Source organism: Tsukamurella sp. 8F (genome assembly GCF_029167375.1).
GTDB lineage: Bacteria > Actinomycetota > Actinomycetes > Mycobacteriales > Mycobacteriaceae > Tsukamurella.
Genome location: NZ_JARFTP010000004.1, coordinates 113,443 through 170,803, shown reverse-complemented (window position 1 = coordinate 170,803; position 57,361 = coordinate 113,443). Strand labels below are relative to the sequence as shown.

Annotated in this window: 53 protein-coding genes (2 of these 53 running past the window's edge); 24 read left to right on the top strand and 29 right to left on the bottom strand. The window is 68.5% G+C overall.

Features of this window, described 5'->3' with window-relative positions; all coding sequences use genetic code 11:
- Positions 1-448: the 3' portion of a PQQ-binding-like beta-propeller repeat protein gene (locus P0W64_RS04655; RefSeq protein WP_275478899.1), read on the top strand. Its footprint begins 890 nt before the window's first position; 448 of the gene's 1,338 nt are visible here — the last part of the coding sequence; its start codon lies beyond the left edge, outside the window; the stop codon is at positions 446-448.
- Positions 449-469: 21 nt separating this feature from the next.
- On the opposite strand, the gene P0W64_RS04650 is transcribed toward P0W64_RS04655, so the two are convergent.
- Positions 470-1,435, bottom strand: coding sequence for a LysR family transcriptional regulator (locus P0W64_RS04650; protein WP_275478898.1), 966 nt, complete (start codon positions 1,433-1,435; stop codon positions 470-472).
- Between the two features lie 492 nt (positions 1,436-1,927).
- Here P0W64_RS04650 and P0W64_RS04645 point away from each other — a divergent pair, with 492 nt between their 5' ends.
- From P0W64_RS04645 to P0W64_RS04620, 6 genes are all read left to right on the top strand, one after another.
- A complete protein-coding gene (locus tag P0W64_RS04645) occupies positions 1,928-2,860 on the top strand; it encodes a TauD/TfdA family dioxygenase (protein WP_275478897.1) in 933 nt (310 codons plus the stop codon).
- Between the two features lie 70 nt (positions 2,861-2,930).
- Positions 2,931-4,577 (top strand): ABC transporter substrate-binding protein, encoded by a 1,647-nt coding sequence (locus tag P0W64_RS04640; RefSeq protein WP_275478896.1) that lies wholly within the window; start codon positions 2,931-2,933, stop codon positions 4,575-4,577.
- A 1-nt stretch (position 4,578) separates the two neighbouring features.
- A complete protein-coding gene (locus P0W64_RS04635; RefSeq protein WP_275478895.1) occupies positions 4,579-5,592 on the top strand; it encodes an ABC transporter permease in 1,014 nt (337 codons plus the stop codon).
- Complete coding sequence (locus P0W64_RS04630; RefSeq protein WP_275478894.1) at positions 5,589-6,455, top strand: ABC transporter permease; 867 nt, start codon at positions 5,589-5,591, stop codon at positions 6,453-6,455. Before P0W64_RS04635 ends, P0W64_RS04630 begins: the two co-directional genes overlap by 4 nt.
- A gap of 1 nt (position 6,456) precedes the next feature.
- A complete protein-coding gene (locus P0W64_RS04625; protein ID WP_275478893.1) occupies positions 6,457-8,136 on the top strand; it encodes an ABC transporter ATP-binding protein in 1,680 nt (559 codons plus the stop codon).
- Positions 8,133-9,353 (top strand): acyl-CoA dehydrogenase family protein, encoded by a 1,221-nt coding sequence (locus P0W64_RS04620; protein ID WP_275478892.1) that lies wholly within the window; start codon positions 8,133-8,135, stop codon positions 9,351-9,353. Before P0W64_RS04625 ends, P0W64_RS04620 begins: the two co-directional genes overlap by 4 nt.
- Before the next feature lie 80 nt (positions 9,354-9,433).
- On the opposite strand, the gene P0W64_RS04615 is transcribed toward P0W64_RS04620, so the two are convergent.
- Positions 9,434-10,729, bottom strand: a complete 1,296-nt coding sequence (locus P0W64_RS04615; protein ID WP_275478891.1) for an LLM class flavin-dependent oxidoreductase — start codon at positions 10,727-10,729, stop codon at positions 9,434-9,436.
- On the bottom strand, positions 10,719-11,603 hold the full coding sequence (locus tag P0W64_RS04610) for an LLM class flavin-dependent oxidoreductase (protein WP_275478890.1): 885 nt from the start codon (positions 11,601-11,603) through the stop codon (positions 10,719-10,721). Before P0W64_RS04610 ends, P0W64_RS04615 begins: the two co-directional genes overlap by 11 nt.
- Positions 11,604-12,067: 464 nt before the next feature.
- Here P0W64_RS04610 and P0W64_RS04605 point away from each other — a divergent pair, with 464 nt between their 5' ends.
- Positions 12,068-12,823 carry a class I SAM-dependent methyltransferase gene (locus P0W64_RS04605; RefSeq protein ID WP_275478889.1) on the top strand — a complete coding sequence of 252 codons (756 nt, stop codon included), beginning with the start codon at positions 12,068-12,070 and terminating at the stop codon, positions 12,821-12,823.
- Here P0W64_RS04605 and P0W64_RS04600 read toward each other — a convergent pair.
- Entirely contained in the window at positions 12,820-13,071 is a 252-nt protein-coding gene (locus P0W64_RS04600; protein ID WP_275478975.1) for a helix-turn-helix transcriptional regulator, read from the bottom strand. The genes P0W64_RS04605 and P0W64_RS04600 overlap by 4 nt on opposite strands.
- Positions 13,072-13,109: 38 nt before the next feature.
- On the opposite strand from P0W64_RS04600, the gene map reads away from it, so the two are divergent.
- Positions 13,110-13,877, top strand: coding sequence for a type I methionyl aminopeptidase (gene map / locus P0W64_RS04595; RefSeq protein ID WP_275478888.1), 768 nt, complete (start codon positions 13,110-13,112; stop codon positions 13,875-13,877).
- 2 nt (positions 13,878-13,879) lie between these two features.
- Here the strand turns inward: map and P0W64_RS04590 are convergent, their stop codons facing one another.
- Positions 13,880-14,476: a LysE family translocator gene (locus P0W64_RS04590; RefSeq protein ID WP_275478974.1), complete on the bottom strand. Its 597-nt coding sequence runs from the start codon at positions 14,474-14,476 to the stop codon at positions 13,880-13,882.
- Positions 14,477-14,596: 120 nt separating this feature from the next.
- Complete coding sequence (locus P0W64_RS04585; RefSeq protein WP_275478887.1) at positions 14,597-15,163, bottom strand: NAD(P)H-dependent oxidoreductase; 567 nt, start codon at positions 15,161-15,163, stop codon at positions 14,597-14,599.
- 105 nt (positions 15,164-15,268) lie between these two features.
- Between P0W64_RS04585 and P0W64_RS04580 the strand changes: the two genes are divergently transcribed.
- The gene (locus P0W64_RS04580) at positions 15,269-16,111 is read left to right on the top strand and encodes a LysR family transcriptional regulator (protein ID WP_275478886.1); all 843 of its coding nucleotides are present in this window, start codon (positions 15,269-15,271) and stop codon (positions 16,109-16,111) included.
- Between the two features lie 48 nt (positions 16,112-16,159).
- Here the strand turns inward: P0W64_RS04580 and P0W64_RS04575 are convergent, their stop codons facing one another.
- The 5 genes from P0W64_RS04575 to P0W64_RS04555 are packed head-to-tail and all read right to left on the bottom strand — an operon-like array spanning position 16,160 to position 20,694.
- Positions 16,160-17,311, bottom strand: a complete 1,152-nt coding sequence (locus P0W64_RS04575; protein ID WP_275478885.1) for a class I SAM-dependent methyltransferase — start codon at positions 17,309-17,311, stop codon at positions 16,160-16,162.
- Positions 17,312-18,274, bottom strand: a complete 963-nt coding sequence (locus P0W64_RS04570; RefSeq protein ID WP_275478884.1) for a class I SAM-dependent methyltransferase — start codon at positions 18,272-18,274, stop codon at positions 17,312-17,314.
- Between the two features lie 11 nt (positions 18,275-18,285).
- Positions 18,286-19,074, bottom strand: coding sequence for an enoyl-CoA hydratase-related protein (locus P0W64_RS04565; RefSeq protein ID WP_275478883.1), 789 nt, complete (start codon positions 19,072-19,074; stop codon positions 18,286-18,288).
- A gap of 25 nt (positions 19,075-19,099) precedes the next feature.
- Positions 19,100-19,846 carry an NUDIX domain-containing protein gene (locus P0W64_RS04560; RefSeq protein WP_275478882.1) on the bottom strand — a complete coding sequence of 249 codons (747 nt, stop codon included), beginning with the start codon at positions 19,844-19,846 and terminating at the stop codon, positions 19,100-19,102.
- Positions 19,843-20,694: an ABC transporter ATP-binding protein gene (locus P0W64_RS04555; protein WP_275478881.1), complete on the bottom strand. Its 852-nt coding sequence runs from the start codon at positions 20,692-20,694 to the stop codon at positions 19,843-19,845. Before P0W64_RS04555 ends, P0W64_RS04560 begins: the two co-directional genes overlap by 4 nt.
- A gap of 50 nt (positions 20,695-20,744) precedes the next feature.
- On the opposite strand from P0W64_RS04555, the gene glgX reads away from it, so the two are divergent.
- A complete protein-coding gene (gene glgX / locus P0W64_RS04550) occupies positions 20,745-22,895 on the top strand; it encodes a glycogen debranching protein GlgX (RefSeq protein ID WP_275478880.1) in 2,151 nt (716 codons plus the stop codon).
- Positions 22,896-22,903: 8 nt separating this feature from the next.
- Here the strand turns inward: glgX and P0W64_RS04545 are convergent, their stop codons facing one another.
- Positions 22,904-23,569 carry a TetR/AcrR family transcriptional regulator gene (locus P0W64_RS04545; protein WP_275478879.1) on the bottom strand — a complete coding sequence of 222 codons (666 nt, stop codon included), beginning with the start codon at positions 23,567-23,569 and terminating at the stop codon, positions 22,904-22,906.
- Positions 23,570-23,624: 55 nt separating this feature from the next.
- Between P0W64_RS04545 and P0W64_RS04540 the strand changes: the two genes are divergently transcribed.
- On the top strand, positions 23,625-25,004 hold the full coding sequence (locus P0W64_RS04540; RefSeq protein ID WP_275478878.1) for an MFS transporter: 1,380 nt from the start codon (positions 23,625-23,627) through the stop codon (positions 25,002-25,004).
- Between the two features lie 9 nt (positions 25,005-25,013).
- A complete protein-coding gene (locus P0W64_RS04535) occupies positions 25,014-25,553 on the top strand; it encodes a hypothetical protein (RefSeq protein ID WP_275478877.1) in 540 nt (179 codons plus the stop codon).
- Here the strand turns inward: P0W64_RS04535 and serB are convergent.
- Entirely contained in the window at positions 25,550-26,806 is a 1,257-nt protein-coding gene (gene serB / locus P0W64_RS04530) for a phosphoserine phosphatase SerB (protein WP_275478876.1), read from the bottom strand. The two genes, P0W64_RS04535 and serB, sit on opposite strands and share 4 nt — an antisense overlap.
- Positions 26,807-26,919: 113 nt before the next feature.
- Entirely contained in the window at positions 26,920-28,638 is a 1,719-nt protein-coding gene (ctaD, locus tag P0W64_RS04525) for a cytochrome c oxidase subunit I (RefSeq protein ID WP_275478875.1), read from the bottom strand.
- A gap of 237 nt (positions 28,639-28,875) precedes the next feature.
- Between ctaD and P0W64_RS04520 the strand changes: the two genes are divergently transcribed.
- The 5 genes from P0W64_RS04520 to P0W64_RS04500 all read left to right on the top strand — a co-directional run bounded on the left by P0W64_RS04520 (position 28,876) and on the right by P0W64_RS04500 (position 34,235).
- Positions 28,876-29,820: an ABC transporter substrate-binding protein gene (locus tag P0W64_RS04520; protein WP_275478874.1), complete on the top strand. Its 945-nt coding sequence runs from the start codon at positions 28,876-28,878 to the stop codon at positions 29,818-29,820.
- Between the two features lie 262 nt (positions 29,821-30,082).
- Positions 30,083-31,069: a diiron oxygenase gene (locus P0W64_RS04515; RefSeq protein WP_275478973.1), complete on the top strand. Its 987-nt coding sequence runs from the start codon at positions 30,083-30,085 to the stop codon at positions 31,067-31,069.
- A gap of 84 nt (positions 31,070-31,153) precedes the next feature.
- Entirely contained in the window at positions 31,154-32,686 is a 1,533-nt protein-coding gene (locus tag P0W64_RS04510) for an FAD-dependent oxidoreductase (protein WP_275478873.1), read from the top strand.
- Positions 32,687-32,723: 37 nt separating this feature from the next.
- Positions 32,724-33,662 carry a non-homologous end-joining DNA ligase gene (ligD, locus tag P0W64_RS04505; RefSeq protein WP_275478872.1) on the top strand — a complete coding sequence of 313 codons (939 nt, stop codon included), beginning with the start codon at positions 32,724-32,726 and terminating at the stop codon, positions 33,660-33,662.
- Between the two features lie 60 nt (positions 33,663-33,722).
- Positions 33,723-34,235, top strand: a complete 513-nt coding sequence (locus P0W64_RS04500; RefSeq protein WP_275478871.1) for a carbonic anhydrase — start codon at positions 33,723-33,725, stop codon at positions 34,233-34,235.
- A gap of 61 nt (positions 34,236-34,296) precedes the next feature.
- Here the strand turns inward: P0W64_RS04500 and nrdF are convergent, their stop codons facing one another.
- Positions 34,297-35,301, bottom strand: coding sequence for a class 1b ribonucleoside-diphosphate reductase subunit beta (gene nrdF, locus P0W64_RS04495; RefSeq protein ID WP_275478870.1), 1,005 nt, complete (start codon positions 35,299-35,301; stop codon positions 34,297-34,299).
- Between the two features lie 144 nt (positions 35,302-35,445).
- Positions 35,446-36,195 (bottom strand): maleylpyruvate isomerase family mycothiol-dependent enzyme, encoded by a 750-nt coding sequence (locus tag P0W64_RS04490; RefSeq protein WP_275478869.1) that lies wholly within the window; start codon positions 36,193-36,195, stop codon positions 35,446-35,448.
- A 33-nt stretch (positions 36,196-36,228) separates the two neighbouring features.
- Here P0W64_RS04490 and P0W64_RS04485 point away from each other — a divergent pair, with 33 nt between their 5' ends.
- Positions 36,229-36,855 carry an LON peptidase substrate-binding domain-containing protein gene (locus P0W64_RS04485; protein ID WP_275478868.1) on the top strand — a complete coding sequence of 209 codons (627 nt, stop codon included), beginning with the start codon at positions 36,229-36,231 and terminating at the stop codon, positions 36,853-36,855.
- A gap of 120 nt (positions 36,856-36,975) precedes the next feature.
- Here P0W64_RS04485 and P0W64_RS04480 read toward each other — a convergent pair whose 3' ends face one another.
- Positions 36,976-37,962 carry a diiron oxygenase gene (locus P0W64_RS04480; protein WP_275478972.1) on the bottom strand — a complete coding sequence of 329 codons (987 nt, stop codon included), beginning with the start codon at positions 37,960-37,962 and terminating at the stop codon, positions 36,976-36,978.
- Between the two features lie 288 nt (positions 37,963-38,250).
- Between P0W64_RS04480 and P0W64_RS04475 the strand changes: the two genes are divergently transcribed.
- The 4 genes from P0W64_RS04475 to P0W64_RS04460 all read left to right on the top strand — a co-directional run bounded on the left by P0W64_RS04475 (position 38,251) and on the right by P0W64_RS04460 (position 41,683).
- Entirely contained in the window at positions 38,251-39,414 is a 1,164-nt protein-coding gene (locus tag P0W64_RS04475; protein ID WP_275478867.1) for an ROK family transcriptional regulator, read from the top strand.
- Between the two features lie 67 nt (positions 39,415-39,481).
- A complete protein-coding gene (locus P0W64_RS04470; protein WP_275478866.1) occupies positions 39,482-40,294 on the top strand; it encodes an NADPH-dependent oxidoreductase in 813 nt (270 codons plus the stop codon).
- A complete protein-coding gene (locus P0W64_RS04465; protein ID WP_275478865.1) occupies positions 40,294-41,235 on the top strand; it encodes a TIGR03564 family F420-dependent LLM class oxidoreductase in 942 nt (313 codons plus the stop codon). Before P0W64_RS04470 ends, P0W64_RS04465 begins: the two co-directional genes overlap by 1 nt.
- A 73-nt stretch (positions 41,236-41,308) precedes the next feature.
- Positions 41,309-41,683: a DoxX family protein gene (locus tag P0W64_RS04460; protein ID WP_275478864.1), complete on the top strand. Its 375-nt coding sequence runs from the start codon at positions 41,309-41,311 to the stop codon at positions 41,681-41,683.
- 106 nt (positions 41,684-41,789) lie between these two features.
- Here P0W64_RS04460 and P0W64_RS04455 read toward each other — a convergent pair whose 3' ends face one another.
- From P0W64_RS04455 to pyrE, 10 genes are all read right to left on the bottom strand, one after another.
- A complete protein-coding gene (locus tag P0W64_RS04455) occupies positions 41,790-45,542 on the bottom strand; it encodes an ABC transporter ATP-binding protein (RefSeq protein ID WP_275478863.1) in 3,753 nt (1,250 codons plus the stop codon).
- Positions 45,539-46,900: an LLM class flavin-dependent oxidoreductase gene (locus P0W64_RS04450; protein ID WP_275478862.1), complete on the bottom strand. Its 1,362-nt coding sequence runs from the start codon at positions 46,898-46,900 to the stop codon at positions 45,539-45,541. Before P0W64_RS04450 ends, P0W64_RS04455 begins: the two co-directional genes overlap by 4 nt.
- A gap of 26 nt (positions 46,901-46,926) precedes the next feature.
- Entirely contained in the window at positions 46,927-47,676 is a 750-nt protein-coding gene (locus P0W64_RS04445) for an ABC transporter ATP-binding protein (protein WP_275478861.1), read from the bottom strand.
- On the bottom strand, positions 47,652-48,500 hold the full coding sequence (locus P0W64_RS04440; protein WP_275478860.1) for an ABC transporter permease: 849 nt from the start codon (positions 48,498-48,500) through the stop codon (positions 47,652-47,654). The genes P0W64_RS04445 and P0W64_RS04440 overlap by 25 nt, the downstream gene beginning before the upstream one ends.
- A complete protein-coding gene (locus P0W64_RS04435; protein ID WP_275478859.1) occupies positions 48,497-49,540 on the bottom strand; it encodes an ABC transporter substrate-binding protein in 1,044 nt (347 codons plus the stop codon). Before P0W64_RS04435 ends, P0W64_RS04440 begins: the two co-directional genes overlap by 4 nt.
- A 13-nt stretch (positions 49,541-49,553) precedes the next feature.
- Positions 49,554-50,576, bottom strand: coding sequence for an aldo/keto reductase (locus P0W64_RS04430; RefSeq protein ID WP_275478971.1), 1,023 nt, complete (start codon positions 50,574-50,576; stop codon positions 49,554-49,556).
- Between the two features lie 2 nt (positions 50,577-50,578).
- Positions 50,579-51,673 carry an LLM class flavin-dependent oxidoreductase gene (locus P0W64_RS04425; RefSeq protein WP_275478858.1) on the bottom strand — a complete coding sequence of 365 codons (1,095 nt, stop codon included), beginning with the start codon at positions 51,671-51,673 and terminating at the stop codon, positions 50,579-50,581.
- Positions 51,674-51,711: 38 nt separating this feature from the next.
- Entirely contained in the window at positions 51,712-52,704 is a 993-nt protein-coding gene (locus P0W64_RS04420) for a TauD/TfdA family dioxygenase (RefSeq protein WP_275478857.1), read from the bottom strand.
- Positions 52,705-52,863: 159 nt separating this feature from the next.
- Entirely contained in the window at positions 52,864-53,940 is a 1,077-nt protein-coding gene (locus tag P0W64_RS04415; RefSeq protein WP_275478856.1) for an ABC transporter substrate-binding protein, read from the bottom strand.
- A gap of 122 nt (positions 53,941-54,062) precedes the next feature.
- Positions 54,063-54,575: an orotate phosphoribosyltransferase gene (gene pyrE / locus P0W64_RS04410; protein ID WP_275478855.1), complete on the bottom strand. Its 513-nt coding sequence runs from the start codon at positions 54,573-54,575 to the stop codon at positions 54,063-54,065.
- A 92-nt stretch (positions 54,576-54,667) separates the two neighbouring features.
- Between pyrE and P0W64_RS04405 the strand changes: the two genes are divergently transcribed.
- On the top strand, positions 54,668-55,486 hold the full coding sequence (locus tag P0W64_RS04405) for a nitronate monooxygenase (protein WP_275478854.1): 819 nt from the start codon (positions 54,668-54,670) through the stop codon (positions 55,484-55,486).
- Between the two features lie 737 nt (positions 55,487-56,223).
- On the opposite strand, the gene P0W64_RS04400 is transcribed toward P0W64_RS04405, so the two are convergent.
- Entirely contained in the window at positions 56,224-56,556 is a 333-nt protein-coding gene (locus tag P0W64_RS04400) for a hypothetical protein (RefSeq protein WP_275478853.1), read from the bottom strand.
- A gap of 96 nt (positions 56,557-56,652) precedes the next feature.
- On the bottom strand, positions 56,653-57,361 hold the 3' portion of the coding sequence (locus P0W64_RS04395; protein ID WP_275478852.1) for a DUF4328 domain-containing protein. 683 nt of this gene lie beyond the right edge of the window; the window shows 709 of its 1,392 coding nt (coding positions 684-1,392); its start codon lies off the right edge, out of view — the gene reads right to left on this strand; its stop codon occupies positions 56,653-56,655.

Genomic DNA, 57,361 nt, shown 5'->3' with positions numbered 1-57,361 from the left:
GGTCGACGCGGACGGCGGCAAGACCAAGTGGTCGTACGACACCGGGTACTCGACGAAACTCGCGCCGTCGGTGTCCCCGTCGGGCGACATCGTCCTCGCCGCGGGCGCGACGTCGCGCGCACCGCTGATCGGGCTGCACGACGACGGTGGCTCCGCGCGCGAGCTGTTCCGGCGCACCGACGTCGCCAACGTGTCGGTTCCCGCGCAGGTGCGCGGCGGGACCGGGTACACCGTCGTCCGCGACTGGGGCGGCGGGAACACCAAGCTCATCGAGTTCCGCACCGACAGCGGCGACACGACGCGCACCTTCGATCTCCCCGGCACCGTGAAGTCCACGTCGGGCGTCGCGATCGGACCGGGCGGCGAGCTCGTGACCGTATCGGACTCGGGCGACGTATACGCGTTCACGAGCGGTAAGAAGATCGGCGACGGGATCCGCGCCGACTGATCCGGTGCCGACCACTGCGACTCAGGATGCGACGCTCCACTCGGCGGATCCGGCAAGCGCCTCGTCGGCGATCGCCCCAAGCGTGTGCAGGACAGACGTCATCGTAGGATCGGCGCGCCGGCCGTCCCGAACGACTGCGCTGATCGTGCGGGTACCGAGGTCTACGCCGGGCACTATCAGGCCCGCCAACCGATCCGGGACAGCGAGCAGCGGCACGACGGCCGCGGCGACCTCCGTGGCCGCCACCTCGCAGATGTTCTGCGCTCCGACGAGCCGATGCGCGACGCGCGCCGTGAAGCCGGTGTCATTCGCCAACCGAGTGACCGCGACGCCCAGCCCGCTGTCGGGCGGGCCCGTCACCCAAGGCGCTTCGGCGAGCGCCGCCAGCCCCCCGGTGCGCACACGTTGTCGCCATTGCGCGGGCGCCAGCAGCACCAATGGCTCGAAAATCAGTGTCTCGCTTGTCAGCCCGCCAAGTACCTCGTGCCCGAGAAAGTCATAGCTGCAGGTGACAGCGATATCCACCTCGCCTCGGCGCAACAACCGCAAGGACGCCGGGCTCGTCTGCTGCTGCACCTCGACCCGGATGCCGGGTTCCGCGATCCGGAGCCTGCGCATGAGTGGTACCGCCAGCAACGGGATCCCCATGTTGAACGAAGCCACCGCGACCCGGCCCGCCGCCCGATCACGCGTCGCCGCAACCGCACTCAACGTCTCATCGACCGCCTTCAGAACCCGCCGTGCGTGCTCCACCAACACCAGTCCGCTGGGCGTCAGCCCCAACGTGCGCCCCTCTCGCCGCAGGAGGACTGCCCCGACCTCGTCTTCGAGCACCCTAAGCTGTTGCGATACAGCTGAACTCGTGATCGATCGGCGTTCGGCGACGGCGGTCACCGAGCCGACTTCGGCGAGGTCGCACAGCAGGGACATCCGGCGCAGGTCCAGCATCAGTCTCGCCCCTCGGGGGTCGGCGCCCAGATCGGGCATCGGGGTAGTCGTTGGTGGTCGTACTGACCTCTTGGTGGACCGACACACGAGAACGCATGCGGCCGATCGGTGGTGATGCACGGCTACGACAGCCGGCCGGTGGCGCGGGTTCAGCGGCAACAGATCGCGCTGCGGTCGCGCATGAGATCGACGTATCGTCGACCGAAAAGCCGTTCCGCAACCATGTGTAGATGATCCCACCAACGGGTGCGCGATGCGGTGCCGAAAGTCGGGTGTGCACCGAGAAGTGTCCGCTGCGCTGCAGTTTCATCTGATTCGAGGCAGGAATCTCGGCGGGCGAAATCCTCGGGGGTGGCCCCGCCGGGTGTGACGCGGGCGCAACAGCCGGCGCCGATTAAGGACCGCTGAAGAAATCCGGTAGAAGAACATGGTTGTTCGCACGGGACCGTAGCTCGACTCTGAGTGACGTCGCCTCCGAGTTCGCGAGGCGCATCGCCGAATCACATCTCGCGCAATCCTTCAGGAGCCACCATGACCGAACTCGAGGACAGCACCAGCCTGGGCCTGGACGTCACGCCGCTCGCCGGATACATCGGCGCCGAGATCAGCGGCGTCGATCTCCGGGGGACGATCGAACCCGCCGTGGTGGACGAGATCCGCTCAGCACTGCACCGCCACAAGGTCGTGTTCTTCCGGGGTCAGGACATCGGCCACGCGGACCAGATCGCGTTCGCCCGACTCTTCGGGAGGGTCACGCCCGCGCACCCGCACGAGGAGGATCCGCCGGAGGGCTTCCCAGAGATACTGCCCATCGACAGCCGCCGTTACGAGACGAATCTCGGCCGCAAGCGCACGTCCTACGACAGCAGCTGGCACACCGATGTCACCGCCCTCGTCAACCCGCCCGCCGCGTCGATCCTGCGCGCGCACATCCTCCCGCCGTACGGTGGTGACACCGCGTGGACCAACCTGGTCGCGGCATACGAGAACCTGCCGAAGGACCTTCGCGACTTCGTGGACCGCCTCGACATCCGGCACCAGTTCACGACGCGCGCAGCCAGTGGCAGCCAGCGCGAACGCAAGGTCCGCGAGACCAACCTGGTCTCGTACCATCCCGCCGTGCGAGTGCACCCCGATACCGGCGAGCGGGCGCTGTTCGTCAGCCCCGGCTTCACGCGCGGCGCGCGGGAGGTCCGCGGCCTGAGCCCCTCGCAGAGCGAACGCATCCTGTCGCTGCTGTGGGAGGAGGCGACTCGCACCGAATACACCGTCCGCTTCAAGTGGGAGCCCGGCAGTGTCGCGTTCTGGGACAACCGCGCCACCGCCCATCTGGCGATCTCCGACGCGGGCCATCTCGGGCACGATCGGGTGCTGTACCGGGTCACGCTCGAGGGCGACGTCCCGCGGGGCGTCGACGGCCGGCAGTCGGAGCAGGTCTCGGGCGAGGCCTTCTACGGCTCCTGAGACCTATCCGTCCAGGCTCCCGGCGCGTGAGCACCGCGGCACACCTCGAATCAAGGAAACGATCCCGTTCATGACACATGATTTCACCCGTCGCGCCTTCATCGGCCTCGGTGCCGCAGCAGTGGGATCCGGCGTGTTGGCGGCGTGTGCCGGCGGCGGCTCGCCGCGGCCACGGGCGTCCGGCACGTCGGGCCCCCGCACCGGCGGCGAGATCGTCTACCTCAACGCGATGGTGAATCCGGGTTACCAGCAACAGCAGATCGGTTCGTGGCACGCCCTGCAGTACTGGGCGCTGTTCGTCGAATACCTCTTCTACGTCAACGAGAAGAGCGAACTGCTGCCCCATCTGGCGACCGGTTTCACTGCCAACTCCGACTTCACGAAGTTCTCCATCGGCATTCGCACGGGCGTGACCTTCTCCAATGGCGAGGTGCTGAACGCCGATGCCGTGGCCAAGAACCTGGACCTGTTCGGGCTCGGCGACACAAAACGCGCCATTCCCCGCGTCGCGAACCTGCCGCAGAGCTACCAACGGGCCGTCGCGGTCGACGAGTACGAGGTCGAGGTGAGTCTGAGAGATCCGTTCCCCGCCTTCATCAGGCATCTCGCGGGCTCGTCCACCACGGCGATACTCGCGCCCGCCACGATCGCGCTGCCCCTGGCCGAGCAGTCCGATCTGAGCAACACACACGCCACTGGACCGTGGACCGTGCAGTCGTGGACGCCGAGCAAGGAGGTGATCCTGCAGCGCCGCGACGACTACGCCTGGCCGCGCCTCGACGCGAAGCACTCCGGCCCCGCTTATCTGGACAAGATCACCATCCAACAGCTCACGGAAGACGAATTGCGGGTGGGTGCACTCGAATCCGGCCAGGCGCAGATCATCCACTACCCACAGCCGAGCGCGGAGGTGGGACTGGCGAAGAAGGGGTTCCACGTGATCGATGCTTTCGGGCCGGGCAGCGTATGGGGCCTACACATCCGGATCACGGCCCCGCACGTCGACGATCTCAGAGTCCGCCAGGCACTCACGCGGGCCGTGGACCGGCAGCAGATCGTGGATACCCTGTACCCGCCGAACTGGAAGGTGGCGCAGGGCCCGCTCAACCGAGCGACGCCCTGGGGCATCGATCTCTACGAGAAGTTCTCGTACGACCCGGATCTGGCGAACCGGCTGCTCGACGAGGCGGGCTGGACGGGGCGCGACGAGGACGGCTACCGCACGCGCGACGGACAGACACTCGAGCTGCTCGAATATCCGTCCGTGTTCATCACTACTTCGAAGTCCGACCTCACGCTGATCGCGCAACAGTGGCAGAAGGTGGGCATCAAACTGACTCTCAAGAACGTCGACTACGACAACTACAACACGGTCACCGCACCGAATCTCGAACCGCCGCCGCCGCTGTACGAGATCCATTGGGGGGCCGCATACCCCACGTTCCTGTGGCGGTGGTGGGACACCGGCCAACAGGACCAGTTCGACGCCCCGCCGGGCGGCCGCATGGACCAGTTGCTCACACAGATCACCGCCGCACAGACGGATCAGGAAGCCTACGCGCTTGCGGCTCGGCTACAGGAGTTCGTCATCGACAACGCATATTTCATCCCGGTTCACGAATTCCCCCAGAACTTCGCGGCCGCGGGGAACCTGCAGGGAATCACCTATGACGGGTACCCCCGTATCCAGCTCTACGACGCATGGTTGGACGCCTGACATGACCGGTGTGCTCGCCCCCCGCAGATTTCGGCTCGCCCGGTCCGGCCGCACCATCAGCGCGTCCTACGGTCGGAACTACGTCCTCTCCCGGATAGGCCAGGCCATCGTCGCAGCGGTCCTGGTCTACGTGCTGGTGTTCGTCATCGTCACCATCCTCCCCGGCGACCCCGTCGAAGCCCGTCTCCGTAATCCCGAGGCCGGCTACACCGAGCAGCAGGTCCAGGATCTCCTGGCGTACTACCACCTGAACCGCCCGGTCTGGTCACAGCTGTGGTACGCGTTGCAGCGCCTCCTGTTCCACGCCGACTGGGGCCTGTCTCTGGACGCCGGGCGGCCGGTTTGGGCCGTCGTGCTGTCCGGGCTGCCGTCCACGCTCGGGCTGGCGGCCGCCGCCTTCGGTATCGCCCTCGTCCTGGCCTTCGCGATCTCGCTCGGTGCGTGCTACCTGCCGGCGCGGTTCGGGGGCGGGGTGCTGCGCGCCTTCCCCTCGCTGTTCCTGTCCGCGCCCAACTTCCTGATCGGTCTACTAGTGATCGCGGTGTTCTCGTTCCGCCTGCGCTGGTTCTCGATAGTCGACTACAGCGCAGTCAGCACCCTGATCTATCCCGCGATCACCCTGGCCGTGCCGGTGTCCGCGCCGATCGCTCAGATCTTCATCAGCGCTCTCGACGGGGCCCGGTACGAGCAGTACTCGACGGTGGCCGTCGCGAAGGGCATCAGCAGATACACGCTGTTCGTACGGCACTGGCTGCCCAACGCAGCCCTGCCCACACTGACGATCTCGGCCATCATCGTGGGCGATCTGCTGGGCGGCTCGATCATCACCGAGGCCGTGTTCGGACGGACAGGTCTGGGCAAGGTGATCGAGACCGCCGCGACGGACCAGGACGTGCCGGTACTGCAAGCCGTCGTGACGCTCGCGGCGCTGATCTTCCTGGCGATCAATCTCGTCGTCGACCTGGTGTATCCGGTGCTCGACCCGCGGCTGCGACGGGCGGGGGCGGCGCGATGACCACTCGGATCAACGGCGCCGACAGCAGCGCCGGGTTCGCATCGTTATCCCGACTCCGCCTGGACACGCTCCGGTCACGGAACGGCTTCTCGCTTCTCGCGGGCCTGATCGTCCTGGTAGTCGTCGCGTGGGCGGTCGCACCCGGGCTGTTCACAGACCACAGCCCTTACGTGGGCATCACACACGAGCAGTTCGAGGCTCCGTCGGTGGCGCATCCGTTCGGCACCGACCAACTGGGCCGGGACGTATTCGCGCGCGTGGTCTACGGCACACGTCCCGCGGTGATCACCTCGCTGGTAGCTGTGGCCATCGGCCTGGTGATCGGCAGTCTCCTGGGACTGGTCGCCGGCTTCTTCGGCGAGTACGTCGACGCGGCACTGGGGCGCCTCATCGACGTCCTCCTAGCGATCCCCGCCTTCCTCCTGGCGGTGATCGTGGTCGTGTCGCTGGGCTTCGCGACCACCAACGCCGCAATCGCGGTGGGAGCCTCGTCGGTGGCCGTGTTCGCGAGGCTGAGCAGATCCGAGACCCTGCGCGTCAAGTCGCTGGCATTCGTCGAGTCCGCATATCTACTGGGCGGCAACAAGATACAAATTCTACTGCTGCACGTGTTGCCAAACACCTACCGCCCGATCCTGGCGCTTACCGTGCTGCAGTTCGGCATCGCGATCATCAACATCTCCGGACTGGCATTCCTCGGCTACGGGAGCCCGCCCCCCGCTTCGGACTGGGGGCTGCAGGTGGCCGACGGCAAGGCGTTCTTCTACAGCTTCCCGTGGCTCGTCGTCGCACCCGGTGTCGTGATGGTGCTGACCGTGCTCTCGCTCAACCAACTCAGTAAGTCGATAGGTAGGAGGAAGTGACATGACCACCACACTCGAAGAGGTCGACGTCGCGGGCGGTGCCGGCAGGGCGTCGGCGCCACTCCTCGCGGTGCGCGACCTCCGGGTCACATACGGCCGCAGCCGGACCGCTACGGTCGATGACGTCTCTCTGAGCGTGCGCCGTGGCGAGACCGTAGCTGTCGTCGGAGAATCCGGCTCGGGCAAGTCCACGGCGGTGAACGCGATCCTGCGACTGCTCGACGGCCGCGCGAGAGTCGAGGGGATGGTGACATTCGACGGGCGGAGCGTGTCATCACTCGGCGAACGTGGGTTCCGAGCGTTGCGGGGGCGCAGGATCGGCTACGTGCCCCAGGATCCCACATCATCGCTGAATCCGGTGCGGCGCATCGACCGTCAGGTGTATGAGGCCTTCGCGACCTCGCGTCTTCCGGAGTACACCCGGACCGGCGCGCACCGAGACCGGGCAGAGGGTCTCCTCGCGTCGGTGGGCATCGTGAACCCCGAGCGCGTGCTGCGTTCGTACCCGCACGAGCTGTCGGGTGGGCAGCTCCAGCGGGTCTTGATCGCGATCGCCATCTCCCAGCACCCCGATCTCATCGTCGCGGACGAGCCGACCTCGGCGCTGGACGTGACGATCCAGCGGACGATCCTCGATCTGCTCGATCGACTGAAGGCCGACAACGGCCTGTCGGTCCTCCTGGTGACCCACGATCTGTCCCTGGCCGCCGAACGCGCGGACGAGGTGTTGGTGCTCGATCGGGGAAGGGTGGCCGAATACGGTTCGGCGACGCAGGTGTTGCGACATCCGAAGGCCGACTACACGCGAGAGCTGATCGGCGATGTCCCGAGCCTGAACCTGGACAGGTTCGCACAGGCGAAAGCCCAGCGCCCCGCGGCCACCGGCGACGACTACGCGCTCACGGTAACCAACATACGAAAGACATACGGACGCGGGGAGAATCGCACCGAGGCACTCAAGGGGGTGTCGTTGTCCGTCGAGTCCGGGCGGACCCACGCGCTGGTCGGCGAGTCGGGGTCCGGGAAGTCCACGCTGGCAAGGATCGTCTTGCGCCTGATCGAGCCTGATGCGGGCGAGATCCGGGTGGCGGACCGAGACATCGCGCACCTTGGACGGCGACACCTGCGCGACGCCCGCCGCAACCTCCAGCTGGTGTACCAGAATCCCTTCAACTCACTCGATCCGACGTACTCCGTCGAGCGGCTGGTGTCCGAGCCGCTGCGCCGCTACCGGGTGGGCGACCGGCACCGACGCCGCGAACGGACGGCCGAATTGCTCACGCTGGTGGGACTGGACGAATCGTTCACGCACAGGAGCATCCGGCAGCTCTCGGGCGGCCAGCGGCAACGCGTCGCGATCGCCCGTGCGCTGAGCCTCAGCCCGAACCTGCTGGTGCTCGATGAGCCGACCTCGGCACTGGATGTGGTGGTGCAGGCACAGATCCTGCAGGTACTCGCAGACCTTCAGGCGAAGCTCGGCTTGAGCTATCTGTTCATCTCGCACGATCTGAGTGTGGTGCGACAGTTCGCGGATACGGTGACGGTGCTCCAGCTCGGCGAGGTCCGCGAGTCCGGCCGAGTGGACGCGATCTTCGACGATCCGCGCAGCGACTACACGCGCGCCCTGATCGACTCGATCCCACGGGCGTTCCACGACGCCCGAGCGGAGGTGGGACGATGACGGAGTCCCTCGTCCGATCCGGGAACGGACAGCCGCCGGCCCTCGACTCGCCGGAATCGGCCGAGATCCTCGACCGCATCGCCACCGACGCCCGGATCCGCCGCGATCAGGGCGGCCGCCCCGAGGTGGCACTGCAACTGGTTCGCCGCCATCGTCTCGGTGCCGTGCGACTCCCCGTCGAGCTCGGCGGTGCCGGATACTCCAAGCGGCAGCTGTTCGAGTTGGTGATCCGGCTCGCGGAGGCGGACCCGGATGTACCCCACATCCTGCGGGTGCATTGGGGATTCGTCGAGGATCGGCTCCGATTGCGGCATCGGGAGGCCGGACGTCCGTGGCTCGCGCAGATCGCGGACGGACTCCTGTTCGGCGGGGCCAGCTCCGAACTGAGCAGCCACACCGTGGGGAGCCGTGCCTACGACACCACGGTGACGCCGACCGCCGACGGATACGTGCTGCGCGGCCGGAAGTTCTACAGCACCGGCAGTCAGTACTCGGACTACCTCAGGATCGTCGCGGCGGATCCGAAGGGCGACACGGTGAACGTGCTGATTCCCGCCGATCGCGCGGGCGTCATCCACGCCGACGACTGGGACGGCATAGGTCAGCGGGAGACCGGGAGCGGGACCACGATCCTCGATGACGTCCGTGTGAATGCCGACGAGCTGATCACGTGGGAGCGTTGGGAGGACGACGCCCGGCCCCGGTCCGCGCAGCCGCAGCTCATCCTGCATGCGATCGCGGCGGGCATCCTGCGGTCGGTGACCACCGACGCCGCCGAGCAACTGCGCACCCGCCGTCGCACTTACGCGTTCGCCGCCGCGGACCACCCCGCGGCGGACCCCCAGCTGCTCGAAGTGGTCGGTCGGCTCTCGGCGGCCGCCTTCGTGGCTGAGTCGACGGTGCTCGCGGCCGCCGACGCGCAGGATCTGGCGGCCACGCACGCCGTCGGACACGGAGCCGCCGACCCGGGGCTCGAACACGAGGCCTCGTTGCTCGCCGCGAAGACCAAGGTCGGGATCGAGGGTCTTGCGCTCACGGCCGCCGCCGACCTGTATGCGGTCGGCGGCGCGTCGGCGACCCGTGCATCCGCGCATCTCGACCGCCACTGGCGGAATCTTCGGACCCTCTTCTCGCACAACCCCACGCCGTACAAGGCGCGGGCCATCGGGGATCTGGAGGTGAACGGCACTCCCCTACCCCGAATCGGGTTCTTCTGAACCGAGGGATCCTGCACGTAACGTTGGGAGCGGCCCCGGGATCCCTGGGGCCGCTCCCGATCGTCGTGGTCGGCGCTTACTCACGAAGCGGCGGCAGCCCGACCCTGCAGGTGGATACCGAGCCGGCCCCGCAGCGTGCGCTCGGAGTACTCATGTCGGAACAAACCACGCGCGCGCAGGATCGGCACCACGTGATCCACGAAGTCCTCCAAGCCGTCGGGGAAGCGATCGGGCATGAGATTGAATCCGTCGGCAGCACCGGCCCGGAACCACTGCTCTATGGTGTCTGCCACCTGCTCCGGAGTCCCGGTGATCTTCCGGTGTCCGCCTGCGCCCGCCAACCGGCCCAGGAGTGCCCGGACGGTAGGGCGCTCCTCCTCGGCCAGACGTACGACGGATTCGCGGAACCCCAGCGATGCGCCGAACCGTGCCGGGTCGGCGGGAGCGGCGAGGATCCGGCCAGGGACCGGGCGGTCGACGTCGAGCTCGCCTGGTGGCACCCCGAGCAGTGTCTCGAGGCGGGACAGCGGAAACCCGTCCGGCGCGGTGGTCTCGGTCTCGGCATGTCGCCGCTGCGCCTCGTCCTCGGTACTCCCGATCGTGGTGATGAGGCCGGGCAGGATCTTCACGTGCGCCGGGTCCCGCCCGGCGGCGGCGGCGACCGCCTTCACGTGTTCGTAGTGCTCGACACCGGCGCGCAAGCTCAGCTCGGCAGAGAACACCGCGTTGGCCTCACGGCCTGCGAGCTCTCTGCCGGCAGGCGAGCCGCCTGCCTGCACCAGCAGCGGATATCCCTGCGCCGAGGCGGGTGCCGGGAGACGGCCACTGATCTCGAAGAACTCGCCGTCGTGATCGACTGCGGGTCCGCCGAGGGCCGAGCGCCAGAGTGCGGTGACCACCTCGACGAACTCCCCCGCCCGTCGGTATCGGGTGTCCCTGTCCGGGAGTTCGGGAAGGCCGAAGTTCCCGGCGACATCCGGACTGTAGGTGGTTACCACGTTCCACGCGGCTCTGCCGCCCGACGCGTAGTCGAGCGACAGGAACCGGTATGCCAGCTCCCACGGATCGTTGAACGTGGACGATGCGGTACCGATCAGCCCCAGGTTCTCCGTGACCGCTGCGACCGCCGCAAGGATCAACGTGGGTTCGAGGGCACGGGAGGGCTTGTAGCGCGGGTCTTCTCGCAGTCCCGGGCCGTCGGCGAGGAAGAACGCGTCGAGACTCCCACGCTCGGCGATACGCCCGATGTGCTTGAAGTACTCGATGTCGACGAACGCGAGGCCGTCGAGATCGTTGTGCCGCCAGGCATCGTGTGTGATGCCGACGTCGAGGACGTTGACGTTGAGGATCACGTGTCGCTGCACATCAGTTGCCATGAGTAGCCCCCGCCTTGTCAGTCGTCGATGTGTGCGTATCCGTCTCGGCCGGGTCGGGAAAGACCCGGCGGCCGTGCGTGGGCGGCTCGACGCGCACCAGACCGAACCGTTCACGCAGCCACCCGGACGGGAGCGTTCCCGTATCCGGCGCATCCCGCACCAGATGTCGCAGTGATTCGAGATCGTCTACCCGGTGCACCACAGTCCGGCCGTCACCGGGCCGGATCACCACATCGGCGACCGCCGCGAGGGCGGCATCGGCCGGACCGGGCGACCAGGCTAGGACCGGGGGCCATATCTGCGGGCTCCACGGCACCTGCAGCGGCCCATCGACATCGAACGCGCCGCGATGATCGATCGCCACCACCCGGTGCGACTCCGCGAAGACCCCGGTCGCGCGGTCGGCCACGATGGCGTCCAGCGGGAAACTGCGCCAGAGCTCACGCAGTACCCGCACCGCGTCGGCCGCGGCGGCGGTGGGCGTCGCCCGCGTCCAGGGCGACCCCGGGCTCGCGCCCCGGTCCAGGGCCCCGATGAGCAGGCCTGCCCGGCCGCGGGATGCGTGATCGATCGTCGACAGACGACGCGCGATGTTGTACGGGTGGTCACGCTGCGGCGCGGCGGCGACGATCAGTCCGAGGCTCGTCGTGTGATGCGCCAGGGTGATAGCCCCGACGGTCGGGTCGACGCCGCCTGCCCCTGCGTCCTGCGAATCGATGACGATGTCGGACCCTAAGACGACGGCGTCCGCCACGGATTCGAGACGCTGAGCGAGCCGTGTCAATTGCGAGGCGTGCTGCGGCGCGAGGAGCTCCGCGAGCGCTGGCCGGGACAGGGCGACCAGCACCGGTGGCCGCGGTTTCGGATTGGTCATGCCTCGACAGTGCAGCCACTTCAGCCGCCGAACAAGCAAGCGGCGCTACGTGATCTGTGAAGCTCGACGTCCGGTGACACACCGACGTGCGAAGTGCCGCCCGGCGGTGACGAGAAAGGCGCGCGATGCAAGAACCTCTGAACGGGTCCCGCAGCCCGATGGCGGGTTCCGGTGCACCGCGGGGAGGACCGTCGGTGGCGGCGCCCTCTGTACCGACCGCACTGCGCACCCGCTCGTCGAAACATACCCGAGGAGGGAGCACCAGACGAGCGATACCACGCGGCCGCGGCGGCTGGGCGCGAACGGCCTTTCGGTGTTCCCGATGCGGCCGGCCGGCCACGCAGGTGGCCGGTGATCGGGCGATCAGTCTGGGCATCGAGGCGCCGCCCAAGATCGGGTTGCCGACCTACTCGGTGCCGAAACGTTCACGACTCTGCCGCCTTACATGCGGCAGGCTGAGATCCATGAGTATCGACTGGGCGGCATGGCTCGAGCGGTGGGACAGGCAGCAGGCGGGGTACGTCTCGCAGCGCGAGGAACGGTTCACGGCTGTGTTCGACGTGCTGGAGGCGCTGCTGCCGCCCGAGTTCGTCGCTGTCGACCTGGGCTGCGGCCCGGGGTCGCTGAGCGCACGGCTGCTCGCCCGCTTTCCCGCCGCACGCGCCGTCGGCGTGGACTTCGACCCCGCGATGCTCGCGCTCGGGCGGGGCGCGCTCGGCTCCGTAGGCGGCCGGCTGCGGTTGGTGAAGGCGGACCTGGACTCCCCCGCGTGGGTCGACGAGATCGGCGAGGCGCGCATCGATGCCGTCGTCAGCAGCACGGCCCTGCATTGGCTGCACCCCGAGCCACTCGCCCGCACCTATCGCGACGCGCACGCCCTGCTACGCCCGGGCGGCGTCCTGATCGACGCCGACCACCTGGCGTTCGGCGAGCCCACGCTGCGCCGCCTGGACGACGAGCGGCTGGAGCGGGAGTGGTCCGACGAGGCGTTCGCTGCCCGGGGCATCGAGACGGCGGAGCAGTGGTGGGAGGCGTTCGGCCGGGAGCCGGGCGGCGCAGAGCTGGTCGCGGCCCGGGCCGCCGCGTTCGCCGGTAAGACGCGGCAGGAGACGCCGCCGGACTTCGACGCCCATGTCGCCGCGCTGCGCGCAGCGGGATTCGGGGAGATCGGCACCGTGTGGCAGCGCGGGTCCGACCGAGTACTCGTGGCGGTGCGCTAGGCCGGGACCCCGCGATACTCGCGAGCGAGGTCGTCGAGTGGGAGGCCGAGCGCCTCTGCCAGAGCGACGACGGTACCGAATGCGGGCGACGGCATCCGTCCGGCCTCGATCTTGCGCAGCGTCTCGGGCGAGATCCCCGCGGCGTCGGCGACGTCGTCGAGGCGGCGCTCGCCGCGGGCGCGGCGCAGTTCGTCGCCCAGCCGGCGCCCGGCAGCGATCTGTGCATCGGTAAGCGGCCTGCGCACCATCACGGAAACCATGATGCCACATCTGGTATAAAAATACCATGATGGAGTTGAAGACCCCTTCGGAGGTCGAGAAGATGCGCGTCACAGGCGGATTCATCGCCGAGTTGTTGGACGCCCTGACGTCGCGCGCGCAGGTGGGTGTCAACGTGCTCGACCTGGAGGATCATGCGCGCGGCATGCTCGCGGCTCGGGGCGCCGAGTCCTGCTACTGGGACTACGCGCCCTCGTTCGGCTGCGGCCCGTTCCGCAATGTCACCTGCCTGTCGGTCAACGACGCCTGCCTGCACGGCCTCCCGCGCGACCACATCCTCACCGAGGGCGATGTGCTTTCGGTCGATATCGCGGTCTCGATCGACGGCTGGGTCGCCGACGCCGCGCGCACCGTCGTGATCGGCCCTGCGCTACCCGAGGACCGGCGGCTCATAGCCACCACGGAGGCGGCCCTCGACGCCGCGATCGCGGCCGCCGGCCCGGGCGCCAAGCTGGGCGACGTCTCGCACGCGATCGGCGAGGTGTTGCAGGGCGCCGGGTACAAGGTGAACACCCAGTTCGGTGGGCACGGACTCGGCCGCACGATGCATGAGGACCCGCACATCCCGAACCTCGGCCGGCCGGGCCGAGGCCTCACGCTGAGGCCCGGAATGACGTTCGCGTTCGAGCCCTGGCAGTGCGCCACGACCGACAAGGTGGTCTTCGACGACGACGGCTGGACGATCCGATCCGCCGATGGTTCACGCGCCTCGCACAGCGAGCACACGGTCGCGATCACCGACGACGGTGCCCGCATCCTCACCCTGCCGCTGTAGCGCTACACCCGCGCACGCTGCGGCACCTCCCGCGCCACAAGCAGTGCGACCGCTCCGAGCATCGTGCCGGTGACCCTCCGCTGCCACACCGCCCACCCGGGACGCGCCGCCAGTAGCGCGGCGACCGAGCCGGCGCCCAAGATCAGTGCCGCGTTGACCACCAGGCTGACCGAGATCTGGATGCCGCCGAGCAGGAAGCCCTGCGCCACAACGTGACTGCGAGCAGGATCGATGAACTGCGGAATCAGTGCGAGGTACATGATCGCCGCCTTCGGGTTGAGCAGGTTGGTGGTCAGGCCCATCGCGAACAGCCTCGCCGGGCGGTCGCGGGCGACGGAGCCCGGTTCGAACACGCCCTTGCCTCCCGGGCGTAGCGCCTGCCAGGCCAGCCACGCCAGGTACAGCGCGCCTGCCCCTTTGAACCCGATATACAGCCACGGCACCGCCACGAACACCACCGCGAGCCCCACGTTGGCCGCCACCAGGTAGACGACGAAGCCCACCCCGGTGCCCGCCAGCGAGACCAGGCCCGCAACCCGGCCCTGAGACACGCTGCGCGACACCAGGTACAGCATGTTGGGCCCAGGAGTGAGCACCATTCCCAGAGCGGTCAGGGTCATACCGAGGGCCGCGGTCGTCGATATCGTCACCGCATCAGCGTGGCCCCGCACCCACCCGGGCGTACATAGCCACTTCGCCACGACTGGCTGCCGGAACGCCTACGCCGCAGGATCCGGCACTGCCGACCTCAGTCGGACGGCGACTCCGACAGCGCGCCCGGCCTGGTAGCGGGCCGCGGCCAACGCGAACTCCGTGGGTGGGTCGCCGAAACCGGCGACGTGCCCAGCCCCGTGCGGATTCCCCGATCGCATCTGCTCGTCAGCCGGGACCGGTGCGGTGAAACCGGGAGGCACGATGATCCCGCCCCAGTGGGTGAAGATCGTTGTGAAATTCGTCAGGGTGGTCTCCTGGCCGCCGTGCGTGCTGGCGCTGGATACGAAAGCGCCGTACACCTTGTCGGCCAGCCGCCCTGCCCGCCACAGGTCGCCGGTGCTGTCGATGTACGTCTTGAGCCGCGCAGCGATCGTGCCGTAGTGACTGGGCGTCCCGAAAAGGACGACATCGGCCCATTCCATGTCGTCGGTAGCTGCGTCATCGGCCGAGAGGAACCGGACGTCGGCGCCCGCCTCACGCGCGCCCTCGGCGGCGGCCTCGGCCAGTCCTCTGATGCTGCCCGCCTCGCTGTAGAAGATCACCGCGACGTTCGTACGCTCATTCATGCCCATGTCACAGACGCTGCCGCAGAACCGGACCGACCGTCCAAGACCGACTGGGTGCGCCACGATACTGTGCGGGTATCGATCGTGGTCAGAGGCGGATACGATGGGCCCGTGTTGGAGACACGGGAGCTGCGATACTTCGTGGCTGTCGCCGAGGAGTTGCACTTCGGGCGGGCGGCGAATCGGCTGGCGATCGCGCAGCCGCCGTTGTCGCGGGCGATCCAGCGACTCGAACGACGGCTCGGAGTGGTGCTGCTGAACCGCAGCAACCGCGTGATCACTCTGACCGAAGCCGGGCAGGTGTTACTGACCGAGGCCCACGCCGTACTGGACGCCGCCGAAGCCGCACGGCGCCGCACCCGTCGCGCCGGTATCGAGCAGCCCGGTCGGATGATCCTGGCGACGAAGGCCGGAGCCTCCAGCGACCTGCTGTCGAAGCTACTGGACTCCTTCGCCGCAGAGCCCGGCGCCATCGACGTCGAGGTGGTGCTGTGCGGCCCCGGCGAGCAGGAGAGGTTGCTGCGCGACGGGCGCGCCGACGTGGCGCTGCTCCAACGGCCCTACGACACTGTCGCCGGATTGGACACCGAGGACCTGCATACCGAACGACAGGTCCTCGTGCTGCCCGCGGGGCACGCGCTCGCCGATCGACCATCCGTATCGAGGGCCGAGGTAGACGCCCTGATCGACCTGCCGGCGCCGCGCTGGCCACGCCCCGACGGGAGTTACGGCGACGGTCCCGGTCCGAAGGTGCGCGATCACACCCAGCTGTTCCAGCTGATCGCGCTCGGACGGGCCTACGCCCTCGTGCCCGAGTCGGTGCGCGCGCACCGGCACGCTCATGCCGTCGTGCCCGTATCGGACGCACCTGCGGTCACAACCGTCATCGCCTGGCCACCACACAGTCGATCACGAGCCGTCGCCGACCTCGTCCGTACCGCAACGCGTCTATGACCGCCGCCCCCTGCCCTGCACCGCGGTCGGTGCGACGACCGGGGTCGGTCAGCGTGTGGGGCGGCAGAGCCACGCGGTGACGCCGCGTCCGATGCGCGCTATGACCACGGTGAGAGAGTGCGTGCCAGCGGGTTTCAGCCGACGGCGCAGCGCGTCCGGATCGATCCCGGCGCCGCGGGTGAGGATCTCGACTGTGCCGACGTCGCGGGCGCGGAGTGCGGCACGCAGGTTCTTCTCCGAGAAGGGCAGCTCCTCGAGAACCTCGAATCCACGCACACCGTGCGGAACGGAATCTCCTGTGAGATAGGCGATGTGCGGGTCCAGCTGCCACAGGTCGTGGCGGAATCCGTAGTGCCGCACCAGTCCCGCACGGATCACGGCGCCGTCGGGTTCGATCAGGTACTTCCCCGCCGACGCGACCTCGACGTCGTCGCGCTGGTTGGACGTGACCTCGAATCCTCCGCCACCGCGTCGCAGTACGCTCGCACGTCGCAGGCCGGGAACGGCGACGGGCCCCGACCACAGGCACGCCTCGCGGACGCCACCGTCGAGCGACGTCACTTCGACCTCGCCCGCGAAGCCCGAGCGGTAGAGGAGGTCGTAATCGATTCCCGGGGCCGTCTTGACCGCGAGCGAACGCCCACCATACGCGGCGAGAAGCGCGCTCAGCGGGGGCACCATCCGCTCGGGATCGACGATGCGACGTCCGCCCGCGCGGCGCGCGGGATCGGCGATCACCACGTCTGCACCTGACGTCGAATCCAGTGCGTCGGCACGGAATACCAACGCACGTGGCACGTTCCGTGCCGCCATCGCCGCACGCACCTCGTCGAGATCGCTGGCGACAACGCGTGGACAGACCGCGGTCAGCGCGCGCAGCTCGGCGCCGATCGAGCACGTGACATCGTGCACGGAGAGCCCCGCGAGCCGTGCCGCGCGATGGGATGCGACGGCCGATGGCGTCGCCTGCTGCAGCGACTCGGAGTCGAGGAGCCACGTATGCGGGGCGTCGAGCTTGCCCTCGGCCCTGCGCCGCGCCCGCACCAACTCGACGGCGGCGCGGGCACCGTCGCCGTGCGCGGCCCGCAGCGCGGCGACGTCGGCGACCAGGGTCCCGTCCGACAGGGAGCGGGCGGCCGCGTCCGCGACCGCCCGCTCACCCGCCGGCGATACGAGGAACCCGAGCTCCTCGGAGTCCACCTATTCGGGCTTGGTTCCCGTGATGGCCAGGTTGTAGAAGAATTTGCGCGGCACTACGCGGCTCAGCAGGTTCTCGTCGAGAGCCGAGAGCCGCTTCCAGCCGCCGTATGCGAAGCCCGCCCAGCCGAAGCCGAGCTTGCCCTCGGGTACCGCGGCCTCGAACGTGCGTACCGGCCACCCCAGGAATGCCGCCGAGAACTCCTCGGTGGTCACGTGTGCATCGACGGCGCCGGCGCGACGAGCGAGGGCCTCCATCTCGTCCGGATCGAACGTATGGATGTCCACCACGGCCTCGAGCGCGGCGGCGCGGGACGACTCGTCGAGCTCGGCCTGCGGCTTGCGCCAGCTCGAAAGGAACGGAAGACGGGTGACGTTGGTGGTGATGCCCCAGGTGATCCGGCCCAGCCAGCGCGCATAGAAGTCGCCGATGGTGGTCGGCTCGCCCGCGAAGACGAAGCGACCGCCGGGCTTGAGCACGCGCAACACCTCCCGCAGCGACTGCTCCACGTCGGGGATGTGGTGCAGGACCGCGTGGCCCACTACGAGGTCGAACGTGTCGTCCTCATAGGGGATGGTCTCGGCGTCGGCGACGCGCCCGTCGACGTCGAGCCCGAGCTCCTGGCCGTTTCGCGTCGCGACCTTGACCATGCCGGGCGACAGGTCGGTCACGGAGCCCTTCTTGGCGATACCGCCCTGCATGAGGTTGAGCAGGAAGAAGCCCGTACCGCAGCCCAGCTCCAACGCCCTCTCGTACGGCTCGGCGCCGGCCGGTCCCACGGCCGCTTCGAACCGGTCACGCGCATAGCTGATGCACCGTTCGTCGTAGCTGATGTGCCACTTCTCGTCGTAGGTCTCGGCCTCCCAGTCGTGGTAGAGGACCTGCGCGAGCTTGGTGTCCTGGTACGCGGCAGCGACCTCGTCCGCGCTGGCGTGCGGGTTGGGTGCCGGTTGTTCGTCGGTCATGGTCGTCCAGACTACCGCCCTGTGAACTTCGCCTTACCCGGTCCGTTCTCGATGAACGAGGTCATGCCGATCTCGCGGTCCTCGGTGGCGAACAGGCCCGCGAACAGATGCCGCTCGATCGCGAGACCGTTCTCCAGATCCACGTCGAGCCCTTGGTCGATGGCCTGCTTTGCTGCGCGGATCGCCTGCGATGCTGCGCCGGTGAACTGTTTAGCCCAGGTCAGGGCCGCGTTATACACCTCGTCGGGCGCGACGACCTGGTCGATCAGCCCGATCGCAAGTGCCTCCTCGGCACCGACGAAGCGACCGGTGAAGACGATGTCCTTCGCCTTGGACGGCCCGACGAGGCGCGCGAGGCGTTGCGTACCGCCCCCGCCGGGGATCACGCCGAGCAGGACCTCGGGAGTGCCCACCTTGGCGTTGTCGCCCGCGACGCGGCGATCACAGGACAGCGCGAGCTCGAGCCCCCCGCCGAGCGCGTAACCGGTGATCGCGGCGACGGTCGGCTTGGTGATGACGCTCGCAGCGGCGATGCCGCTCTGCAGCTCGTGCGATGCCTCGCTCATATCCGCGTAGGACATGCCCTGCATCTCCTTGATGTCGGCCCCGGCGGCGAACACCTTCTCACCGCCGTACACGACGACGGCCTTGATGTCGGCCCGCGCATTCGCCTCCCGTGCGGCCGCGAGCAACTCGCTCTGCACCTGGCGGTTGAGCGCGTTCATCGGGGGCCGGTTCAGGCGGATGGTGCCCACGCCGGGATGCTCGTCGGAGGTCTCGAGGGTCACGAACTCTGTCATGGCCGTCACGTTACCGGGAGCCCGGTCAGGGTTCCTGCGCCGCCTCGATCGCCTCGCGTCCGGCCTCGAGCGCCTTGCGTGCCAGGTCGTGACGGGCGCGGGCGGCGATGTACTCATCGCGGCCGGGGAACCTGCGCTCGTCCTCACTCCGGCCCTCGTCGACCCCCACGGGTTCGATCACGACCTCGGCGGCCCAGCCCAGGGCATCCTCGGCCGTGTCGAAACCGCACAGCGTGTGCAGCACCGAGTACGTGGGCGTCATCAACGTGTGGGTGGCCGCCTCGTACTGCGCGAGCGCGATCTCCGGCCGCACCCACCCAGCGGCGACGGCCTCCGTCGTCCGCAGGTCGGCGCTCTGCCCCACGGGCAGGGCCGCCAGGTAGAAGTGCGTGTCGTAGCGACGCGTGCGCCCGGGCGGCGTGATCCACCGGGCGAACGGAACCAGCCGATCGGTATCGAGCCGCAGCCCCTCGCTGCGCAGGAAGTCCGCGAACGTCAGCTCGTGCGACTCGACGGCGGCACGCTCGGCGACATGACCTCCGTCCCGGACGAGGCCGTCGACGAGCAGCACGCCGCACTCCTCGAACGTCTCGCGCGCGGCGGTGACAGTGAGGTCGTCGCCGTCGGCCGCATCGAGGCCACCGCCCGGGAAGACCGTCATGCCCCCGGCGAAGACCATCCCGCTCGACCTGCGAAGCAGGAACACCTCGACGCCGTCAGTGCCGGTCCGCAGCAGAACCACCGTCGCCGCGGGCGTGATCGATACGCTCACAACTGCCTCCTCCGCCGGCCCGGGCGAGCCGCGCGGCGCGCGAAGTACCGCTCGCCCGAGCGCTCCAGCACGATCCGCTGGCTGAACGTCTCTGACAGGTTCGGAGCTGTGAGGACGTCCTGCAACAGCCCCTGAGCCACGACCCCGCCCTCCTTGAGCAACAGCGCGTGCGTGAAGCCGGGTGGGATCTCCTCGACGTGGTGGGTGACGAGCACGATCGCGGGCGCGTCCGGATCCTCGGCCAGCGTCGACAGCCGTGCCACCAGCTCCTCGCGCCCGCCGAGGTCGAGCCCCGCGGCGGGCTCGTCGAGCAGCATCAGCTCGGGGTCCGTCATCAACGCGCGGGCGATCAGAACCCGCTTGCGCTCACCCTCCGACAGGGTGCCGTAGCGGCGGTTCGCGAGATGCTCTGCGCCCATCGACTCGAGCATGTCGACGGCGCGAGCGATGTCGCCGTCGTCGTACCGCTCGCGCCAGCGGCCGAGCACTGCGTAACCGGCGGACACGACGAGATCGGTGACGAGTTCCTCCGCGGGCACCCGCTGCGCGAGCGCCGTCGAGCACACGCCGATGCGCGACGTCAGGTCCTGCACGACGGTGCGGCCCATAACCTCGCCGAGCAGATGTGCCGTGCCGGCGCTCGGGAAGACGTCTGCCGAAGCGAGCCGCATCAGCGACGTCTTGCCCGCGCCGTTAGGTCCCAGCACCACCCATCGCTCGTCGAGCTCGACCCTCCAATCGATGGGACCGACCAGGTTTCGGCCGTCGCGGCGGAGCGCCACACCGGCGAAGTCGATCAGCAGGTCGGGGTCGGGGGTATCGGGCGCGGCGGGCTCTGGAGCGGACACATGTCCATCCTGCCGCACACCCGGCGCCCCAGCGGGGCAGGATAGGCGTCGTGTCTACGGAGTCGACCGCCCTGCCACAGACCGCTAGCCGCGGCACCGCGGCACCGCTCGGCGCCACGCCACGCCCCGGCGGCGTCGACTTCGCGGTGCATGCGCCGTCTGCCACGACCGTGTGGGTCGGCCTGATCGACGACGACGGCGCCGAGCACCGCGTCGAACTCCCCGCGGTGACAGCCGGGGTACACCACGGCTTCGTCGCCGGTGTCGAGCCCGGCGCTCGGTACGTGCTGCGCGCCGACGGCCCATGGGAGCCCGGCCGCGGGCTGCGATTCAACCCGCACAAGGCTCTTCTGGACCCTTACGCTCGGCGGATCGCCGGTGCGCTCGGTGACCCGGACGCGCTGTCGGGCCACGACGGCGACCCCTTCGGGGCACCGTCGGAAGTCGACTCGCTCGGCTCCGCCCCCTCGGCGGTGGTGACCGCCGCGTCGCCCGGCACTCCCCCGGATCCGGGACCCGCTGTGCCGTGGGAGCGGACGGTCGTCTACGAGCTGCACGTGGGCTCCTTCACCGCGCGCCACCCCGGGGTTCCGCCGGAGCACCGGGGCACCTACCTCGGGCTGACCGCGCAGCCTGTTCTAGACCACCTGCATCGCATCGGCGTGACCGCGGTCGAGCTGCTGCCGGTCCAGGCGTGCCTGACCGAACCCGCGGTGCGCGCGCGGGGGATGCGCAACCACTGGGGCTACTCGACGGGTGCGTACCTCGCCCCCGACCCGCGCTTCGCCGCGTGTCCCGGTGAGGAGGTCGAGGAGTTCGCCGCGATGGTGTCCGCACTGCACGCATCGGGCATCGAGGTGATCATGGACGTCGTCTACAACCACACAGCGGAGAGCGGGGTCGGCGGGCCGTCGATCTCGCTGCGCGGCCTGGACGCGCCCGGCTACTACCTGCTCGACTCCGACGGACACGATCTGGACTACACGGGCTGTGGCAACACTCTCGACTGCGCGTCGACTCCCGCGCTGCGGCTGGTGCTCGACAGCCTGCGCTACTGGGCCGGCGAACTCGGCGTGGACGGCTTCCGCTTCGACCTCGCGAGCGTCCTGGGGCGCGGCCGCACCGTGACGGGCCCGCAGGGTCCGGTGATCCCATTCGACCGCCGCGCGGCGCTACTGTCCGCGATCGCCGCGGATCCGCTGCTCGCGCAGCGCAAGCTGATCGCCGAGCCCTGGGACGCGACCGCTGAGGGCTACCAGGTGGGCGGATTTCCTATCGCGTGGGCCGAGTGGAACGACCGCTACCGCGACACGGTGCGCGACTTCTGGGCCGGCGCAGGCAACATCGGCGACCTCGCCTCGCGCGTGTCCGGCAGCCAGGACCTGTTCCAGCTCTCGGGCCGATCCCCTTTCGCGTCCATCAACTTCGTCACGGCGCACGACGGATTCACCGCCCGCGACCTCGTCAGCTATCGCGAGAAGCACAACGAGGCCAACGGCGAGCGGGGGCGCGACGGCACCGACAACAACCGGTCCGTCAACCACGGCTTCGAGGGGTCCACCGTCGAGCCCGACATCCTCGCCGCACGCGCCCGGCATGTGCGGGCACTACTCGCGACACTGTTCCTTTCCACCGGTACTCCCATGCTGCTCGCGGGCGACGAACTGGGGCACACCCAGTACGGCAACAACAACGCCTATTGCGTTCCCGAATCCTCCTCCGCCGCAGATTCTTACGCGATCGACTGGGATTCCGCCGATACCGATCTCATCGGTTTCATCGCGCGCGTCTCGGCGCTCCGCCGCGCGTCGCCGGTCCTGCGGCAGCACGAGTTCTTCGACGGCCGCCTCACCTCGGACGGCGAGCCCGACCTCGCCTGGTTCGGCGCCGACGGCGCCGAGGTACCTGCGGACGCCTGGCACTCCGGCGAGCACTCGACTCTCCAGGCATGGGTGGACGGGTCCGACGTACGCTCGCCGGGCCACGACCGCGACGTGCCCGATCGCAACGCACTGGTGCTGTGGCACGCAGGCGGCGAGGCCACCGTGGTGCTCGGCGCTCCGGACGGCTGCACGCACGGCTGGGAGCTGGTGTTCGACTCGTCGCAGCCGACGGGCGCACCCGGCGGCGCGACCGGCTTCGGGACCGACGCCGAGGTGCAGCTCGACGGCCCGACGGTGTTGGTGTTCCGCGAGCCGTAGCGGGCGGGTCAGACGGGCCGGTGCGCACGCACGAACGTGTCGACGCCTGCGGCGACGGCACGCCGTACGTCCTCATCGGGCACCTCGCGCGTCGCGAGCAGGGTCAGGTCGGCGAGCTCGGCCTGCGTCAGGGCGAGGAACTGCTTCGCGGCGAGGACCGGATCGGCGATGTCGAGGAAGCCGGCGTTGGACACCATCGCGAGACGCCCTGCCAAGGCCTCGACGATCGGCCGGTAGCCGGCGTCGCGCACGACGGTGAACACCGTCGGGTCACGCAGGACCTCCGCATTCACCAAGCGGGACAAGGCGGCGGCGCACTCGCTGCGCTGGCATGCCGTGAGGGCGAGCGCGACCCGGAACAGGCTCTCGCGCCATGACTCCGCTGCGATCTCGAGCTCGCGGACCGCCGCGACCGAGTCCGCGTTGAGGTTGCGCGCCGAGTCGGCGACGGACTCACGGAACAGCTCCTCCTTGCCGCCGAAGTAGCTGTAGATCGTCGGTTTCGAAACACCTGCCGCGTTCGCGATGGAGTCGATACTCGCACGCTGGTATCCCGACTCGCCGAACACGGGGGCGGCGGCGTCGAGGATCGAGCGGCGCTTGTCGAGCGTCCGGCGCCTGCCCGGCCGAGCCGGTTCGTTCGCATCCACATCGACGATCTCTGCACTCTCCACGATTTGAATGATACGACCCTGGACAAAACCAAACCGTATAGTTTAGTTTCGAGCCATGTCGGTAAACATATCCGAATCCACTTCTCGCCGGAACATCGGCGGTCTCGTCTCGCTGCTCGGCGCCGCCGCATTCCTCGCGGTGCTCGACGGCAGCGCGGTCACCGCCTCTCTGGACGCCCTCAGCACGTCGTTCCGCACGCCTCTCGAAGCCATCGTCTGGGTCACGACCGCGTACCTCATGGCGTGCGGCGCGGTGCTCCCGCTCGTCGGATGGCTGGTTGCGCGGCTCGGCGGCCGAACCACGTTCCTGATCGGCCTGGTCGCGTTCCTGGCGGGCTCGCTCCTGACCGGCGCCGCCTGGTCACTGCCCAGCCTGCTGGTCTTCCGGATGCTGCAGGGACTGGGCGGCGGAATACTCGAGCCCGCGGCCATCGCCGTCGCGGCGGCCTCCGCGCCGCGTGAGCGGGTGGGATGGGTGATGGGGCGGTTCTCGCTGATCATCAACATCGCGCCCGTGCTCGGTCCGCTACTCGGCGCACTGCTATCCGACCACGGGCTGTGGCGCGCGATCTTCCTGGTGAACGTCCCGGTCGGCGCGGCGATTCTGCTCGTGGCGCTGCGTGTGCTTCCCCGCGCCGAGCCCGCGAACACCGAAGCCGCACGTCCGGACCTCCTCGGAATCGCGCTGCTCGCACCGGGATTCACCGTGGGACTGTTCGCCCTCAACCGCTGGGGCGCGGGCGGCTCGGCGGCCGTCGCGTGGTGGTCCGCGCTCGTCGCCGCGGTCCTGCTCGTGAGTTACGTCCTGCACGCCCTCCGGACGCACCGCACGCCGGTGCTGGATCTGCGCCTACTGCGCATACCCGAGCTCGCCGCCGCGCTCGGCGTGATGGCGACCGTCGGCTTCACGATGTTCACGCAGCTGACCGTCCTGCCGATGCTTGCCGAGACGCGGTACGGCCTGCACGGGATCGCACGCGGCCTCCTGGTGTCCGCGCTCGGGGTTGGACTGCTCGTCTCGATGGTCAACGCCGGTAGACTCAGCGACAGATTCGGGCCGCGGCCTCTCGTGGTCGGCGGATCGCTCGTCAACGCCGCCGGCCTCGCCCTGGTCGCCGTGGTGCACTGCAGCTGGCCGCTACCTGCGCTACTCGCGGTGTTCGTCGTGATCGGTCTCGGCTTCGGCTCGGTCGCGTCGCCGAGCTTCGCGAGCGTCTACCGCACGCTGTCGCCCGAAGCTGCCGCTCAGGGCACCACCGCCCTGTTCATGACCGTCCAACTGTTCGCGTCACTCGGCGTGACCGTTCTGGGCGCGGTACTCGGCGCCGCCGCCCGCGACGGCTACACGTGGACGTTCGCGGTGCTGACAGTCGTCGCACTCGCCGCCGCGACGCTCGGCGCCCGGCTGCCCGGCAGGGCGAGGGCGGCCCAGTAGTTTGACAGTGTGAGCCGCCGCAAGCACCGCGACCAGACGCCCGTCGCGCCCGAGACCGTCGACGACGACCTACAGGAGTTGCTCGACGCCGCGCCGACGACGGTGGCCGAAGCGATCCTCGGCGACGAGGACCCGGACAACGTGCCAGACGACATCCTGCTCCTCGTCGACGATCTCATGCGGCTCGACGACAAGCTCTACAAGCGCGGCTGGATCCTCGACCCGACATCCGATGACGTGTTCGTCGGCTGGGCCTACCCCTCGTCGGGCACCGACGATCCGGACGACGTCCTGTCGGGCGCCGTGAGCGCCGAAGACGCGAACTTCACCACGCTGATGATCCGCGTACCCGTCGAATACCGGATGGTGAACGAGCTCGCCGTCGGGCTGCGGCTCTCGGGCCCCACCTTCGACACGACCACGTGGACCGGCGACTACGTGTCGGTGGTGACGCAACTCGCCGCGATCGAGGCGCACCGCCCCGGCGACGACACACGGTTGGCACTGAGCGATATGCCCACGGCCGACTGGCTGCGCTCGCTGATCTAGGCGAGCGGAACGCGGCGCACGTGCCCGTCGCGGGCGTCCGCGGCCTCGATCTCGTCACGGGTGATGCCTAGGAAGAACAGGATCGCGTCGAGGTAAGGGTGCGAGAGAGCCGCGTCCGCGACCTCGCGCAGCGCCGGCTTGGCGTTGAACGCGATACCGAGCCCCGCCGCCGACAGCATGTCGATGTCGTTGGCGCCGTCCCCGACGGCGACCGTCTCGCCGATAGGTACGCCCGCTGCGGCGGCGAACTCCTCCAACGACCGGGCCTTCGCGGCGCGGTCGACGACCTCGCCCACGACGCGGCCGGTGAGGCGCCCGTCCACGACCTCGAGAGTGTTGGCGCGAACGAAGTCCAGCTCCAACTCCGCGGCCAGCGGCGCGATGACGGCGGTGAAGCCCCCGGACACGACTCCGCACCGGTAGCCGAGGCGTTTGAGTGTGCGGATCGTGGTGCGCGCCCCCGGCGTCAGCTGCAATCGTGCGCCGACGTCTTCGATCACCGACGCGGGCAGACCCGCGAGTGCCTCGACCCGACGGTGCAGCGACTGCTCGAAATCGAGCTCGCCGCGCATCGCCGCCTCGGTTACGGCGGCGACCTCCGCCTCCTTGCCGGCGCGGGCGGCGAGCATCTCGATCACCTCGCCCTGCACGAGCGTCGAATCGACGTCGAACACCACAAGCCGCTTCGAGCGGCGGGCTATGCCCGCGCGTTCGACCGCGACGTCGACCCCCTGCGCCGACGCGACGGCGGCGAGATCCGTACGCAGCCGGGTGTCCGCGGCATCGTCGTCGGAGGGGGCCGTGACGAGCAGCTCGAGGCCGGTCACGGGATAGTCCGCGATCCCCCGGATCGTCTCGATATTCGCGCCCGACGAGGCTAGGGCCGCCGCGACCGCGGACAGCGCACGCGCGGTGATGGGAGCGCCCAGTACGACGACGGCGTGTGTGGGTAGCACAGGCCGGGCCGGCGGGGTCGCGGTGATCTCCACGGTGACGGTCATGCCGACGGTGGCCATCGCCTGCTCGACGACCTCCTGGACGTGCTCCGGATCGCCGTGCGCCTCGGCGAGCACCCCGAGGGTCAGCCGCCCACGGATCACGACCTGCTCGACGTCGAGGATGCTGAGCTCGTTGCGGGCGAGCACACCGAACAGCACCGAGCTGACGCCGGGCCGGTCGGCGCCGGTCACAGTGATCAGCACCGTCGGCCGAGGCGGCGGGGTCGTCGCTGCATGGGACTGCGGAGTGGTCACGGCGGCAAGCCTATTCGGTGGCACCGACGCGCTCTGCGCCGCCTCCCGCGCAAGAGATGGCGGCGTCTCCTGTCGGGAGACGCCGCCATCGGGAGCGCGATCGCAGAGCGCGACTAGGTATGCGCCTTCTGCGGTTTGCCGGTGAGCCCGACGTGTGCCTCGTCGCGCATCCGCTCGATCATGTGCGGGTAGTGCAGCTCGAAGGCCGGACGCTCGGAACGGATGCGGGGCAGCTCGGTGAAGTTGTGCCGCGGCGGCGGGCAGCTGGTCGCCCACTCGAGACTGTTGCCGAAGCCCCAGGGGTCGTCGACCGTCACGACTTCGCCGAAGCGGTAACTGCGGAAGACGTTCCACACGAACGGCAGCGTCGAGGCGCCGAGGATGAACGCGCCCACCGTCGAGATCCGGTTCAGCGTGGTGAACCCGTCCGACGCGAGGTAGTCCGCGTAGCGGCGTGGCATGCCCTCGGCGCCCAGCCAGTGCTGGACGAGGAACGTCATGTGGAAGCCGATGAACGTCAGCCAGAAGTGCCAGCGGCCGAGGCCCTCGTCGAGCATGCGCCCCGTCATCTTGGGGAACCAGAAGTAGATGCCCGCGTAGGTCGCGAACACGATGGTGCCGAAGAGCACGTAATGGAAGTGGGCGACGACGAAGTACGTGTCCGAGACGTTGAAGTCGATCGGCGGGGACGCCAGCAGGACGCCGGTGAGGCCACCGAAGAGGAACGTCACGATGAAGCCGATCGAGAACAGCATCGGCGATTCGAAGGTTATGTGCCCCTTCCACATTGTGAATATCCAGTTGAAGAATTTCACGCCTGTGGGCACCGCGATGAGGAACGTCATGAAACTGAAGAAGGGCAGCAACACGGCGCCCGTCGCGTACATGTGGTGCGCCCACACGGCCACCGACAGGGCTGCGATCGCCAGGGTCGCGTACACCAGGCTGGCGTAGCCGAAGATCGGCTTACGGCTGAAGACAGGGAACACCTCGGAGACGATGCCGAAGAACGGCAGCGCGATGATGTACACCTCCGGGTGCCCGAAGAACCAGAACAGGTGCTGCCACAGGATGACGCCGCCGTTGGCCGGGTCGTATATGTGGGCGCCGAAGGCGCGGTCGACCTCTAGACCCATGAGAGCGGCCGTGAGCAGCGGGAACGCCAGCAGGATCAGGATCGACGTCACGAGGATGTTCCAGGTGAAGATGGGCATCCGGAACATGGTCATGCCGGGAGCACGCATGCAGATCACCGTGGTGACCATGTTGACCGCACCGAGGATGGTGCCGAGACCACCGACCCCGAGGCCGAGGATCCACAGGTCGGCGCCGGGACCGGGCGAATGCAGCGCATCGGTCAGCGGGGTGTACGCCGTCCAGCCGAAGTCGGCTGCGCCGCCCGGGGTGATGAAGCCGGAGATCGCGATCAACGCGCCGAACACGAACAGCCAGTAGCCGAACGCGTTGAGCCGCGGGAACGCGACATCGGGGGCGCCGATCTGCAGCGGCAGGACGAAGTTGGCGAAGCCGATGACGATCGGGGTCGCGTAGAGCAGCAGCATCACGGTGCCGTGCATCGTGAAGAGCTGGTTGAACTGCTCGGTCGACAGGAACTGCAGGCCGGGCTCGGCCAACTCGGCGCGCATCAGCAGCGCCATCAGTCCGCCGATCAGGAAGAACGCGAAACACGTGACGATGTACATGATGCCCAGCGTCTTGTGGTCCGTCGTCGTGACCAGCTTGTAGATGAACGAACCCTTGGGCCCGGTCCGCTTCGGGTACGGGCGGGCGGCGGTCAGCTGTTCAGCCGGCCGATTCGCTTGCGCGGTCACTAATCCTCCTGCTGCCGTGGTGGGCTGCCGCGCGCCGCACCGGCGCGCAGACCATCGGCCCGTCCTCCGGGCCGCTCGGCCCAGAGCGAACGATCCGCTCCTCGGTCAGCTTAGACCCTCGAGGGCTGCGATCGCGCCGCTGGTCCTACGTTGCGTCGTAATCGGGCGGGGACCATCGCGGCTGCTAGCGTGACGCACTGATCGACCACTCCGTGCACGAGAGTAAGGACCGCCCCTGTGACCTGGAACGACGGACTCCGACGGGGCGCCGCGGGCGTGGCGCTGCTGGCCGTCGCCGCGACGAGCGCGTGCGGGGGCGGTGAGCCGATCCAACAGACCATGTCGTCGGTCGCGACCACCACGACGCGGCTCGCGTCGGCGAACATCGTCGGCCTCGACCGGGAACCGGACGCCGCGTGCGCGGCACCCACGCGCGCCACGGGCGCGCCGGCGCGGATCGTCGTCGCCGACCCCGCGCTGCTCGACGGACTGTGTGCGCTCGGACTGCAGGAGCGGGTCGTGGGCATCGCCGGTGTGGCGCCCGCCTACCTCGGCTCGGTCCTGGCGAAGACCCCACGCGCAACCGGGGCGGCGAGGAACGGCGACGTCGTCCTCGGCACGTCCGGCTCCGCTGGAGCCGAGGCGACACTCGGACACGCCACCGTGCTCCCCTCCCCCGCCGCCGGCTGGCGGGCGTCGTTCACCGCGCTCGCGGCCGCCGTCCATATGCCCACCGAGGCCCGGGCGGTCCTCGCGCGCTATGACAAGGACGTCAAGACCACATCCGTCTCCATCGATGCGCCGCACCAGATGGTCTCGCTCGTGCGGTTCACCGCCGACGGTGCCGCGTATGCGGAGGGCACGACCCCACTCGCGGCGCAGGTGCTGGCGGACCTGGGCGTAGAGCGCCCCGCAGCGCAGCGCCGACCCGAGCCCGTGCGCCTGACCGGCGACGACTTCTCCGCCGCGGATGCGGATCTCGTCTACGCCTCCTACGAGGGCGACAAGGGCCAGAAGTCGGGCATGGCGATCATGGAGTCCGCGCCGTGGCTCCACCTGCGCGCCGTAGTCGCCAAGCGGCAACTGCTGGTCGAGGACGCCTCCTGGTACTCGCCGGGCGGTCCGGTGGCCGCGAACGCGGTCCTGCACGACGTGCAGACCTCGATCCGCTCGTCGTCGTAGCCGGCGTCCGGAGTGGCGCGAGTCACCGCCCCGACGAACTTACTCAGCGGTCACAACCCCCCAACGAAACCTTCCTGCATGCTTGTTTCGGTGATAGGCTTTCGCCGATCGGTTCTCACTCACCGGATCTACCTGCACAAACGCGTGTGGCATTTTCCACAGACGCGCCGCCGCGGACCGGCCGACACGCGAGAACCTGCTGGTCAGGAAAGGAAAGCAGAGCATGGCGATCATGAACATCCCCCGCCCGGCGCTCACGCATATGGGGCGCATGCGCGGGAGGTCGTTCCCGGGCCAGGCCGAGTACGAGCAGACGCTGCACGACCTGTCCGAGGCGTCGGTCCACCGCAACTTCGACCCGTATATCGACATCGACTGGGACTCCCCGGACCTCCGGATCACGCCGGACGACGACCGCTGGGTCCTCAACGAACGGTTCGATCCGATCGGCCGTCACGAGTGGTACAAGGCGCAGCCGCTCGAGAAGCAGATCGCGATCGGCATGTGGCGCCAGGCCAACGTCGCCAAGGTCGGCCTGCAGTTCGAGTCGATCCTGATCCGCGGCATCATGCAGTACACGGCGGCCCAGCCGAACAACTCGGCCGAGTTCCGCTACGCGACGCACGAGGCCAAGGAGGAGTGCCAGCACACCCTCATGTTCCAGGAGTTCGTGAACCGGGTCGGCCGCGACGTGCCCGGCGGCGCGTGGTGGTTCCGTCGGCTGTCGCCGATCATCCCGCTGTTCTCGACGATCGCGCCGATGGTGTTCTACATGGGGGTGCTCGCAGGCGAGGAGCCCATCGACCACCTGCAGAAGCAGTTCCTGCGCTCCGGTGCGGCCCAGCACCCGGCCATGACCGCGGTCATGCAGATCCACGTCGCCGAGGAGGCGCGCCACATCTCGTTCGCGCACCAGTTGCTCGAGCGGCGGATCCCGACTCGCGGCCGGTTCCCCAGGTTCCTGCTGTCGCTCGCGATGCCGCTGATCATGCGAATCCTGATGGGCGCCATCATGGTGCCGCCGAAGCAGTTCTGGGAAGAGTTCGACATCCCGCGCGAGGTCAAGAAGGACATCTTCTGGCGCTCGGAGGAGTCGAAGGACGCCCGCGCCGAGATCTTCGGCGACGTGCGGATGCTGTCCGAGCGCTGCGGGCTCATGAACCCCTTCGCGAAGGCGCTCTGGAAGTCGCTCGGCATCTACGGCCGCACCTCGCGTTTCCGCAGTGAGCCGTCGTACGCAGCGCAGTAGAATCTGCCCATAGACCCCACACGCGGCCCGGCCGGTCCCGCCTAGCAGGGCCGGCCGGGCCCGAGTGCATCTCCAGAGGATTCCATGCCCCACGTCATCACCCAGTCCTGCTGCAGCGACGCGTCGTGCACGTTCGCGTGCCCGGTGAACGCGATCCACCCGACCCCGGACGAACCCGGCTTCGCAACCGCCGAGATGCTCTACGTCGACCCGGACACGTGCGTCGACTGCGGTGCCTGCGTGACCGCTTGCCCCGTCGAGGCCATCGGCCCCGCGCACCGGCTGCCCGCCGAGCACAAGGTGTACATCGAGATCAACCGCGCGCTGTCGGCCGCCGATCCGGCCAACGCCGCGCTCGACAATCCCGATCCCGGAAGCCGCTCCCGGCCGCCGATGGCGCTGGCGGTGCCGCCGAAGCGCCTCCGCTCCCGCGAGGGTGACGAGGTGAGCGTCGGCATCGTCGGGTCCGGTCCGGCGGCGATGTACGCGGCGGACGAGCTCCTGCGCTACGGCAACGTCACCGTCGACGTGTACGAGAAGCTGTCGGTGCCCTACGGGCTCGCGCGCTTCGGCGTAGCGCCCGATCACAAGCGCACACGCCGGGTCTCGGAGCTCTTCGATGTCGTGTCCAAGGACCCGCGCTTCCACATGCACCTGAACACCACGATCGGTACGGACGTGACCATCGAGCAACTGCGTGAGCGGCACGACGCCGTCGTGATCGCGGTGGGCGCGAGCACCGACCGCAAGATCGGCATCGAGGGTGAGGACCTACCCGGCGTCGGCAGCGCGACCGACTTCGTGGCCTGGTATAACGGCCGCCCCGACCACACCGGTGAGACGTTCGACCTCTCGCAGAAGCGAGTGGTCATCGTGGGCAACGGCAACGTCGCGCTCGACGCCGCACGGATCCTCACCGCCGAGCCGCACGAGCTCGACGACACCACTATCGCTCCCGAGGCCCTCGCGGCACTCGCAGAGTCGCAGGTCGAGGAGGTGCTCATCGTCGCGCGCCGCGGGCCGGAGCACTCGGCGTTCACCCTGCCCGAGATGCTCGGCTTGACGGATGAGCGCACCGTCACCGTCGACCCGGATCCGGAGGTCGCGGAGTCGCTCGCCGCCGGCAGCGACTCCGAGCTGGTCGCGCGCAAGCTCGCACTTCTCGAATCGCTGCCGACCACGCCGACCGTCGGCGAGGGCCGCCGGGTCCGCATGCGTTACCTGACCACCCCGGCCACCATCGAGACGGGCGACGAGGGTCTCGTCCTGCGTGCGAAGCACACGACGACAGGCGAAGACCTCGAGCTCCCCGCCGGGCTCGTGCTGACGTCCGTCGGCTATCGCGGCCGTCCCGTTCCAGGGCTGCCCTTCGACGAGCAGCGCGGGGTGCTTCCGAACAAGTCCGGCCGTGTCCTCGGCGAAGACGGCGAGCCCCTGCCCGGCGTGTACGTGACGGGCTGGATCAAGCGTGGCCCCAACGGATTCATCGGCACCAATAAGACCGATTCCCAGGAGACCGTCGCGGCGTTCGCAGCCGACGTGGCGCTGGGCGTGGTCACGTCGCGGCCGGCGCCGCGCGAACGCGGCGGACGTCTGGCTAAGCTGCTGCGCGGCTGATCCGCTCGGCGGTGTCCCCAGCGCTACGCTGAGCGGCATGGGAGCCGAGCACGGCGCGCCGATCGAGCTGACCGTCGGGGACCGGACCGTCCGCGTGAGCAGCCCGGACCGCGTGTACTTCCCCGGGGTGGGCGCGACGAAGCTGGACGTCGTCCGCTACTACGAGTCCGTGGGCGACGGGATCGTGCGAGCCCTGCGCGAGCGTCCGACGATGCTGCACCGCTATCCCAAGGGCGTCGCCGGGCCGAAGGTGCACCAGAAGCGGATCCCGGCAGGAGCCCCCGACTGGCTCGAGACGGTCGAGATCTACTTCCCGCGATTCGGCCGGACTGCCGACGAGGTCGTGGTCACCGAACTGGCCACCGTGATCTGGGCGGCACAGATGTCCACTGTCGAGTTCCATCCGTGGAACTCGAGACGATCGGATACCGAGAGCCCCGACGAGTGGCGAATCGACCTGGACCCGATGCCCGACTGCCCGTGGTCACGGGTGCAGACGGTGGCTTCCGTGGCGCGCGAAGTACTGTCCGACCTGCGCATCCGTGGATTCCCGAAGACATCAGGGGGCGACGGGCTGCACGTGTACGTGCGCATCGAGCCGTCGTGGGGGTTCGGCGAGGTCCGTCGCGCGGCTCTGGCCTTCGCCCGCGAGGTCGAGCGGCGCGCCCCCGACGACGTGACGACGGCATGGTGGCGCAGGGACCGCGATCCCGCCGCGTGCTTCGTCGACTTCAATCAGAACACCCGCGATCACACCATCGCGTGCGCGTACTCGCTCCGCGGCACTCCGCAGGCCACGGTGTCCGCGCCACTCGAATGGGACGAGATCCCGGACGCGCATCCGCTGGATTTCACGATCGACACCGTGCCGCACCGCTTCTCGAAGATCGGGGATCCGCACGCGGAGATCGACGATATGCACTACTCGATCGAGGAACTGCTGCAGTGGGCGGACCGCGACGGACTGCCCGAGTAATCGCGATCACCGCGATCGCAACCGTGTCCGTCGAAGCATGCGGGATCGACCATGTATGTCATGACCGTCACGGATGAACTGCTCGCCAACAACGCCCGCTACGCCGAGAACTTCTCCGGCCCGCTGCCACTGCCACCGTCCAAGCACATCGCCGTCGTCGCATGTATGGACGCCCGCCTCGACGTATACCGAGCGCTCGGGCTCGAGGAGGGCGAGGCCCACGTCATCCGCAATGCGGGCGGCGTGATCACCGAGGACGAGATCCGCTCCCTCGCGATCAGCCAGCGACTACTCGGGACCACCGAGATCATCCTCATCCATCACACCGACTGCGGCATGCTGACTTTCACGGACGACGGGTTCAAGGCCGACATCCTTGCGGAGGTCGGGGTGAAGCCCGCCTGGGCCGCGGAGGCATTCGACGATATCGAGACCGACGTGCGGCAGTCGTTGGCACGCGTAGCGTCGTCGCCGTTCGTCACAGCGACGACATCGCTGCGCGGCTTCGTATTCGACGTCGCGACGGGCAGGCTGAACGAAGTGGATCCGGGCGCGTCACCAACCGCGTCCTGAGGAGCCCTATCCCGCGTATATACGGGATGGGCGTCCTCAGCGCTCGATTCGTGACACGGATCTAGAAATCCCAGTCCTCGTCCTCTGTGTTGACGGCCTTGCCGATCACATAGCTCGAACCGGAACCAGAGAAGAAGTCGTGGTTCTCGTCGGCGTTCGGCGAGAGGGCGGAGAGGATCGCCGGATTCACGTCGGTCTCGTCCTTGGGGAACATCGCTTCGTACCCGAGGTTCATCAGCGCCTTGTTGGCGTTATAGCGCAGGAACTTCTTGACGTCCTCGGTGAGACCGACCTCGTCGTAGAGCGCCTCGGTGTAGTCGGTCTCGTTGTCGTACAGCTCGAAGAGCAGCTCGAAGGTGTAGTCCTTGAGCTCCTGGCGCCGCTCCGCGGACTGGGTCTCGAGCCCGCGCTGATACTTGTAGCCGATGTAGTACCCGTGCACGGCCTCGTCGCGGATGATCAGGCGGATCATGTCGGCAGTGTTGGTCAGCTTCGCCCGGCTGGACCAGTACATCGGCAGGTAGAAACCGCTGTAGAACAGGAACGACTCGAGCAGCGTCGACGCGACCTTGCGCTTGAGCGGGTCGTCGCCGCGGTAGTAGTCCATGACGATCTGCGCCTTGCGCTGCAGGTGCTCGTTCTCCTCCGACCAGCGGAAGGCGTCGTCGATCTCACGCGTGCTGCACAGCGTCGAGAAGATGGAGCTGTAGCTCTTCGCATGCACCGACTCCATGAAGGCGATGTTGGTGAGCACTGCCTCCTCGTGCGGCGTGGTCGCGTCCGGGATCAGACTCACAGCGCCGACGGTGCCCTGGATGGTGTCGAGCAGCGTCAGACCGGTGAAGACCCGCATGGTCAGCTGCTTCTCATAGTCGGTGAGGGTGCCCCACGACGGGATGTCGTTGGATACCGGCACCTTCTCGGGCAGCCAGAAGTTGCCCGTCAGGCGGTCCCAGACCTCCGCGTCCTTCTCGTCCGGGACGCGGTTCCAGTTGATCGCCGAGACCCTGCTGACAAGCTTGATGGGCGAACCGTCGGCGGGGCTGTGGGCGGTGGATTCGGTCATGACACCTCGTTCTCGACCATGGTGAATTCGGCCCCGTCGACACTACCCCTGGGGCCGCGGGTTCCTCGGATCCACACCATGTGGTGTCTGTCGTGTCGCGTCGGCGCGGCGTGTCGCGGCGTGTCGTGCTGATCTCACGATCGGCTAGGTCACGACCACCGCATCCAGCAGCGTCTGCGGCACCGAACCGTCGCCGTGCACCTCGAGCGCGTCGAGCGGCACACGCCGCCACATGGCGAGGAACAACTCGGACGCGGTGCCGCGGACGGCGGCGTCACCACGGGCGTGCGCGTGACCGACCTTCACGCCGTCGGTGCCGAACGTGATGGTCCACTCGGCCTCGGACTCGTCGACGCCGTGCAGGTGCAGGACGGACCCGACGGAATCCGCGGGCAGACCGGCGCCGCGGGCCAGGAAGCGCGGCACGAAGATCTCCAGCCACTCGTCGACGCCGTCCTCCGCGAGCGGCACCTCGATCGGGGTGGGCTCCCCGGTTGCGTTCTGCACATCCCAACGATGCACGGCCGCCTCGTGCGCCTGCCGCCGGTACCAGAACCCGACGGTGCCGTGGCCGGCGAAACCGCGGGCGGGTTCGGCCGGGTCGTGCCGGCGCAACTCGGCCACGAGTTCCCCGAGCCGCTCGCGGTACCAGTCCGTGATCTCCGGGCCCTCAGGGGCGTCGGACGCGTCGAATGCGAAGCGCGCCTTGGAATCCGGTCCAGCGGCGAGGAAGGTGGCCGCCCACCGGTGGACCGCCCCGAGGTGGACTATCAGATCGTGCACGCTCCAGTCGGGGCAGGTCGGGACGGGCCGAGCGAGATGCTCGGCGGGCGTCGCGGCGATCACGGCACCGTCGGCTTCCAGCGCGGCGAGCCATTCCTGCGGTCCGGTCATGATCGCCAGAGTAGTGCGGCATGCTGGTCTGCAATGACCGAGCTGCCGATGTTTCCGCTGGGCGCGACCCTGCTGCCCTCCGAGTCCCTGCCGTTGCGGGTGTTCGAGCCCCGCTATGAGGCACTGGTCGAGCGATGCCTGGTGACCGACGGGCGGTTCGGCGTGGTGCTCATCGAGCGCGGCAGTGAAGTAGGGGGCGGAGACGCACGCACCGACGTCGGGACGGTCGCACAGATCGTCGACCACGCCTCCACGGGCGCGGGCCGCTACTCACTCGCCTGCACGGGCGTCGCGCGAATCCGCGTGTCCACGTGGCTACCCGACGCGCCGTACCCACTCGCCGACGTCGAACCGTGGCCCGAGTCCCCCGCCGACGGTGACTGGCCATCCGCTCGCGACGGCGTGATCGCTGTGCGTGAGCGCCTGCTGGACCTCTGGTGCGAACTAGCGGAGCGTGCGGGCAGGCGGGCCGTGCGGCCGTCGCCGCTCCGACTCCCCGCCGACCCCACCGACTGTTCCTACGCACTCGCCACCGCGCTGCCGCTGGCCGAAGCCGACCGGCATCGCGCGCTGTGCGCGGACGGGCCGACCGAACGTGCGCGCGTGCTCGCCGACGCGGCCGAAGACGTGGTCGCGGCGATGCGGTTCCGGTTGCAGTAGTCGCACCTCACGCCCGCCCCTCTCGCGCGCCTACCCGGCTGTGGGCAGCGGCAGGCGGTCGCCTACCGCTACGCGGCGGCGGGCATGCCGTACGCGGTGGGACTCAGTGCGCGGTCGGACTCAGTGCGCGGCGTAGGTCGGCTCGCTGCGGAAGCGGGAGATGCGGCCGTCGATGCCGGACAGTCGCCACATGAACCGCGATAGCGGGTTCATCAGGCCGGACCGCTCGGCCATCATCCGGACGTCGCCGTAGACGTTGCGCTTGGTCCGCTGCGACTCGGGAGACCTCCAGAAGATCTCGCGTTTGACGTCCCGCGGAACCTCGAAGCGATCCCAGAACTGCTTGGGCGGCATCATGATCATCGTGACCATCACGCGCATCGTGACCGGCAGAATCAGGGACAGCGCCAACCGGGTGAGGCGGCCACGGGTCGGGACGCGATGCTCCAGCAGTTGGTGCGCGAAGCCGATGTGGCGCGCCTCCTCGGCGACGTGGATCTGCATGATCGTGGTCATCGCCGGGTGCTGCGCACCCTTCGAGCGCAAGAACTCCTTCTGCAGGTGGTCGATCGGCTCCTCGCCCCCGAGCACCATCATGTAGAAGAACATCGGCGTCATCGTGGCGAACAGCGGCACGATCGGCGAGATGGTGCGCAGGAACAGATTGCCGCCCGGCACGTCCATTCCCACACGGTTGACGAACTCCTGGAACATCAGCGTGTGCTGGCATTCCTCCTTCGCCTCGTGCGTCGCGTACCGGAACTCGGGCGAGTTGTTCGGCAGCGCCGCCGTGTACTGCATGATCCCGCGGATGAGCATCGACTCGAACTGCAGTCCGACCTTGGCCACGTTGGCTTGACGCCACATGCCCATCTCGATCTGCTTCTCGACCGGCTGTGCCTTGTACCAGGGATGGCGTCCGATGGGATCGACATCCGGATCGCAGATCCAGCGCTCGTCGTCCGGCTTGATCTCGAGGGCGTCCGAGTCCCAATCGATATCGAGGTAGGGGTCGAAATTGCGGCGCACGGACGCCTCGGACAGGTCCATCAAGGTCTGCTCGTACTCGGCCTGGCCCGGGAAGGGCTGCGAATGCATCCGTTTCATGCCGGACAGCGGGCGGCGGGTGACGGGCATCAACGCCATTGTCGACTCCTTCCACGTGCAGCTCGGACGCGCTGCATGAGATGACTATGCCGAAAACCTATCACCTAAGCAAGCACGCGTGCTTGATTTTGCAGTGGCAATGCGCTTCACCACCGGACTGCGGCGGCGCCCGGGTCGAGGTGCCGGACGTACTCGCGAACCGACAATCGATCACCGTGAGGCAGACCGGTGCACACGGCGAGCGGTCGACATACCGTGTAGCGGAGCTTGATGGATGGAGCCGACGGCATGAGCGAAACGATGGAGGGGCCCAGCGCCGCAGGCCTCGTGCTGCGTGCCGTACTCGACCTGGGATCCGCACCGCGCTCCGCGATCGCGACCCGCGCGCGGCTGTCGCCCGCCACCGTGACAGGTCAGACCCGAAGGCTGACGGCCGCAGGCCTGCTGCGCGAGCAGGCGCAGACGACTGCTGCGCCCCGTGTCGGCAGGCCGCACGTGCCGCTGACACTGGACACCGATAACACGGTGGCCGCCGTACATTTCGCGGCGACCACGACTCGCGTTGCGATCGTTGACATCGCAGGCGCCGTCCGCGACGTCGAGGCGCTTCCCCACGGCACACCGTCGGGCACCGATCTGGCGCGCGCCGCTGCCGAGGCGCTCGCCGGGATCCGCGAACGCACTCCGGAGCCGTTGCGGCCGTTCGCACTCGGGGTCGCGACGGGTGGCCGCGTCGACCCGCGGGCGGGCCTCGTGCACGACCATCCGTATCTCGACTGGCGGGGCGTACCCGTTCGCGACCTGCTGGAGCAGTTGACCGGGCTACCCACAACGCTCGACAGCCATTCACGTGCGATCGTCCACGCGGAGCAGCTGTTCGGTGCACTCGACTACGCGTCATCGGCAGCCGTCCTGTTCGTGGGAAACGTCCTCGACGCTGCATTCGCCGTGGGTGGCCGCGTCCACTACGGCCCGGGCGCGACAGCGGGCGCACTCGGGTCCGTTGTCGCATCAGCGGTCCCGGGCGGTTTCGGCCGGCTCGGCGAGCTGTCCGATCACGCCGTGCTCCGGCGTGCCGTCGCGCACGGTCTGGTCTCCGACGACGCCACCCTGCCCGGACTACTGCAGCGAGCCGCCGTCGACGGCCGCATCCGCGCGCTGTTCGTCGAGCGCGCACGCGATATGGCGTACGTGGCCGCCGCACTCATCGATCTGTTGAATCCGGAGAAGCTCATCATCACCGATCGCGCCTTCCATCATCTCCCCGACGTCCGCGAGGCATATCGTGCAGGCGCCGCGGCGCGGTCCGCGGTGCCTGACGCGGCCGCACGACTCGTCGGTACGTCGTTTCCGGGGCGGGCGCTGGAGACCGCCTCGGCGGCGACGGTCCTCTGGCCCCTCTACGACGACCCCTTCCGCGCCGAGTCCGCCGCGCTGAAGCGGATGGCCTGACCCGATTTCACACCCGGATGACCGCAATGGTGGCGACCTCGGGGGTACGGGGCACAGACTCGGGTGTATGACCAGCACCCAGGACCCGGTGGCGCAGCGATACCGCGACCCCGAGCTGACTTCGCTCCCCCTCCGCAGCGACACCATCGATCTGCAGCTCGCGCACCGGTCGGTTCGCGCGTTTCTGGACACTCCGGTCGGGGACGACGCACTCACCGCGATCGTCGCGGCGGCGCAGTCCGCGTCGACGTCGTCGAACCTGCAGGCATGGAGCGTGATCGCCGTGCGTGATCCCCGGCGCCGCGAGCGCCTGGCACACCTCGTCGGCGACCAGTCGGCGGTCCGACAAGCCCCGCTGCTTCTGGTCTGGCTCGCAGATCTGGGCCGAGCGACACGTATCGCAGCGCGTAGCAACGAGCCCCTGGACGCGCCCGAATATCTGGAGAGCACGATCCTCGGGTTCGTCGACGCAGCTCTGGCCGCCCAGAACGCCTCGCTCGCAGCCGAATCCCTCGGCTTGGGAACGGTCTTCATCGGCGCCGTGCGCAACCACCCGGACAAGATCGCCGAGGAGCTGGCACTCCCCGATCGTGTTTTCGCAGCGTTCGGTCTGGCGGTCGGCGTCCCCGACCCGGATGAGGCGGCAGGCGTGAAACCCCGTCTGCCTCAGGCCGCGGTCCTGCATCACGAGGTGTACGACACGGCAGCCGACGCCGCCATCGACGACTACGACGAACGTCTCGCCTCCTACAACGCGGAGTACCGGCGTGAAGGCGGATGGGTAAGCCCGGTGCTCGCCCGACTTCGCGACCGCGACAGTCTCAAGGGCCGGCATCTGCTGCGCGACCACTTGACCCGGCGCGGACTGCCATCGCACTGATGACCGCCACGCAACGCCCCGTCGTCGGCACTGCACTGTCGTTCCAGCCCGGGGGCAATGCCGTCGACGACGTGGTCGCCGCCGCGCGAGTCGCCACCGAGTCCGGCCTCGGAACGGTGTGGTTGGGGCAGCGATTCGACTACGACGCGATCTCGCTGGCCGGCATCATCGGCCGCGAGGTGCCGACGATCGGGGTCGGCACCTCGGCGGTGCCGATCTTCGGGCGGCAGCCACTCCTAGTCGCTGCTGCGGCCCAGACCGCGCAGGCTGCAACGCACGGTCGCTTCCGCCTCGGGCTGGCGCTGGGCTCGGCGACCTTCACAGAGAAGGCCTTCGGTCAGCCGTTCCGCCGCCCCGCGCAGCGCCTCGAAGAGTTCCTCACGGTGACGCGGGAGGTGTTGACGACAGGCACCGTCGAATTCCACGGGACCGAGATCGACACCGAGACACCCATGCCCACCGCGCTTCCGGGCGCGGAGCCCGTCCCTGAGATCCTGGTCGCAGCCCTGGGAGCCCGGGCGCTCGCGGTGTCGGGGCGTCTCGCCGACGGCATCCTTCCCTACCTGGCCGATCCGGCCGTGCTGCGACACCACATCCTCCCGGATCTGACGCGCGCGGCAACCGAAGCCGGACGCCCCGTGCCTCGCGTCGTCGCCCTCGTCCCCGCCGTCGTCACCGACGATCGCACCGCTGGACGTGCGGCGTTCACGCAGACGATGGCGTTCTACGACCGGATCCCGTCGTACCGGAGGGTGATCGAGCTCAGTGGCGGCGACAGTGCGGCGGACCTGGCCCTGGTCGGCACCGCGGACGAGGTGCGCGACGGGCTGCGTCGCTACCTGGACGCCGGGGCGGCGGAGGTCGTCGTCACGCAGACGGGCCTCATGGGGCCGGATGCCGAACGCGCGACCTGGGAGGCGGTCGCCGACCTCGCGCGCTGAGCCGCAGGTGGTACCCGATCCCGTTGCCGAATTGGAGCTCCACCGGAGACCATCTGCGGAGTAGGTTGCGCATATGAGCATCGAGACGATCCGCGACCCCCGCGCCTACCAGGTGTTCGCGGCGTTCCAGGCGATCGACGCCGCGATCTGTGTCAAGCCGATCCCGTACGTTCAGGACTGCCTGACGGACGTGGAGTTCCCGCGGCGGTACTGGCGACTCTTCCCGGTCGTGAAGAGCGCGTCCGCGGTCGGGCTGGCAGCAGCGCCGCGATACCCGGGTCTCGCACGCCTCACCGCGCTCGCTCTCACGGTGTACTTCTGCTGCGCTGTAGGCGCCCACATCAGGACACGCGACCTGCGTCTCAACTTCGCCGCTGCGTCGTCGCTGCTCGCAGCGTATGCGACGCTCGCGGCGACGGGACCTCGGCCTGCACAGAGTCGCACGTGACGCCTCGGTCGGCGTCGCCCACGGGGCCGGCGCCGAGCCGGGAGCGCTTGCGCCGGTTGGGGAGACAGATCACCGAGCCCGCTATGGGGTCCGCGTGCGCGCTCCTCTAGGTGCGCACATACGCCGGGTGTGGCGGCTCTCCCGATGAGTCTCCGGCGGTCACGTACGCGCTCCACAGTCGTGCGTAGGCGCCGCCGGCCCGCACGAGCTCCGCGTGCGGCCCGACCTCGACGAGGCGCCCGGCCGCCATCACCGCGACCAGGTCCGAGTCCGCCGCAGTCGCCAGCCGATGGGCCACCACCAGGGTGGTGCGCCCCGCTGTGAGCACATCGATCGCCGCGCGCACCCTCGCCTCGGTGGCGAGATCAAGCGAAGCAGTCGCCTCGTCGAGGATCAGGATGTCGGGCTCGACGAGCTGCGCACGCGCGAGTGCGAGCAGCTGCCGCTGCCCCGCCGACAGGGCGCGTCCCTGCGGGCCGATCGGGTGGTGATAGCCGTGCTCCAGTGCAGCGATCATCTCGTGGGCGCCGACCGCGCGTGCGGCCCACTCCACGTCGGCGGGGCACGCGTCGGGACGCCCATACGCGATGGCGTCGCGGACGGTGTCGCCGAACAGGTACGGCTCCTGCGGTACCACGCCGAGCCGCTTCCGGTAGTCCTCGATCCGCAGGTCTCGGATGTCCTCGCCGTCGACCTCGACGGTCCCCGCCGTGGGATCATAGTACCGCGCAAGGAGTTTCACGAGTGTCGACTTCCCCGCGCCGGTCTCCCCGACCAGTGCCACCCGCTGTCCTGGTGCGACGCTCAAGGTGACGTGTTCGAGCACCCATGGCGCATCGGCACGGTACGCGAAGCCCAGGTCTCGGATCTCGATACCCCCGGAGACACGCTTCACGGACTTCGCGTGCTCGGCCTCCGGCGTGGACTCCGGTACCGCGAAGAGCGCGGCTAGCCGATCCACACCGACCACGGCCTGCTGGTAGCTGTCGAAGACCTGGGACAGCTGCTGGATGGGTGAGAAGAGAAGGTCGACGTACAACAGGAACGCGATCAGCGTGCCCGCCGAGAGCGCTCCTGCCCGCACCTGTCCTACGCCCACCGCGAGCACGACCGCAGTGGCGGCCACAGACAGCAGCTCTATGAACGGGAAGAACACCGCCATCAGCGTCTGGCTGCGCATACGCGCGTCCCGGAACGACCACGACAGGTCGTCGAAGCGCCTCTGGTTCAATGCTTCCCGCCGATACGCCTGTGTCACTCGGATGTTGTCGACGTTCTCCTGAAAGTACGCGTTCACCACGCCGACGCGGTCCCGGGCGGTGTTGTATGCAGGTACCGCCAGGCGCCGGAACCACACCGTCGCCACGAACAGCACCGGCATGAACGCCAGCACCGCCAGCGCTAGCTGCGCATCTATCACCAGCAGCGCCACAACGACTCCCACGATGGTGACCGTGCTCGTGAGCGCCGTCGCGAGCCCCGTCTGCAGGAACGCCGAGAGCCCGTCTATGTCGGTCGTCATGCGGGTCATGATGCGGCCGCCTAGTTCGCGCTCATAGAACTGCAGCCCCAGCCGCTGCAGGTGCGCGAAAGTCTTGACGCGCAACCCGAACAGCAGGCGTTCACCCGCGCGCCCGGTCACCCGCACCTGGGCGACGCTCACCGCCCAGTCCACGAACACGACTCCGGCCGCGAGGACCGCCGATACCAGCAGCACGTGCCGCGCGCCCGCGAGAACTCCGTGGTCGATGCCGAAGCGCACGAGGAACGGGATCAGCGTCTGCGCAACGGCGTCCGCCGCGACGAGGGCCAGCCCGACGAGCAGCGGTGCCGCGAACGGCCGTAGCAGCCGGTGTAGGCGGAACGCGGGGTCGGCGTCGTGCAGAAAGCCGTCGTCCACGTCTGGCTCGCCCCGAAGCGGCGGCAGTGCGGCGATCATTCGGGCCGTGTCGACGCCCGGCGGCGCGGAGGCGATCATGCCGCCGCCCGAACCGCCTACGAGTCCGCCGCCCGCGCCCGCCGCGCGGCGCGCGAACGCGCGCGCGACCTGCTCGAGCGCGCGGGAGTCGTCTCCGTCCTCATCTGGCTCCTCCCACAGGACGCCGGTCGGCACATCGACGCGGTCGGCGCGCAGGTCCCGACCGATCTCCGTGACGTCCGGCGGCGTGAACAGTGACGCGAATAGGGCACCCGACCGCTGCAACTCCTCCAGGTCTCCCTCCTCGGCGACGCGCCCGTCACCCAACACGGCCACCCGGTCCGCGAGGGCCAGAGTCGAGATCCGGTGTGCCACCACGATGGTAGTGCGCGCGCGGACCTCGCCGGCGATCCGCTCGAAGATACGTGCCTCGACCTGCGCATCGATCGCCGAAGTGGCATCGTCGAGCACCAGCAGCTGCGCATCGGTGATGAGGGCCCGAGCCAGCGCGACTCGCTGTCGCTGCCCGCCCGAGAGACGTTGCCCGCGTTCGCCGATCCGCGTATCCAGCCCGTCGGGGAGTCGACGCACGAAGTCGTCGGCCGCGGCGAGATACAGCGCGTGCCACACCTGTTCGTCGGTCGCGTCGGGTCTGCCGTAGGCCACGTTCTCGCGGATCGAGTCGGCCATGAGATGGGTGTCCTCGAAGACGATCGCCACGTCGCGCCGGACGTCCGGCAACTTCCGCACGTCCACGCCGTCGATGAGCACCCGGCCCGAGTCCGGATCTATCAGGCGCGGAAGCAAGGACGCCAGAACGGATTTCCCCGATCCAGGGCCGCCGGCCAAGGCCACGGTGCTGCCCGCCGACACTGTAAGCCGTGCATTGTCGAGGACCGTGGTGCCCGCGATCCGCACGGTCACGTCGCGCAGCTCGACCGTGGGTGCGGCGCCGGCGACGGCGGACCCGCCGTCGGTGGGAACCGGCCGCGGGTTGGCCTCGATCACCTCGCGGACGCGGTCGAGCGACGCCTTACCCTGCTGGCTCACCGTGAGCAATGTCGAGAACTGGCGGACCGGACTCACGAACGATCCGAGGTAGGTCATGAACGCGAGAAAGGTGCCCAGCGTGATCGATTGGCGGAGCGCGAGAAGTCCTCCCACCACTAGAATCAGGACCTGCCCCAGCGCCGGAAGCGCCTGCATCGCCGGGGTGAACCGGCTGGTGATCCGCGCGACGCGCAACCGCGAACGGTACAGATCGCGGGCACGCCGCTCCAGGCCGGCCAGCTCACGCTGCTCCTGCCCGAAGCCTTTGACCACGCGCACCCCGGCGACCGCGCTCTCGACGCGCATCGCGACCTCGGCGGCCTGCGCCTGAGCGTCCCAGTTGGCAGGGAACAACTCCCGCTGTGAGCGCCGCGTGACGAACCAGAGCGCGGGGAGCAGGGCGAGCGCGATGAGCGCCAGCTCCGGCGACATCGCGGCCATCATCACGAGCGCGGCCACCAGCAGGGCCACGTTGCCCGTGACGATCGGGATGAGCTGCAGGAACATCTGGATGAGCGTGATGTCGCTGATGGCGCGACTCACGACCTGGCCGGTCGCCACGTTCATCTGGTCGCGGCCGGGTAGGTGGACCAACGATCCGAAAAGCTCTGAGCGCAGATCGAATTGAACGCCCAGCGAGAGCCGCGACGACGCCGTCCGGCGCGCGAACGAGGCGACGAAGCGCGCCGACCCGAGCACTATGAGCGCGACGACCCCGGCGGTAAGCGCCGAGTCCTGCTGCCCCATGGTGTCGACGACGTGGCGGACGACCTGGGGCAGGGCCGCGGTGAGCACCGCCGCCGCCCGCGCTCCGGAGAGCGCGGCGGCGACGGTGCCGGGATGAGCGAGCGCACGGCGGATCAGATACCTGATCCAGCCCTCCGCCCTCATCGGGCGATCGCGGCGCCCGCGGTGTCCTCGCCCTCGAGTCGATTGGCCGGCCGTTCCAGGCCGTAGTGACCGCGCAGCGTCGTAGCCGTGTACTCGGTGCGCAGGAGGCCGCGCTCCTGCAGGATGGGCACCACCTGGTCGACGAACCGATCCAGGCCCGAGGGCAGCACGGCGGGCATCACGTTGAAGCCGTCCGCCGCACCCTGGTCGAACCACTCCTCGATGGTGTCCGCCACCTGTACAGGTGTGCCCGCGAAAGTACGGTGCCCGCGACCGCCACCCAACCGGGAGATCAGCTGGCGCACTGTGAGTCGCTCCCGACGTGCGAGGTCGACGATCAGGGTGAAGCGGCTCTTCGCGCCTTCGATATCGTCCTCCGTGGGGAGGTCCGCGGGCAGCTCCGCATCCAGTTCCAGCGCCTCGAGGGGCAGGTTGAACCGCTCGGCGAGGTTCCGGCGCTGGTACTCCGGCAGGATCAGGCGGCTCAGCTCCTCGTCGAGTTCCCGCGCCTCCGCCTCGGTGTCGCCGATGACCGGCACGATGCCGGGCAGGATCTTGATGCCCTCCGGATCCCGTCCCAGGCGGCGTGTGCGCTCCTTGAGATCCGAATAGAACGCCTTACCCTCCTCGAGGGTCTGCTGGGCGGTGAAAACGGCCTCCGCATGCCGCGCGGCGAAGTTCTTGCCGTCCTCCGATGAACCAGCCTGAACCAGGAGCGGATAGGCCTGCGGTGAGCGGGGGACGTTGAGCGGGCCCGCGACGCGGAAGTACTTGCCCACGTGGTCGATGCTGTGCACCTTGTCCGCGTCCGTGTGGATGCCGATCTGTTTGTCGCCGATGTAGGCGTCGTCGTCCCAGCTGTCCCACAGCTTGGTGGCCACATCGACGAACTCGTCGGCGCGCTCGTACCGATCACGATGGGCGGGAACGTCGTCGAGACCGAAGTTGCGTGCGGCATCGGCGCCCGCGGTCGTCACGATGTTCCAGCCGACTCGCCCGCCACTCACCCAGTCCACCGACGCGAAGCGGCGCGCCAGGTTGAACGGGTCGTTGTAGCTCGTCGAAGCAGTCGCGATCAGGCCGAGGTGCTGCGTGCGCAGCGCGATCGCCGTGAGCAGGACGGTAGGCTCCAGCTTACCGGCCGGACGACGACCCGGGTCTCCCTGCAGCACAGGGCCGTCCGCGAAGAAGATGGAATCGAACCGGCCGCGCTCCGCAGTCTGTGCGAGCCGGATGTAGTGCTCGACGTCGAGGTGGGCCTGGGGGTCCGATTCGGGCAGCCGCCACGACGCCTCATGGTGCCCCGTGGACATCAGGAAGGCATTGAGGTGCAGTTGTTTACGCTTGTTCTCCGTCATGTCTACTTCCTTCGAGTGTGCGCCGGTCATACCGCTGCCGGCTCGACGCCCAGCGCGTCGAGCAGAGAGCGGCGGTACCGCTGGAATTCCGGTAGCGCCGGGTCGCGGACCTCCCCGAGGTCCAGTTCGAGATCGAGGCCGATGCGTCCGCCGTCGAGTACCAGCACCCGGTCCGCAAGAGCGACCGCTTCATCGACGTCGTGGGTCACCAGGAGGACCGTCGGGCGCCTGCGGCTGATCAATTCGCGCAGCAGCGCGTGCATCTTGATCCGGGTGAGAGCGTCGAGGGCACCGAACGGCTCGTCCGCGAGCAGTAGGCGCGGCTCCCCCACGAGGGCGCGGGCCAATGCCACGCGCTGCTGTTCACCGCCCGACAGCTCGCTCGGCCAGGCGCGTTCGCGCGCCGCGAGGCCGACCTCGCCGAGCAGGCGCTTCGCCTCGTCGCGCGCCGAATCGGGCTGCCCGAAAAGAACATTGGGCAGGACCCGCTGCCATGGCAGCAAACGCGAGTCCTGGAACACCACAGAGGTGCCGGCTGGAACACGGAGCGTCCCCGAGCCCTGCACGCCGTGATCGAGTCCACTGAGCGCGCGCAACAGGGTCGTCTTGCCGGATCCGCTCCGGCCGAGCAGGGCCACGAACTGGCCGGCGGGAATCTCCAGATCGATGCCGTCGAGCACCACGCGGTCACCGAAACGGCGGGTCAGGTCACGCAACGCGACCGAACTGTCGGATACGCCGGCCTGCGAGGTCAGCTGGAGATCGTCTGTCGCCATGACAGCACCCTCCGCTCTAGTAGGCGAATCGCGGTGTCCGAGACCAGCCCGAAGACCCCGTAAACGATGAGGCACACCAGGATCACGTCCGACTGGCCGTAGTTCTGGGCGTCCGACATCAGCTTGCCGAGGCCGTCCGTGGCGTTCACGGACTCGACGACGATCAGGTACAGCCACGCCCCTGTGACGGAGAGTCGCAACCCCAGGAAGAATCCCGGTAGCGAGCTCGGCAGCACGACCTGACGGATGAAAGTGCCGCGGCCGACGCGCTGCACCTCAGCGAGTTCGACGAAGCGCTTGTCGATCGCGGTGAGCGACGAGTGCATCTGGATGTACATGTGGATGACGACGCCGATGATGATCAGGACGATCTTGAACGCCTCGCCGATGCCGAGCCACAAGATCATCAAGGGCACGAGCCCCAGCGAGGGGATCGAGCGCTTCAGCTGCACCGGGCCGTCGATGAGGTACTCGCCCCACCGGGACAGACCGGCGATCAGTGAGAGCACGACGCCGATGACCAGGCCGATCGCGAGACCGACCACGGCACGGGTCAACGATGCACCGATGTTGGGCAGCAGGGTGCCGTTCGCGATCAAGTCCCAGCCCGTGGCGACCACTGTCCACGGCGCCGAGAGCTTGCGCGGGTCGAGGAGATGCAGCGCGGACCCGGCGCTCCATGCGCCGAGCACCACGAGCACGCCGATCAGCCGTCCGCCCGGAATCGATTTGGCAAGACCGAGCTTGCGTATCGCGGGTCGCGCGACGAATCCCCCGGCGGACGATGTGCGGGCGTTCGCGGGTGGGGCGAGGATTGCGGTCATGATGGACTCTCCGTTCGGTATTGCAGAGGCACCGCGTCGGCGGCGACCTTCTCGAAGCGCGGGTCGAAAAGCTGTTTCGCGTCAAACGATTTGCCGAACCAGGAGCCCGACCGGGTCACGATGTCGATGCTCTCCTGCTCCCACGCGATCGCCTCGTTCCAGCTCTCGGGAATGAACGGCTTCGGGACGTCGTTCTGCGCGATCTTCGCCTCGTCCGGCCGCAAGCCCTGGTTCTTGATGTAGTACGCGTCACGCCACTGGTCGGGGTGCTCCCAAGCCCACACCTGACTCTGGGCCCAGATCTTCACGAACGCAGCGACCGCTGCGAGCTTCGCGGAGTCCTCGAGGACCTTCTCGGGTGCCCAGAGCACGGTGAGGAGATCGACGGCCTTCGTGTCGATGGTGTGGGCTCCCTGCGAGCGGAAGTCCCGCAGATACTGCGCGACTTGTACGGCGCCCAACGGCGCGATGTCGACCTGCGTACCCTGCAGCGCACTGATGAATTGCTTGCCCTGCAGTTCGACGAGATGTACCTGATCGAGTGGGATCCCGGCCTGCTGGAGGGTGCGCAACACGACGAGTCCCTGTGCCTGGCCAGGCGAGAAGGCGATCCGCTTGCCTCGCAGGTCCGCGGCGGAGCGGATGCTGCTCCCCGGAGCGGTGGTGAGCCGGTAGGTGGGCGTCTTACGCTCGAGGACCCCGACGATCTTGGTCGCGAATCCGGTACCGTGCGCGGCGATCGGCGGAATGCCTGCGTTGGTCGCGAGGTCCAGCTTATCGCCACGGAACGCCTGGATGACATCGGGACCGCCGGTGAGATCGGGCCAGTCGGTCACCGTGAACGGCAGCTTGTCGATGCCGCCGTCGGCCTGCAGCGCGACATGCGTGTCCGCGACTGATATCGAGAGCTTCGTCCCGGGAGGAACCTTCGTCGGGAGGGCCGCGTCCAGACCGATATCGCCCTTGCTGTTCGACGCGCAGCCCGCCAAGACGAGGCCGACGACGGCGAGCAGAGCTACGGGGCGAAGTGTGCGTCGCATGTGTGACACCACCTCAGCGCCGCCGTGCTGCGGGGTCGGCGAGCGCGGGCGGCGTGTAGCCGACGTCGCGTCGCGAGAGCGTCGTCCCCGGCGGCACGATCTTGTCGATCTCGTCCAGGACATCCGGCGTCAGCGGGTTCTCGGCGGCCCCCAGCTGAGCGTCGAGCTGTTCCGTGGTACGCGGACCGATGATCGGCGCGGTGACGGCCGGATGCGCCAGAACGAAGCCCAGCGCCAGGTCGATCAGGGAGATACCCGCCTGGTCGGCGACCACGGAGAGCGCCTCTACCGCTTCGAGTTTCGCGGCGTTCTCTGCGTCGGAGATATCGAAGCGGCCCGGCTGCCGGTCCGAACGGCTGGATTCGGGCTGTGGCCCGCCGCGGCGGTAGCGCCCGCTGAGCCACCCGCCCGCGAGCGGACTCCACGGGATGACCGCGAGGCCGTACCGCTGTGCGGTCGGCAGGACGTCGGCCTCGATCCCTCGCGCGAGCACCGAGTACGGCGGCTGCTCGGCGACGACACGCTCACGACCGCGACGCTCCGCGATCCACTGGCCCTCCACGATCTGCGACGCTGGGAAAGTAGAGGTGCCGATATACCGGATCTTGCCCTGGTGCACGAGGTCCGAGAGCGCACCGAGGGTCTCGTCGAAGTCGGTGTCCTCCTCCGGCCGGTGGACCTGGTACAGGTCGATATAGTCGGTCTGCAGACGGTTGAGGCTGGCCTCGACCTCCCGGAATATCCACCGCCGCGAGTTGCCGAACCGGTTCACGTCCTCGCCGAGGCGGCCATGGAACTTGGTAGCGAGGAAGACATCGTCGCGCCTGACCGCAAGGGCCTTCCCGACGATCTCCTCAGACTCTCCCTGCGAGTACACGTCGGCGGTATCGACGATGTTGATACCGGCGTCGAGCGCGCGGTGGATGATCGAGACGGCGTCATCGTGGTTCGCGTTCGCGCGCGCGCCGAAGTTCATCGTGCCCAGCGCAAGAGCACTCACCTTGACCCCGGTGCGACCGAACGGCCGATACGGGATGCTCACTGCGCCACCGCCTCTGCCCCGGCCCGCAGGCGTCCGATGAGCGCGTCGCCGACCCGTGCCGTCTCCTCACGGTAGGGCGTGTCGGACAGGACGAAGTGCGTAACCCCGAGGTCCCGGTACCGCTGGAGCGCGTCCGCGACGTCGTCCGGCGACCCGACCAGCCACGTGGTGCCGGCGCCCCCGCCGCCGTACTTACCAGGTGCCGTGTATAGGCAGCTGTCCAGCACCTCGCCACGCTCCGCGAGATCGAGGAGGCGCTGCTGCCCGACGGCGCGGCGCTTGGTGAAGCCCGTGCGTCGCTGTGCCGCTTCGGCGTACGCGTCCAGCTTCGCTTCGGCGTCACGCCACGCCTCGTCGGCTGTATCGCGTACGAGCGTGGTGACGCGCAGACCGAACTCGAGCGGTGCGTGCCGACGGCCGACGGAGTCGCTGAGCGCACGGAGGCGGTCGATGCGCTCCGCGACGCCGTCCAGCGGTTCACCCCAGAAGAGCTGGACGTCGGCCTCCTCCGCAGCAACCCGCTCGGCAGCAGGCGACGCGCCACCGAAGTACAGCGTGGGGTGCCGGCCCTCGTTCGCGCCGTATACGTGAGGACGCACCGTCGACCCGTCGAGGCGATAGAACTCACCCGAGTGCCGCACGTCGTCCTCGCTCCAGAGCCGACGCACGACCTGGAGGAACTCCCGGGTGCGATCGTAGCGGCGCGCCTGGTCGAACTCTCCGTCGCCGTAGGAGGCGGCATCGTCGAGTCCGCTGACGATGTTGATCAGCAGGCGCCCGCCACTGAGATGATCGAGAGTCGCAGCGGCGCTGGCGAAGTTGGCCGGCTGCCAGTAGCCGGGACGGATTGCCACAAGCGGCTGGAACCGGGTCGTTCGCGCGGCGAGTGCGGTCCCGACGGTGAACGTGTCCGGGCGTCCCCAGCCGGTACCCAGCAGAGCGCCGTCCCAGCCGTGCCGCTCGGCGGTCAGCGCCAGATCGACCGAGAAGTCGAGCGTCCCCCAACCTTCTCGGGTGTCGTCACCCCGGTGCCCGGACTCGACCGTGTTCGGGATGTACCACAGGTAACGCCCACTGCTGTGCTCGGCCACGTTCGCCCTTCCTCGTCGTTTCGTCTAGTCCGGCCGCGTCAGTCGACGACGACGGTGTGCTCGTTGGTGAACGGCCTGCCCGCCACGAGCTCGGACTCCCGGCCGTCCGGCCCCTTCGGCACGTCGCCGATGAGCGTGATCCGGTGCAGCCGTCGCTGAAGGTCGAGATGCTCGATGTCGCGCGGCGCGAGGTGTGCCGTGGCACGGTTGTCCCAGAATGCGACACTTCCAGCCTCCCAACGGAAACGAACCGTGTACTCGGGCCGGGTGATCTCGCTGTACAGGAGCCCGAGGATCGCCTCGCTCTCGCGCGGCGACACTCCGACGATCCGGTTGGTGAAGCCCGGATTGACGAACAGCGCCTTCTCCCCGGTCACCGGGTGGACCCGAACGACGGGGTGGATCGCCACCAGCAGGTTGTCGTTGACGCGCTTGGCGTACTTGTCGTCGTGGTCGACGCCGCGGCTGCCGCCGTATCGGTGCTCGGCGCGCAGCGTCTCCACGAAGCGCTGGACGGGCTCCGACAGCCCCTCGTACGCGGCGACGAGGTTGGTCCACTGCGTATCCCCGCCGATCTCAGGCACGATATCGGCGCGCAGGATCGAGCCCGCCGGCGGGTTGACGGCCGCCGTGACGTCCGTATGCCAACCGTTGAAGTAGCTGTACTGGGTGCGCACGCGCTTGCGGAAGCCCTCGCCGTAGCGCTCCTCCTGGCGGCGCGGGTCGATCGTGAAGATCTCCGGGTACTCCTGAGGCGGAGCGTCGTCATGGGGATGCGCGTACGTGAGATCGCCGAACTGCCTGCCGAACGCGATCTGCGACGCGTGGTCCAGCTGCTGATCCCGGAAGAAGATCACCTTGTACCGATGCAGAGCGTCGGTGATCTCCGCCAGATCGGCTGCGGAAAGCGGCTTCGAGATGTCCACGCCCGAGATGTCGGCGCCGATATGACCCGCGACGGGCCGAATGTTCGGCCGAGCGGCCGTCTCCGGCTGTGCGGAGTCCTGCGTGATGTCCTGTAGGGCGGTCATGACGATACACTTCCTCTGCTGAGAGTTGCTGGAACCGCAAGCGCGGCATTGGATTCGCGGCTGCCACGAGGGCTGTCGGGCGTCTTCCGGCTGTTCGTTCAGTCAAGCCGAGAACCGTTGCGCACCACAACATTCGTCCGACATAAAATAAGTGCGGTTTCAAGCAGGCTTCGTGCGGTACTGCGCGCTCACCGCGTCCGCCGCGACCTTCTCGAAGCGCCGGTCGAACAGCGGAGCGGCGTCGAAGGACTTGCCACCGAACGCGCCGGCGGAGGCGGTGATGAGGTCTATGGTCTGCTGCCCCCACTTGATCGCGTCACCCCAGTCCTCGGGGAAGTAGGGACGCTCGATGGAGTCGACGATCCGGCGGCCGTCAGCCGCGCTGACCCCCTGGTTCTTCACGTAGTAATCGTCGATCCACTGATCCGGATGCTCCCACTCCCAAACCTTGGTGCGAGCCCATGTCTTGACGAATTCCGTTATCGCCGAGAGCTTCTTGTCGTCGGCGAGCGCCGATGTGGGCGCCCACAACACACTGAGCGCGTCTACCGCATCGGTATGCAGGCCCACCGCTCCCTCCGATCGGTACTGAGTGAGGTATTTGGTCAGCGTCGGCTCTCCCAGCGGCGCCGCGTCGACCTGCTTGCCCTGCAGTGCGGTAAGGAACTGGGGACTGTTGAGCTGGACCAGGTCTACGTCCTTGGGGGTGAGGCCCTCGTTGCGCAGGGTCTGTAGCACGACGTTTCCCTGCGTCTGCCCTGGGGAGTAGGCGATCTTCTTCCCACGCAGGTCCTTCAGCGACCTGATCCCGCTACCGGGCGCTGTCGCCAGCTCCTGCGTCGGTCGGCTCTTGACGATAACGGCCACGATCCGGGTGTCGAGGTTCTGTGCGTGCGCCTGGATCGACGGAATGAAGGCGTTGGCGGCCAGGTCCACCGAGCCGCCCTTGAACGCCTGGATGACATCCGGTCCGGCGGTCACGTTCGGCCAGCCCGTAACCTTGAACGGTAGCTGTGGGATCCTTCCCGCGTCGAGCGCGACCTTGACATCCGCGACGGCGGCGGAGATCGCTGCACCGGGCGCCACGGAGGTCGGGAGCGGTTTGGTCAGGTCGGCAGCGGCCTTGTCGGTTGCGCACGCCGACGCCAGGAGCGCCGCCGCGGCGACCGATCCGATCGCAGCGAGCGACAGGCGTGGCCTGCGCGTGGTCCGGCGACTCTCATCGGTCTTGTCCATTCGTAGATCGTTGCGAACAACGTTCTCGCACACAATATTCGGCTGCCTTGAAGTAATGGCGATTCCAGATCGCCCACGCAGTGACGTCTGCCGTCGTTCAGGCCCGGGATCGACGGCGTCCGCTATCCCCGCGCCCGGTCCAAGTCCGCACGTGTCAACACCGCCCGTGTCTCGATTCCCGTGTCCGCCAGGGGCTGCTGCTCGCCGCGGTTGATCGCGCACACCACCACCGATACCGTCGCACCCCGTTCACGAAGTGCGGCCGCTGCGTCTCGCACCGCTCCGCCGGTGGTCACGACGTCCTCGACCAACACGATGCGTCGATCCGCGACGTCGCTGCCTTCCGCGAGTCTGCACGTGCCATATGCCTTGGCCTCCTTGCGTATGAACAAGACGGATGTGCCAGTCAGTTGCCCGAGTACCGTGGCGATCGGAACACCACCGAGCTCCAACCCACCCAGCAGGTCGCAATCGTGAGGGAGCAGCGGCACCATCGCCTCGGCGACGCGACGAAGGAGCCGTGGATCGGATTCGAACAGGTACTTGTCGAAGTACTCCGTTGCCACACGCCCTGAGCGCAGCGTGAACGAACCGGTGAGGCGGCAACGCGAGTCGATGTCGGCGGCAAGATCCATGAGCCGAGCATGGCACGAAACGCTCAGCGCGGTTCGCCGTCTACCTACGCTGAGCGACGACGATCCATGCCCCCGATCTCGTGGAGGAACCGATGGACCTTCTCGACCTCTTGAAGATCGACGTGCCGGTACTGCAAGCCGGGATGGGCGATCTGGCCCCGGCCGGGTTGGCCGCGGCCGTCGCCTCAGCGGGCGCGCTCGGCACCATCGGATTCCGCGCGCCGGCGGAGTTGCGCAAACAGGTCAGGCAAGTGCGTGAGATCGCGCCGGATCGCGCCGTCGCGGTGAATCTGTTGATGCCGTTCACGCGACGCGCTCACGTCGACGCGGTACTCGCGGAGCGGCCCGACGTCATGGTGCTGGCGTTCGGCGGCGATCCAGGACTGGTCCAGCGCCTCCACGACGCCGACGTGACCGTGTGCGTTCTCGTCGGAGACGTGGAACGGGCCCGGCAGGCGATGAGCTGGGGCACCGACGTACTCATCGCCCAGGGCGTCGAGTCCGGCGGCCACCTGTCCGGTGGTGTCGTCGGCGATGACGTCGTGCGCCAGGTGCTGGAGGCGACGGCTACACAGGTAACGACGCTGTTCGGTCTCGGCTGGCCGTGCCCACACCGGGTCGTGGCCAACGCCGCGACGCGGAAGTGGTGCGCGCCGGACGGCCGAGCGAAGCCGCTACCGCGAATCATCAATGCCCGCAGCGCTCTTCTCTCCCGAATCGCCCCCGACGGAGACACAGGCGGACTCGTCGCGAGGCAGCGGGTGGGTCTCCCGATGTTCAGTCCAGCCGCTCCCACCGAAGAGATGCGAAACGATTGGGTCGAACGATCCGCTCTGTACGCCGGTGAGACCGCGCAGCGGATCAACGCCGTAGTGCGCGCGGCCGATGCAGTAGCGGATCTGACTCCGTAGGTGTGACCGCACCGGCTCGGGCCGACATCGCGAAGGCGGTACTGCGGCCGCGATCGCTCCGACTCTCACCATGAGCGCGAGCCCACACCTTCCCTCCACGGCATCCGTACGGTGTACTCGAAGCGTGAGCGGGTGGCAGGCCGGTATCGCATCGGGAGGGCCTATGGACGGCGCGGTCCTAGGCCGTGCCGACGCGTCACGCTTCGAAGTGGCTATGACCGACCGCTCACGGTGGATCTATGTCGCCACGACGGAGGAATGCGACACCCCCGACGGTCCTCCCGGCATCATCTACCGGTGCGTCGGGCGAGCGTGAACGCGATCCTGGGCCGGGGCCCCGATCGCTCCGCGCCGCGGTGGGCCCCGCGGCTCCGGCCCGGCTCGAACGGGCGGCCACCCTCACCGTGCGCGGTAGGTGGCCCCCTTACCGGGTAGAGGCGACTTGGGCGGAGTCGACCCGTGATGCTACCTCCCCACGCCTACCGAGCGATCACATGAGCGGTTCGGTACGGCGACGAGGCGACGTGCCGCGCTCAGTCAGTGCGCTCGCCTCTGATCCGGTCCCACAACATGCGGATGTAGGCGGCGACCTCATGCAAGCCGAAACTCATGAGCCGACGTTAACAGCCGTCAAGGCCGACGCTACGTCGGTCGATCGGCACAGCAGCAAACGGTCCGGTCCGGACCACGAGCCGGATCGGGGTGCATGCCACCGAAAGGTACTCCGAGTGAAGCCTTCAACGCTTCTTCACCCACTCCGACAACGTCACACCCCCGACCAGGACATCGGCAAGAACGAGGCCCGCGCCAATGCCGATGAATACTTTCGCGGCGCCCTTATGCCCGGCCGCCACCTGCTCGGAATCGTCATCTCCGACAGGTCGTCCGTCTCTGGTGTAGTGACACACGTCGCCGGTACTCATCGTCACCCCACCACAGTTCGGCGCTCCCTTGTCTCGCAGGTCGCTGATCCCGTCAGCCAGCAAGAAGATCCCCAATGCCATCACAAAGACCCACATCAGGACGTTGCGAACCACCCGCAGGAGCTGAACAAATGCATCGAATCCCATCGTGGACTCCCTCGCTTCTTGTCACCGACTGCTGTCCCCAATTGCTCCGAGTCATTGACAAACGTCCGGAAACCGGTTGGAATCCGCCACCGGCGGTCAGACCGGCGCGCTCGGCCACCACCGGGTAAGAATGTCCTGCGTCGAGTGACCTACCCACATCACATTCACGCTGCACGCATTGCGCGGCGCTTGGTCGAACGTGATCTCCACGTCTCCCTCGACCTCGAACGTGATCCGCCCACTGCCGGATGGCCGCCGCCAGGTTTGAGCTGGATGCCCCACTCCCACCTGCGCCTGCCGGGGATCGCTTTGACACCCGACGAACACCGATAGATTCTGGGACTCATTGCGACAGTTCACGACCGGCTCAGCCGTTCGATCTTCCGTGCAGGTAGTGCCCCAGTAGCCCGCGCCCTCTCCAGAGGACGGGACCAGACCGGGGAAACTCTGCTCGGCGCGCTCGAGCAGTTCGTGCTGCCACACCTGCTCGGTGGGACCGGCACGATCGGTGGTCGAAGCCGACGAATGGGCAATCGCGTTGGTCGGAGTCGGCGGAGGCTCCCTCCTAACCACTAGACCGATCGCCGCCACGACGACGATTCCGGCGAGCAGTACGGCCCCCACCACCAGTGGTCCAATCCAGCCGCGGCCACTCGGGGCTGCGAGAACTCGTTGATCGGCGGCCACAGCCAGCGCTGCGGCCGGTGCGGCGGCGCACTGTTGATAGCGTTCGATCCGCATGATAATCGCGATGAGGGCACCACCGGCGACGACGAACACGGTCGCCACTACTGTCTGCAATCGG

What these genes read in the sequence shown, in the direction of transcription:
- map (WP_275478888.1), top strand. Translation starts at nt 13,110, where the DNA reads ATGATGGAGTTGAAGACCCCTTCGGAGGTCGAGAAGATGCGCGTCACA.
- P0W64_RS04440 (WP_275478860.1), bottom strand. Translation starts at nt 48,500, where the DNA reads ATGACCGCAATCCTCGCCCCACCCGCGAACGCCCGCACATCGTCCGCC.
- pyrE (WP_275478855.1), bottom strand. Translation starts at nt 54,575, where the DNA reads ATGGATCTTGCCGCCGACATCGACTCGCGTTGCCGCCTCACCGGTTCG.
- P0W64_RS04645 (WP_275478897.1), top strand. Translation starts at nt 1,928, where the DNA reads ATGACCGAACTCGAGGACAGCACCAGCCTGGGCCTGGACGTCACGCCG.
- P0W64_RS04570 (WP_275478884.1), bottom strand. Translation starts at nt 18,274, where the DNA reads ATGACCGACGAACAACCGGCACCCAACCCGCACGCCAGCGCGGACGAG.
- P0W64_RS04600 (WP_275478975.1), bottom strand. Translation starts at nt 13,071, where the DNA reads ATGGTGCGCAGGCCGCTTACCGATGCACAGATCGCTGCCGGGCGCCGG.
- P0W64_RS04485 (WP_275478868.1), top strand. Translation starts at nt 36,229, where the DNA reads ATGACCGAGCTGCCGATGTTTCCGCTGGGCGCGACCCTGCTGCCCTCC.
- P0W64_RS04465 (WP_275478865.1), top strand. Translation starts at nt 40,294, where the DNA reads ATGACCGCCACGCAACGCCCCGTCGTCGGCACTGCACTGTCGTTCCAG.
- P0W64_RS04540 (WP_275478878.1), top strand. Translation starts at nt 23,625, where the DNA reads ATGTCGGTAAACATATCCGAATCCACTTCTCGCCGGAACATCGGCGGT.
- P0W64_RS04470 (WP_275478866.1), top strand. Translation starts at nt 39,482, where the DNA reads ATGACCAGCACCCAGGACCCGGTGGCGCAGCGATACCGCGACCCCGAG.
- P0W64_RS04630 (WP_275478894.1), top strand. Translation starts at nt 5,589, where the DNA reads ATGACCACTCGGATCAACGGCGCCGACAGCAGCGCCGGGTTCGCATCG.
- P0W64_RS04650 (WP_275478898.1), bottom strand. Translation starts at nt 1,435, where the DNA reads ATGCCCGATCTGGGCGCCGACCCCCGAGGGGCGAGACTGATGCTGGAC.
- P0W64_RS04400 (WP_275478853.1), bottom strand. Translation starts at nt 56,556, where the DNA reads ATGGGATTCGATGCATTTGTTCAGCTCCTGCGGGTGGTTCGCAACGTC.
- P0W64_RS04415 (WP_275478856.1), bottom strand. Translation starts at nt 53,940, where the DNA reads ATGGACAAGACCGATGAGAGTCGCCGGACCACGCGCAGGCCACGCCTG.
- P0W64_RS04625 (WP_275478893.1), top strand. Translation starts at nt 6,457, where the DNA reads ATGACCACCACACTCGAAGAGGTCGACGTCGCGGGCGGTGCCGGCAGG.
- P0W64_RS04605 (WP_275478889.1), top strand. Translation starts at nt 12,068, where the DNA reads ATGAGTATCGACTGGGCGGCATGGCTCGAGCGGTGGGACAGGCAGCAG.
- P0W64_RS04515 (WP_275478973.1), top strand. Translation starts at nt 30,083, where the DNA reads ATGGGGCGCATGCGCGGGAGGTCGTTCCCGGGCCAGGCCGAGTACGAG.
- P0W64_RS04510 (WP_275478873.1), top strand. Translation starts at nt 31,154, where the DNA reads ATGCCCCACGTCATCACCCAGTCCTGCTGCAGCGACGCGTCGTGCACG.
- P0W64_RS04405 (WP_275478854.1), top strand. Translation starts at nt 54,668, where the DNA reads ATGGACCTTCTCGACCTCTTGAAGATCGACGTGCCGGTACTGCAAGCC.
- P0W64_RS04435 (WP_275478859.1), bottom strand. Translation starts at nt 49,540, where the DNA reads ATGCGACGCACACTTCGCCCCGTAGCTCTGCTCGCCGTCGTCGGCCTC.
- P0W64_RS04590 (WP_275478974.1), bottom strand. Translation starts at nt 14,476, where the DNA reads ATGGTGCTCACTCCTGGGCCCAACATGCTGTACCTGGTGTCGCGCAGC.
- P0W64_RS04490 (WP_275478869.1), bottom strand. Translation starts at nt 36,195, where the DNA reads ATGACCGGACCGCAGGAATGGCTCGCCGCGCTGGAAGCCGACGGTGCC.
- P0W64_RS04475 (WP_275478867.1), top strand. Translation starts at nt 38,251, where the DNA reads ATGAGCGAAACGATGGAGGGGCCCAGCGCCGCAGGCCTCGTGCTGCGT.
- P0W64_RS04615 (WP_275478891.1), bottom strand. Translation starts at nt 10,729, where the DNA reads ATGGCAACTGATGTGCAGCGACACGTGATCCTCAACGTCAACGTCCTC.
- P0W64_RS04450 (WP_275478862.1), bottom strand. Translation starts at nt 46,900, where the DNA reads ATGACGGAGAACAAGCGTAAACAACTGCACCTCAATGCCTTCCTGATG.
- P0W64_RS04610 (WP_275478890.1), bottom strand. Translation starts at nt 11,603, where the DNA reads ATGACCAATCCGAAACCGCGGCCACCGGTGCTGGTCGCCCTGTCCCGG.
- P0W64_RS04640 (WP_275478896.1), top strand. Translation starts at nt 2,931, where the DNA reads ATGACACATGATTTCACCCGTCGCGCCTTCATCGGCCTCGGTGCCGCA.
- P0W64_RS04635 (WP_275478895.1), top strand. Translation starts at nt 4,579, where the DNA reads ATGACCGGTGTGCTCGCCCCCCGCAGATTTCGGCTCGCCCGGTCCGGC.
- P0W64_RS04460 (WP_275478864.1), top strand. Translation starts at nt 41,309, where the DNA reads ATGAGCATCGAGACGATCCGCGACCCCCGCGCCTACCAGGTGTTCGCG.
- P0W64_RS04420 (WP_275478857.1), bottom strand. Translation starts at nt 52,704, where the DNA reads ATGACCGCCCTACAGGACATCACGCAGGACTCCGCACAGCCGGAGACG.
- P0W64_RS04455 (WP_275478863.1), bottom strand. Translation starts at nt 45,542, where the DNA reads ATGAGGGCGGAGGGCTGGATCAGGTATCTGATCCGCCGTGCGCTCGCT.
- ligD (WP_275478872.1), top strand. Translation starts at nt 32,724, where the DNA reads ATGGGAGCCGAGCACGGCGCGCCGATCGAGCTGACCGTCGGGGACCGG.
- P0W64_RS04480 (WP_275478972.1), bottom strand. Translation starts at nt 37,962, where the DNA reads ATGAAACGGATGCATTCGCAGCCCTTCCCGGGCCAGGCCGAGTACGAG.
- P0W64_RS04500 (WP_275478871.1), top strand. Translation starts at nt 33,723, where the DNA reads ATGACCGTCACGGATGAACTGCTCGCCAACAACGCCCGCTACGCCGAG.
- P0W64_RS04445 (WP_275478861.1), bottom strand. Translation starts at nt 47,676, where the DNA reads ATGGCGACAGACGATCTCCAGCTGACCTCGCAGGCCGGCGTATCCGAC.
- P0W64_RS04585 (WP_275478887.1), bottom strand. Translation starts at nt 15,163, where the DNA reads ATGGGCATGAATGAGCGTACGAACGTCGCGGTGATCTTCTACAGCGAG.
- P0W64_RS04620 (WP_275478892.1), top strand. Translation starts at nt 8,133, where the DNA reads ATGACGGAGTCCCTCGTCCGATCCGGGAACGGACAGCCGCCGGCCCTC.
- nrdF (WP_275478870.1), bottom strand. Translation starts at nt 35,301, where the DNA reads ATGACCGAATCCACCGCCCACAGCCCCGCCGACGGTTCGCCCATCAAG.
- P0W64_RS04565 (WP_275478883.1), bottom strand. Translation starts at nt 19,074, where the DNA reads ATGACAGAGTTCGTGACCCTCGAGACCTCCGACGAGCATCCCGGCGTG.